A 57,671-nucleotide genomic window follows, 5' to 3' on the forward strand; every position below is an offset into this window, starting at 1 on the left:
GTTTCAATCCACGCACTCACGTAGAGTGCGACAGCGAAAATGAGTGGAATCAGCCCCTTAAGCGGCTTAATTCCAAGCAAATCTTCAAAAAACAATACATTCAACAAAGTAAAAATCATTGACTTTTTTACTTATCTATGATTTTCATGTGTTTTCGACAAGTTTCGAGGTGCGAAGGACCCGGGGATTTCATGGGAGCTTCACATTCGCACCAGAAATATTCAATCTTAACTCAATCTAATTGTTTGATATTCCAATTTAGAGTGATTCTACTAATTTATACTTTAAAGGGCTGGAACATGGGTGTCAACCCTAATACAAAGCCAAAAATAGATATACAACGTTAAGGGCTAAACGTGTCCTGCTTTATGCGAAATGAAAGTCGGATAGCCAGAGTGTGCTTTGGCGGACGAGGTCAAAAAGGCGGGATCATCCTCACAGAAGATCAATATTGATCTTAAGGTGGGGTCCGCCGGAGATTTGCTGCTTATGGAGCTTCTCCGTGATATTGCCTGCCGGATTTGTCAATGAGAGAGTCAATTTAAGCTCCTGGAGGGAGCAGACAAGGTAGGCGGCGTCTTCAATGGCTCTTGCTGGAGAGAAACTGCGCTGATGCTGACCATTATTGAGGTGCCAGGTTTGTATGTGCAGTATTTTTTATGGCTATGGATCATATAGGGGCAGAGCTGATTAAAAGAACAAATGGAGTTGAGATGATCTTGCGGATATGGAATGATACCGCATTTACCGCATCGGTAGCCGTCCTTTCCGAGGCTTCCCGGGATACGAAGCGGCCGCTTGGTCAAGACCATGTTAACGCACTACCGCGATTGGAGCTTGAACCTGGCGCGTCCATCGAATTATGCTTTCATGAAAATGGATTCCAAGTACTTGGGTGAGAAGGTCTAACTTAACTTGCTATCTAATACTTCCTTGAGGTCTTTGCCTTATTAATTGAAAACTGAAAACCCGCGAATCTTTGATTTCTCAATGTTTCGCGGGTTTATTTCTTCTCCTTTTGTACGATTAAACTTTCATTCCTCAAGTATTCGAATCGTATTCGAAATACTGCTGTCATCGATTTCATACATGATCCCCAATATTTGAACTCACCTTCCAAAAGCTTTACTATACAGTAAAGGCATTTAACAATTTTAATTGCTTCTTATGAGGATAGGCGGAGAGATAAAGGGTTCTGGAGAAACGAAGTGGTTGTCTTTCACAGCAATCGGAAGACCCCTTTATCTTGCAGCCCTGCTCTAACTGAATGTTAAAACGCTCCAAATGGCAGGCCATACAGATCTTGAAAAGGAAAAGAGGGGAAACAATGACCGCCTTGCTGCGCAATCAGGTGCTGATCGTTGAAGATGATGACAATATAAGACGTTTTGTAGCTATAAATTTAAAGAAAAACGGGTTTGAGGTGACAGAAACGGCAACCGGGGAGAGCGGGCTGCGGGCTCTCGATCAATGCGGGCATCATATGGATGCTATCGTGCTGGACATTATGCTCCCGGATATGAACGGATTTGACTTTTGCCGTCAGCTAAGAGAGATTGATCCTCATATTGTAATTATTTTCCTGACCGCAAGGGGACAGGATTTGGACAAAATTCGCGGGCTGGAGCTGGGTGCGGATGATTATATCGTCAAGCCCTTCAACCCGCTGGAGCTTGTAGCCCGCATCCGGACGGTGCTGCGCCGTACACAAGCTTCCGGCAGACCGGTTGATCAGAATGTACTGGCATCCGGCCCGATCACGGTTAATTTGGAGTCGAATCAGGCCTTTAACAACAATGATCCGCTTGAACTGACACCCAAGGAATATCTGATGCTCAAGGAGTTTCTCAGCCATCCGGGCAAGGCACTGTCGCGCAATGAACTGTTGAATCTCGTATGGGGCGAGGACTTTGTCGGAGATACGAAGACGGTGGACGTGCATGTCCGCAAGCTGAGAGAAAAAATTGAAGAGGACGGCTCGAAGCCGCAAAGAATTGAGACGGTATGGGGTGTCGGGTACCGCTGGAGGAAGAACGGTTGAGTATTCAAAAAAGATTGGCGGGCAGTTATTTTGCCGTAATTCTTGTGACGGTCGCAATATTGGAAATGTTTCTCATTATTACAGTCCGGTATTACTATTTTCATAATGTAGAGCGGATTTTGCTCAATCAGGCGGAGCTGTCGGCATCGATCTTCCAGACGTACTTCTCGGCTGACGATCTGGAGCAGCAATCCGAACGGTTGTTAAGCGGATTCTCCCATCAGTCTACGGCACAGGTGCAGATTATTGGAAAGAACGGCGAGCTGCTGCAGGATTCAATTGATTTCCAGCCGGGAGCTTTGATGTCGAATTACCCGGACGTGCAGGAAGCGGGCGGGGGAGATACTGGCATCTGGAGAGGACAAGACCCGACTGCGCAAGAACAGGTAATGGCCGTATCGGTTCCTCTGTTAAGTGAAGGCGCAGCAGTCGGCATTGTGAGATATGTGACATCCTTGACGGAGACGGAGCGGACGGTCAGGCAAATTATGATTATTCTCCTGACGGCAGGCCTTATCGTGGTAGCAATTGTAACCGTACTGAGCATCTTCTTATCGCGCACGATAACCGGCCCTGTCAAGGAGCTGAAACGTGCTGCGGAGCGGATGGCCGAAGGTGATTTTACCGTCAGGGCTGAAAAACGGTACCGGGATGAACTCGGGACACTCACAGATACTTTGAATACGATGGCGGGCACAATTATGCGCAATGAAGAGCTGAAAAATGATTTTATTTCGTCTGTGTCACATGAGCTTCGAACACCGCTAACCTCTGTCAAAGGCTGGGCGGTCACGCTGCAGGATGACCGGGGAGAGGACAAGCAGATGCTTGAGGAAGGGCTGCATATTATTGAGGCGGAAACGGACCGGTTAACGCGCCTTGTCGATGATCTGCTCGACTTCTCCAAGTTTAATGAAGGACAAATTATATTGGCGCCTGTTCGGCTTCAGGTTGGGGACTGGCTGGAGCAGCTTGGCAAGCAGCTCGCACCACGGGCGGAGAGACTCCGGATTAAACTGGAAGTACAGATAGAGAGCGGGCTTCCTGTCGTCAAAGCCGATCCCAACCGGCTCAAGCAGGTGTTGATAAATCTGCTGGACAATTCGTTCAAATTTACCAGCCCGCAAGGCACGATTCTGGTTCGCGCTTGTGCTGCCGGATCGGAAATCATACTCTCCGTGGAAGATACAGGATCAGGGATTCCGGAGCAGGATCTTGCCCATGTATTCCAGAGATTTTACAAGGGAAGCAATGCGATGCCGGGGAGTGGTCTCGGCCTGCCCATATCCAACCACATTGTTGAGCTTCATGGCGGACGGATGCAAATTGAAAGCCGATGCGGGACGGGAACGAAGGTTGAGGTGCATCTTCCTGTATAACCGGGTGAATTTTAACCTTTTCATAACCACTTTGCATGAACTACACGGTAAAATGATAAAGCAGAACCGGGACAAGAGAGGAAGCCTTATGAACGGATTCAGCAAGCTGATTGTATACGGCTTAGCCGCAGCATTCATATTCCAAATTGGCGGGTGCAGTGTCCCGGCAGCTCCGTCTGATCTGATCAAGCCCCCATCTGCGGAGGACAAGCTGCCTGGCAGCTCATTTGCGGAAGAGGTACAGGGTCTGCTGCCGGATGGCGCAAGGCTGCTGAAGCAAGCCAAGGGCAAGGCGGGCCAGGATGTTTCCTTCGGGGATGTAGACGGGGACGGTATGGATGAGGCGTTGATCGTCTATGAGGAGGGCGCCCGGAACCAGCGTATTCTGAAGGCGGCGCTGCTCAAAAAGAATAATGAAGAGTGGCGGATCGTATGGGATACAAAAGGGGTCGGCTATGGCCTGAGCTATACCGAAATTGCCGATGTGAACCGTGACGGTGCTCCTGAGGTTGTGCTGGGATGGTCACTTGGGGACGCCGGAACAGGACTTGATATATATGGCTGGAGTGAAGGCACATTAAAGCTGAAATCCAAAGGAGAGAAGACCGGTCATCCCGATGAAAACGGCACATAGGGGGTCGTTTATGAATTGAAAGAGAATAAAAGAGGCCGCCCCGACTTTCTCCTGCTGCTGTCTGCCGTTTTGCTGGTCGGATTTGGCCTCGTCATGGTATTTAGTGCCAGTTCGCCGATCGCAATTGCCAAGCATACAAGCTCCTGGCATTTTGTATCCCGACAGGCTTTGTTTGCATCATTGGGACTCATTCTCATGCTGCTATGTATGGGAATCCGGTATTCATTCTGGCAAAAGGCCGCGCCGCTATTGCTGCTGTTTTCCTTATTGCTCCTTGCTCTGGTGCTCATAGCCGGTACGGAAATCAATGGAGGAAAGCGATGGTTTGTAGTAGGGGGCTTCAATTTTCAGCCTTCAGAACTTGCCAAGTTTACAATGATTATCTATCTGGCTGCGCTCATCAGCAAAAAAGGGGACAAGCTCAGAAACTTGCAGCACGGCCTGCTGCCGATTTTAATCGTGGTCGGCCTGATTCTCCTGCTGGTCTTGCGGCAGCCGGATTTTGGAACCGTGCTCATTCTGTTATTTATTTCCTCTGTGATGATTCTTACCGGGGGAGCGCGTATAATTCACCTGGCAGTTATTGCATTGGCGCTCGTTCCAGTATTCGTTTATTTGTCCGTCAGCAAAAGCTACCGCCTCGAAAGAATGAATGCTTTCCTGAACCCGTTCGCCAGTCCCTATGATACAGGCTACCAGCTAATCCAATCACTTTACGCATTAGGTCATGGAGGAATAACAGGTACAGGCATTGGAAAAAGCGTGCAAAAACGGTTTTACTTGCCCGAAGCACACACGGATTTTATTTATGCTGTGGTCGGGGAGGAACTTGGTTTCATCGGTTCAATGCTGCTGTTTGCCGTATTCCTGCTGTATATCTGGAGAGGATTATGGATTGCGGTCAGAAGCAGTGATGTCTTCGGCATGATGACAGCGATCGGAATTGTAGCCATGATCATGATTCAGTTTCTATTAAATATTGGCGCTGTGACAGGCAGCCTGCCGATTACGGGTGTGCCGCTGCCATTTATCAGCTACGGCGGTTCCTCGCTGCTTTTGAATATGACATGCACCGGCATTTTGCTCAGTGTCTCCCGGGAGGTACGACGGAGGGCGTAGGCAATTTATGCATACAAGGATTACAAATGTAATAAGTTGAGGTTATTTCATGATTCTAATTCGCAAGTTCAGGCAGCTTGACCGCTTTATATTGTTTTTTACTGTATGTCTCGTCTTGATCGGAACTGTGGCGGTTTACCTGGCGACGACCGGAAGCAGACTGGATGGTCTTTATATGAACAATCTGGTGCTCCTCGGGGCATTTACCGTTCTGATGCTGTTGGTGGCTTCATTTGATTACCGGCTGCTGATCGGAAAGCTTTCCTATATTTTGTATGCGATCGGCATACTTCTGCTTATCCTTGTCCGATTGACGGGGGAGAGTTTGAATGGTTCCGTTCGCTGGCTCAGCATCGGTCCGTTCCAATTTCAGCCTTCTGAGCTCGCCAAGCTGTTCACCATTTTGTTAATTGCCCATCTTCTTAGTAAACGCGGGGGAGAACGATTAAGGCTGATTCAGGATATTGTGCCGGTCACAATTGTGTTTCTGGTCCCGTTCTTCTTTATTTATAAACAGCCGGATCTCGGCACTGCACTGGTATTCGTCGGCATTATTCTTGGGATGCTCTGGATCGGGAATATCCGGGCTATCTTCATGATATTGCTGGTCGGATTGTCTACTGTGCTTATTTGGTCGGTCTTGTGGCTATACTATTCCAATTATGAGCTGCTGTCCAAATTCGTGCAGCCGCATCAGCTATCCCGGATTCAGACATTCCTTGATCCGACGAGCGATCCGGACAAGTCCTGGCATGTCATGAACTCCATTAGCGCTATCGGCAGCGGAGGTTTGTACGGGAGCGATGTGCACTTCACGGCAAAAGGCTACATCCCGTACGTCTATTCAGACTCCATCTATGTCATTATCGGAGAGAGATTCGGGTTTTTAGGTTCCGCTGTGCTGCTGCTGCTTTTTTTTCTGCTGTTTTACCGGATGGTGCTGATCGTGTCCCAGTGCAAAAGCCGTTCAGGGGCTTATTTAATTGTAGGTATTGTCAGCATGTTTGTGTTCCAGATTTTCGTTAATATTGGTATGCATATCGGCCTGCTTCCGCTGACTGGCATTTCGTTGCCCTTTATCAGCTATGGAGGAAGCTCACTTTTGATCAGCATGGTTTCAGTCGGTCTGGTTCTAAGTGTGCAGATTCATGACGATGAAGCAGCGCTGAGGAAAAGCAGTTGAGGCAGCAGGAGAAAATTTGGGATGGCCATATAAAAAGAGCGTCAAGGCTGCAATCATTGTCAGCCCTGGCGCTCTTGCAATTTTTACGTATTTTGAATCCGGAACGCTTCCCATGCTCCGCCTACAGAAGCGCGGTTGGCAATAAGTCTTCCTCCGTTATTGACCTCGCAGGTGACATACTGGTTGTTGGCCAGTGCCTGGAGTGCGATTGTGCCGTCACTCTGGTTCACCCGGTTGAATTTCTCCCATTGCTGAATCGTTGCAGCCCTGGCAACTAATATGCCGCCGTTATTAATATCTGCTGACACATAAAGGTTATTGATTTTGGACTTGAGAGACACGGTTCCATCGGAATTGGTGATCAGCTCGAACAGCTCCCAGTCTCCTGCTGTATCCCGGTTGGCAACAAGCGGATCATTGCCGTAGTTGTCCGCAGCGACGATCTTCTGATTGGCCTGTGCTACCAGGTAGGAGTAGCCCGTTGGGTTTGGATTCGTCGTTCCGCCCACAACCTCAGAGTGAACGGCCTGCAGCAAAGTGCCTGTTCTGTCATTGCTGTACTCCCAGAACATGATGCCGCCAAGGTCATTGTTTTTCACATATTGCACTTTGAGTCTCAAGGATTGCGGATCATCATACGTAATGAAAGTATTGCCGTTGAACAGATAAGGCGCCTGTGCGCTGCTGTCCCAATAACGGACAAAGCCGTTTTTGTTCAGATATTGGTTGTTAATCGTATTATAATCAACCTCGAAGCCACCGCTATTGGCAGGACGGTCCAGACCGTTGTTGCTGTTTTGGACCCCATACCAGCCCCGGCCGTAGAATGCGCCGCCGATGACAATTTTGCTTGCGGGCACACCTGCATTGCGGAACAGGTTTACTGCGGACGTAACGCTGATATCGCGTCCTGACAGATTGGTGTGATGGCCTGTGGAGGATTCCCAGCCACCGTGGAAATCGTAGGTCATAATGTTGATCCAGTCAAGAATAGGTGTAATATTGTTAATTTCTACACTGTTCAGGTAGCTGCTGCTTGCTCCGGTTGCAATCGTCAGCAAGTAGCTTTTGCCATCGATTTGGCTTTGGGCATTCAGTCTTTCCCGAATCTTGGACAGGAGCAGTGTAAAGTTTTGCTTATCCTGTGGACGGGCTACTGTGCCGCCTGCCGGATTGGTCGGATATTCCCAATCAACATCGACACCGTCGAGGTTGTTCTGGGTAACCAATTGAACAAGGCTGTCTGCGAACGTCGTACGGGAAGCGTTCGTCAATGCCGCATCAGAGAAGCCGTTTGCTCCCCAGCCGCCGACAGAGAGGGATACTTTCAAATCCGGATTTCTGGATTTCAGGCCGACCATCATTTGCAGCTTGGTGCGGTCCGAATTCGTAATGGTCGCTCTGCCGTTGGAGATCAGGGCAAAGGAGTAATTAATATGGGACAGCCGCTCAACATTCAGATCATTTGGAGTCCAGTTGGCCCAACCGGCTACATAGGCGATAATCTTTTTCGGCAGTGGAGCACCATGGGCTTTTTCGGCCGGAGCCACAATGCCAAGTGTCGAGGCAATCAGAGTGAAGGATAGCAGCAGAAGCAGAAGCGATTTCCCCATGGAAGGGGCAAGGCCAGCGCGTTTTACAGTCATTATAGATTCTCCTTTACAATTGGATTTCGGTTTTCGTGGTTGGCAGATTTCCTTTCCTTTTGTGAATTCTTTGATGAGAAGATGTCCGGAAAAACTTGACAGATTGGTTGGCAATAGCGTATTCATCATTTTTTAACCAGGAGGGTCACGCCCCCAAAGCATGGCGTCTACAGTAAGGCCATTTATAAAGTTGCTAGCTTTATCGGGAAGAAAAGAACTGACAGAGAGGTCTAAAGGACAAAATGTAAGCGTTTGCTTTTTTGGACTGAAAGTTTTTGGCCGCCGATAATCGCTGATTCGCATCGCTTCTCACCCTTTCCGTTCAATGGAATAGAATAGGAATCGTGAATATCGAAAAGCAGTGATATAGATCACAATCTATTAGCGTCGTTTTCTATTAATTTTCATAAATGCTGTCATTAAGCGAACAAGACAAATAGAGTCAAACGGGTGAAGTGTGGAGAATGAAATGATGATTAAGAGATAGGATCATTTAGAGTGCAATAATTAGCAGAAATAGGCGGGTACAGTGATATTTGGGGGCGTTGCAAAGGAAGATTTCGATACCCTTCACAGGTTCAGTTAAGTCTCAGAAGTGAATGAGGGAAGGATGGGGCGACAGTTTGATAATGTGCAGCTATTGTCTGTCTTTGTAAAATTAAGGATAATACAGATTTCAAAGAATTGTCAATAGCAAAATTTATCTTGCAATTCCATAAAATGAATTTCACCGCAGATTGCAGCAATTTTCGACAATAAGTGACCGGTCATTCACTATGAAATTTGAAGGTGAAAAAGGATGGATTCCGCTTTGATGGTCCAACATTTGGAAGTTGGGAAAAGCCTGACTTTCCGGAAGCGGCAATTGATTGGAAGAGAATAATATAGTATAGTAATATCGGCTGGCAAAGCCAATCCAACACGGGTAAAGGAGCTTGACGATGGCGGTTGACGTTTACTTGAATTTCAGTGGAAATTGTCGCGAAGCTGTAGAATTTTACGCACAGGTTTTTGGAACAGAAGCGCCGGAGTTTATGACGTTTGGGGATTCGCCTCCCAACCCGGAGTACCCGCTTCCGGAAGAAGCGAAGAATTTGATTATGCATACGCGCCTCAATGTATTTGGCAGCAACGTCATGTTTTCCGATACGTTTCCCGGCATGCCTTTCGTGCCCGGCAACAATATCAGTCTGGCGGTTGTGCTTGATGATGAAGAGGCACTGCGCTCCGCTTTTGCCCGACTTCAGGATGGCGCAGAGGTTAAGATGGACCTTCAGGAAACGTTCTGGAGCAAATGCTACGGCATGCTGACGGACAAGTTTGGCGTGCAATGGCAGTTCAGCCATGAATCCCAAGCCAAATAAATAGTACCCTGTTCATTTTAAAATTTACAGCCTTGAGCCTGGTGGCCCAAGGCTGTTTTTGCTCCCCGTAAACCCCTGATCCGGTCCGCTTTGACCTTGCAAAAATGCCTTGACATTCTCAGGGCTTCCTTATAAGATGCAAAGAAAACAAGAAAATACTAAAAATAAGTGCTTGACAATCCGAAAAATAATAGTAAAGCCGCTGGGGAACTTCCTCGTTGTAAATTTGGCGGCTTGATATCTCCATACAATAGAGTGATCCATTAGCGGCTAAAAGCGCAAGTGAAAGCGTCATCAACACAGCGGTTGGTTTGCATGATGTCACAGCGAAGAGAGGAAGACAGATTATGAAACTATGGCCGCTGCTTACACTGCTTTTTCGACGACTGCATATCCGGAACAAAATTATTGTGGTCTATATTCCGCTTATTATCATTCCGCTGCTTGTGGTGGGGATTTTCTCCAACCATATGTTCACCAATTCCCTGATTAAACGAACGGAACAGAATGTACTGGACGAATCCAATCTGATTTTGACCCGTATCGACTCGATGATCCGCAATTCTGAGAGTGGCGCCAACATTATGATGGAGGATTTCAATCATATATATGCCACATTTCCCAAGCCCAAAAATCCGTATGAGGAAAATTTGCTCCGCATTCAAATCCAAACCCAGTTCAGCATTGATCTGATGAATTTCTCTGATGTGGATTCGGCAGCGTTCATTGATTCCGAGGAACGCGTATATACGTCCTATTTTCCCATGCGGGAGCGGGATACCGAGGAAGCATGGGCACCTTTTATTAAGAGACTGAACAATCTTCCCGGCTATGGAACCAATAACTGGTTCCCGATGGAGCTACGGGACTATTTGGTGACGGACCCGCTCGATCCGGTCATCTCGATCGGCAAGCAAATTATTGATCTGGAGGACGGAGGGACAATCGGAGTTCTGGTTGTCAATATTAAAGAAAGCTCCATTGCTGACGTTTATGATAATATGACCTCCAGCACGAACGGCTACTATCTGATTATGGACAGGCAGGGTACAATTGTCTCCTCGCCGGACAAATCACAACTGCTTCAGCCGATGGAGGATGAGAGTCTGCGCTCGCTTATTTTGTCGAATGAGTCTTTGTCGGAAATTGTCCATTCGGAGTCGGGCGCGAATCTCATAACGAGTGTTGCCTATGACAAGATGGGATGGAAGCTTGTTCATATTGTGCCGCAGAAGATGATCACTTCGGATATTCGTAAAAATAACCGGATGACCATTATCGTTGGCCTGATCTGTCTGCTGTTCGCGCTGCTTGGAGCAGGCATTCTCTCGCGGCTTATTGTCGGCCCGCTGCAGAAGCTGGCCAAAGCGATGCGTCTGGTTAAGGAAGTCGAGATGGATGAATCGGCCAAAATCCGCACCTCGGACGAGATCGGAGTGCTGTCCGCCGTCTTCAACTCTATGATTGTCCGGATGAAAGAGCTGCTGGAGCAGGTGGAGAATGAGCAGCGTCAAAAAAAGGAATATGAGCTGGCGCTGATCCATGCCCAGATCAAGCCGCATTTTCTTTACAATACACTGGATCTGATCTATATGCTTAACGATATGGACCGCAGCCGTGAAGCCCGCGACACGACCAAATCACTGGCGGATTTCTACCGTGTTGCCCTCAGTGCAGGCAGGGAAATGATCACAGTAACAGAGGAAATCAAGAACGCCCGCGATTATTTGATTATCCAGCATGCCCGTTACCCGGATGTGTTTGATTTTCATATTGATTTGCCAAAGGATATTCAGCGGGCGGTTATACCGAAGCTGTCCGTTCAACCACTGGTGGAGAATGCGATTTACCACGGTCTCAAGCTGAAGGGCAGCAAGGGGAATATCTGGATCGGCGGCTACAGGGAAGGCAATACGGCCATTATTCTGGTGAAGGATGACGGGATAGGACTGTCCCAAAGCCGGCTTGATGAGATTTGGAATGGCGGCGCACGGACTGACAAGCCGGCCTCGTTCGGCATGTTCAGTGTTCATCAGCGCATCCGTCTGTATTTCGGGAATGACTACGGGATCTCGATTGACAGCAAAGAGAATCAGGGGACCGAGATTAAAATTCGGATACCATTGGACGGGAACAGGGGGAATTGGATTGATTAATGTAATGATTGTTGATGATGAACCGCTGTTCCGTGAATATTTGAGGACAAAATTCAATTGGCAGGCGCTTGGCATGACCATTTGTTGCGATGCGAGAAATGGTGTCGAGGCACTGGAGAAGGCCGAGGCGAATCGCCCGGATATCGCCCTGGTTGATATTAATATGCCCTATATGGACGGGCTGGAACTGACGGAACGGTTGAAGGAACGATACCCGGACATATCCATTGTGCTTGTGACCGGACATAGCGAGTTTGAGTATGCCCGCAGGGCGATCCGGATCGGGGTTAAGGATTATTTGCTCAAGCCGTTCAACGAAGAGGAGTTTACAATGACGCTGGGCAAGGTGAAAAGTTTCCTCCAGGCGTCACGCGACAAGAAGGAGGATACACAAGACCAGTTCGCACTGATGCGGGAGAGTTTTCTGCTCAAGTTGATTAGCGAAAATATCAGCATGAAGCGCGAAGATATCGAAGCTGCGATGGTGCACTTCCGCATTCCGGTCCCGCCCAGATACTACTTGCTGGCAGTTACGGAAATCGATCATTTGCGGTGTGGAGCAAGTGAACCGGCCGAGGTGGTGTTATGGAATCATACGGTAGATAATATGCTCCGGGAACTGGTGGAAATCCGTGGAGAACATGTGCTGTTTCATGATGCCGAAGGCAGAGCCGTCTCAATCATGGCTTTTGAAGACCATGAAGACGGCAGAGCATTCAACGGTGAAGCCTTCGAGCGGCTGGGCCAACTGGTGGAACGGCATTTCAGGTTTACGATTACGACCGGATTCGGCCGGGCATCGGAGGATTTTATGGAGCTGAGCCTGTCCTACCGTGACGCGCTCAATGCCATCCACAACAAGCTGACAGCCGGGCAGGGCAATGTCATCTGGCATGACAAGCTGAGCATCAATATGAATTCTTTTGAGTTTTTCTCCATGGAGCTGCAGGAAAAGCTGATTTACAGTTTGCGGATGAAGGACTGGAAGGCTGTCGAGGAGCGTCTGGATATGGCTTTTGCTTATTTGGGCAAAACCCGGACGACCGTCGATCATGCATGGACCGGGCTGATGGGGCTGGTATCTCTGGGCTTGTCGTATGCAATTGAATCGGGACAGGTGATCAGCGAAACCTTTGGCCCGGATTTCTCGCCCTATCAGGAGCTTAGAAGAATGACGACACTTGAGCAATGCCGGGAATGGATTGTTTCGCTGTTCCAGCGCGTCATGGAGCCAAGTGCAGGCAGCCGCTTGTCGAAAGCGTCTATTTTGTACACGGCAGCTACACAATATATTCACGATCAATATGCGGACCCGGACTTGTCCGTTGACCGTATTGCCGGACACTTCTTTATTGATGCCAGTTATTTGCGCAAAATATTCAAAAAAGAAGGAGAGAAATCTGTCTCCGATTATGTATTCTATATACGCATGCAAAAAGCGAAAGAGCTCATAGGCGGAAGCGAGCTTAAGCTGTCAGTGATCGCTGAGCAGGTGGGCTACAGTGATGCGAACTATTTCAGCAAATGCTTCAAAAAGCACTTTGGCATGACGCCTACTGAATATGAAAACAAGAAACGCCAAGTCTAAAAGTCTAAGCGGATGTTGTCGTTTTTTGTCTATTTATATTCGCGGCAGAATATCGGCATGAAGTAAGGCGCAGCAGGAAAAAGCAGAATTAGGCTAAAAGGACAAAACGGGACAGCGGTTAAAGTTGTCCCGTTTTGTCCTTATTCGTCCTGATTCCTACATTTTCTAGTTGCCGGGTTGAATTTATAATAAGAAAACAGCGAATGATACCGTTTACAAAAAAACGGGTCGCGCTTGGGATCATTAAGAGGAAAGAAGGGGATCAGATTGAAAGGAAAAGGATTTAAAGCGCTTATGCTGGCTACTGTATTGCTTCTCTCCACTTCACTTGCTGCATGCGGCAGTGCAGGGAATACAGGAAGCACGACCAAGGACGGGGATACACCTGCCGGACAGAACGATAAAATCAAGCTGAAAATCTATGCGGCTTACTTTGATGACGATACGAAGAAACCGTACGATTACGCTGTTGAAGAATTGAAGAAAGAGATGCCGAACGTGGAGCTGGATCTTGAGCCATCCATGCAGGATGACGGACAGAAGCTGAGAACCTATGCGGCCTCTGGCAACCTGCCGGATATCTTCCCGACAGACTATAGAACGATCAAGGCATTTGCCCAATCCAAAAACATTGAGATGCTCGACAATGCTGCACCAACTGCTGCTTTCAAGAATGATCTGAATCCGGGCAACGAAACGAACATGATTGCTCCGGACGGACATATTTACTCTTATCCGTTCGCGGGTATCGAGTTCCAAATCTTGTACTACAACAAAAAGCTGTTTGAAGAAGCAGGCGTAAAAGCTCCGATCAAAACCTATGACGAGTGGAAGGACGCGATCCAGAAATTCAAGGCGAAAGGCATCCTTCCGCTCTCCATCTTCTCCAAGGAAAAATGGATCGGCAATGCGTTCTACAAAGGGCTTTTGACAAGAGAAGAGCCAAACGGCTACAGCGTCCTGGATAAAGCGACGGAGCTTCCGGAAGCGTTCAAGCTTGCAGCACAGCAGTTCAATGATCTGAAAGATGCCGGACTGTTCGATGCCAATGCGACCAATACCAACTATGATCAGGCTTCGTCCCTGTTCTACACGGGCAAGGCTGCAATGTTCCTCAATGGTCAGTGGGAAATCTACAGCTCCGATAAAAATCTTGGCGACGATGTAGACTGGATGTACTGGCCGGCTAAAGATGAAGCGACTTATGAAGCAACCAAGTTCAATATGAACGGTATGGGACAGCCAGGAGGCTTCTCCGTATCTCCGACAAGCAAAAACAAGGAAACTGCAATTGAGGTTGCCGCATTCCTGGCCCGCAAATATGCCGAGTACAAGTATACACAGCTTGGCAATCCGATTGTAGCTGTTAAAATCGATAAGCCGGTTGCTGTAACGCCGCCGAAAATGATGCAGCGTCTGATCGACGAGACACTGCCGAATATCAAAAGCTTTATGAAAATGACGGAAGAGATCAAAATCAATTCCGCATTCGAGGACAACACGCAAAACCTCATTGTCAAAGGATTCACGGATAAAAATTTCGTTGATAATATGGAGCGTGTTATGAAAGAAGTCAATAAATAAACGACAATATCTTCAATAGATTGGAATGAGCCACAATGAGAAAGTATTACCGCAACAAATGGGCGATCATGCTGTTCGCCCTCCCGGCTCTCCTGTTGTACACGCTGATCGTCATCTATCCGGTGTTGCAAAGCATGTACCGAAGCTTCTTTGACTGGGACGGGCTAGGAGAGGGAACCTTCAACGGACTGGACAACTATATCAGGCTGTTCAATGATCCGCTGCTGATGACCTCGCTTAAGAACGGCGCATTGTTTGCTCTGGTGCTGGTTGTCTTTCAGCTTGGACTGGGAACCATTATGGCATTGGTCATCGCCGATCCCCGTCTGCGGGGCAGGAAGGTGCTGAAGACGGGCTACTTTATTCCGGTTGTACTGTCGGTTACCGTTGTCTGCCAATTGTGGATTGCGATTTACGATCCGACGAACGGTCTTATTAACAAGCTGTTCCAGGTACTTGGTATTCCATACCAGCAAAACTGGCTCAGCTCGCCCACAGTATCCATTATTGCGATCGCCTTTGTTAACGCCTGGCAATATATGGGTTATCAATTTAGTCTTCTGTATGCGGGTGTCAAGTCAATTCCGGAACAATACATGGAAGCTGCTACAATCGACGGCTGCACCAAATGGGGTGCACACCGTAGAATTACGATTCCAATGATGGTAGAAACCTATAAGTTTTGTCTCATTATCGCGGTTACTTCAGGGATCAGTGCTTTCGTTCAGATGCTGATTATGACTAACGGAGGACCGGGGACGACGAATTATACGTTAACCTTTATGATCTACCGTTATGCATTCGGTGAATTTGAGTACGGCTACGCATGTGCAGTAGCTGTAGTACTTGTAGCGATTAGCCTCTTGGTAACCGCCATTATTAACCGGGTATTCAGACAGGAAAAAGTAACCCACTAGGATCGGGAGAAGGAGGCGATGGACATCCTATGCTATTAAGACAGAAATCGGGTTCCATCCTGATGCAAGGGGTACTATGGATTTACTTTCTGGTTTCCGTATATCCGCTATTTTGGATGGTTTCCTACTCACTTAAAAATAACGACGAGATTTTTGTTACGAACCCTTTCGGGCTGCCGCTTAATTTTCGCTATGAAAATTATATCAATGCCTGGTCACAGTTCAGTATTCCGAATTACTTCCTTAACAGTGTCGTGGTATCAACCGTAAGCACGATCGGCATTCTGTTCCTGGCTGTCATGTTTGCATATACCATCGCGAGAATGCAATGGAAGCTGCGCAGTGCGGCGAGAGTCTATATTTTGATCGGCATGTTCATCCCGCTCCAGGTTATTATGATCCCGCTTGCGATACTCGTAAAGGACTTTAACCTGGTGAATACGTACGGAGCCTTGATCATTCCGTATATCGCATTCGGCTTGCCGTTCTCATCACTTGTTTTTTACGGATTTATGGTCAGTATTCCGATTGAGCTGGAAGAATCGGCTTGTATGGACGGGGCCAGTATTTACCGGACTTTCTTCCAGATTATCGTGCCCATTGTGAAGCCTGCAATTGCTACGATTGCGATCTTCCAATTCCTCGGTGCGTGGAATGAGTTCCTGCTTGCTTACATTCTCATTTCAGATGAGGCGATGAAGACACTTCCGCTAGGACTGCTATTCTTCCAAGGAGAGTACAGCACAGATTGGGGCGGCATGGGCGCAGTCATGACGATGGCGAGCATACCGATGGTAGTCGTATTCCTATTCTTTAGTGAGCAGGTAGAGCGTGCGCTAACAGTAGGTTCGGCTGTAAAAGGGTAATTTCATACACGAAACAAGGCCTTGAAACGAAATTGCAGGCAGCAATTCGTTTCAAGGCCTTTTCGTCATGGGATTTGCGCAATTGAGATCCTGCTGCATGATTCATTTCAGCTTATACGGATATGCCGCCCTTGACATGAACGTGCGGTACACACAATAATAGACCATGGATAACGAATCTATAATGGAATAGGATGAACCGAAGATGGGTTTCTTGAGAAAGCTGTCCATTCGTTCACAGCTTCTGATTCTTGCGGTAACGACGGTTGTGGCGATTTTAATCGTCATTTTGCATTCGTACTCCATGATGTCCAGCATGATTACCCGCAGCCATGAGGAGTACGTCAAGCAGACGGTGCCGGAGATCGAGAAAAATGTAAGCTCTAACAAGGACGTTATTTACCGGCTTATGCAGAGCATCTCATACAACGAGGATGTGCAGAGTTATCTGGTTGAGCAGGACAGCCTGGTACGATTCGAGAAGTTCAAGAAGCTTAACCTGCTGTTGTCCAGCCAGAAAGAGCTCAAGGACGGGATTCTGGATATTGTCATCTCCGGGAATAACGGCTCATGGATTGATCTTAATGGCGGCAACCCGTATGTATCTGCGAAGAAGGAACTGCTCAAGGAGAAGGTTAACGGTTATTACGTTGGCATGGAGCGTATGGATAATCTGTATGGTTCGCCGAATGCCCTGATTTTTGCGACGACCATTTCGTACAAGAAGCAAGGTGAATTATTCAATCAGAATATCGGGGCCCTGTTTTTCATTATCGATCCGCGTTCGCTGGTCGGTGATCAGAAGGATACGCTCGCGCCGGCCCAGACCGGTACGCAGATCTATGTACTCGACAAAGATGACCGGATTATTACGAGCAATGTTCATGCTGAAACAGGAAGCAGGCTTTCAGCTCCAATCTTAAGTGGAAATGATAGCGGTGACAATTTGATTCGCTGGAATGACAAGCAATATGTCGTCCAAAAGCAGGAGCTGCCTGAAGTGGGCGGTACGATTCTGAGCATGGCTCCCAAGGATGAGCTGCTGCGGGATTTGCTTGATATCCGAAAGAAGGAGCTGCTCGTACTCGGATTATGTTTGCTGCTGCTTGCGATTCCGTTTACGTTCATTATGAACAACATTTTGCGGCCGCTCAAAAAAATGATTTTCTTCATGACAACAGCCAAAAAGGGCGATCTGCTGACGATGAGGAAAAGGCTTTCATTGCATGGCTACATGGAGATCAGCATTATGGCGGCAGAATTCAACAGCCTGCTTGATGAGGCGGAGCAGCTTTCCCAACGTCTGCTGGAGGCGAATACACGCTTGTATGGTATCGAGCTGGAGAAGAAGAAGGCGGAGCTCGCTTTCCTCAGAAGCCAGATCAATCCGCATTTTCTGTATAATACGTTGGAGGCGATTACAGGGATTGCAGTTGTAGAGAAACAGACCAAAATCAAGACAATGACCCGTGCCCTGTCCAGTATATTCCGATATAGCATCAAGGGGGCGGATACCGTCAGATTGGCGGAGGAAGTGAGAATGATCGAGTCCTATATACAGATTCAGCAGATTCGCTTCGCTGACCGTTTCTCTGTCCGTTATGAGCTGCCGGAGGAAGCGCTTAATTTTAGAATTCCGAAAATGATTTTGCAGCCGCTTGTAGAGAACGCAATTTATCATGGACTGGAGCCTTCAGAGAATAAGGGGCTGCTGGTCGTTCGAGCTGAGGTTGCAAATTCGGATAAGCTGGAGATTATTGTAGAGGATGACGGCGTTGGAATGAGTTTGGACAGTCTGCAATGCATCAAGTCATCGCTTGCGCTTCCTTCAGGGGAGCAGAGTCAGGATGCGGAACATATTAGTATCGGGCTTGCCAATGTCCATAACCGGATTCAATTAATATACGGCAGCGGCAGCGGTCTCCAGATAGAGAGCAGCCCGGATAACGGCACTGTGGTGAGGCTGACAATAGCAGAGAGGAGAGAGCCGGATGTATAAGGTGCTGATTGTAGATGATGAGAGCTGGGTTGTCGAGAGCTTGAAGGATTTGATTGAATGGGACAGATTCGGATTTGAAGTGGCCGGACAGGCTTATAATGGCAGTGATGCGCTGGAGGCGATCAGGGAACTGAGGCCGGAAGTTGTGTTTACGGATATTCGTATGCCGGGAATGAATGGGCTTGAGCTGATCCAGCGGGGCAAGCTTTTGCCTTTCCCGGTCCAGTTTGTCGTTGTAAGCGGCTATGCAGAGTTTGCTTATGCACAGAAGGCGCTTGCTCATGGAGCTGTCGCTTACTGCCTGAAGCCGTTCGATGAAGTGGAGATTTCGGGCGTCCTGAAGAAAATAAGCGCCACGCTGGGACCATCAAGACCTGCACTCGAATCGCTGCTGGTTCATCTGCTCGAAGATTCGGGCGCAGACCAGCAGGAGAGATTGCAGGCGGAAATGAAATTGTATGGCTATCAGGACTGGGAGTCAGAGCGGCTGGCAGCTGTCGTTGCAGTCGGTTCCGGTACACTGCTATGTGAGAGCAAGGAACCGGTTGCCAAGCTGCGCATCGGGACGCTCAAGACAGCGTACTTGCTGAGCGGCAAACAGATTGATAGCATGAGGGAGGAATGGACCGGTGGGCTGCCAGCGGGTATTTCCGGTATCGGCATCAGTGAGGCCATAACGGAGATGGCATCCGTCAAGAGCGCGATTGCGATGGCGGATGAGCTGGCGAACCAATCCTTCATTACTTCCAGGCCCGGCATATATGATGCGGCGATGCTCAAGCAGTTCCGGAAGCCGGAACTGAATCTGCGCATGTCAGAGATGAGCGAGGCGATTCGTGACAAGGACCGGCAGGCACTTGCTAATGTTTTTGGACGGATTGAGATGCTGTTTAGGGATGGGGCGCTGTCAATCCGTGATGCATTCCAGGTCTACAATATGACTTCGGCACTGCTGTTCAAGCTGGGACAGGCGGAGACGATCTTTTTCAGTTATGACCAGATGGCCCAGTCCTACCCGGATGTGTTCGCCATGCTGGATGATATTCAACAGCTGGCTTATCGATATCTTGGGGAGAGCGACTTGCCAGCCATAGAAACAAAAAACCAGACGTTCAAGGCCATCCTTCAATATGTCACGCAGAACTACCGTCAGGAAATATCTTTGCAAAATTTGTCGGACCAATTTTTTATGAATCCCAGCTATATCAGCCAATTGTTCAAAAAAGAAGTCGGGGAGACGCTGACCGCTTACTTGTCGCGGCTTCGTGTGGAATATGCATGCGACCAGCTGGAGAAGGGTGAAGGTTCCATTCAGGAGATTGCCGAGAAAGCCGGCTATAATGACTATTTTTATTTTACGCGCCTATTTAAGAAGATTACGGGCAAAACACCTACACAATTTCGCAGTGAGCGCTTACATCCGGAATAAACAATGGATTAATTTTATATAAAGCATAGACGATTTTTAGAAGGGGACTTCTAGAAATCGTTTTCTTTTTTATATATTTTGTCGAAACGGATAAAATGAGCGCATGGACGTTTGGGCCGAAGCGGGACATAATGGATAATGAAATATGGTAACGCTTACGAGGAGGCACAACATGAACAAAACACTAGGGCGAAGCATTATTAAAAACAGATATGTCTATCTTCTGTTGCTTCCTACCGTACTCTATTTTGTATTGTTCCAGTACGTTCCGATGTACGGAATTTTACTGGCGTTCAAGGAGTACAAAATTAAAGCCGGAATTTTGGGGAGTCCATGGGCAGGGTTCGATAACTTCGCACAGCTCATTGCACAAGCCGATTTTTGGCAGGCATTCAACAATACAATCATTATCAGCCTGGGTCGGATTCTGATCGAATTCCCGGCGGCGATTATATTGGCTTTGCTGATTAACGAAGTAACAAGGGAAAAATTCAAGCGCGTATATCAAACCGTTTATACGTTCCCGCACTTTATCTCCTGGGTTATTATCAGCGGAATTTTGCTCAATTTCCTGGGCGACTCCGGCGTGCTGAACCAGCTGCTGGTTGCATTCGGATTTGACAAGCAGGCGATTTTGACGAATCCTGAATTGTTCAGGCCGCTGCTCTTTATCTCAAATATGTGGAAGGAAGTCGGCTGGAGCGCAATCATTTATATGGCAGCGATTGCAGGCATCAATCCGGAGCTCTACGAAGCGGCACACGTGGACGGGGCCAACCGGTTCCAGCAATTGATGGCGGTTACCTGGCCTTCCATTCGCGGTACAGCGGCGATCCTACTGATTCTGGCAGTCGGTCAGGCAATGAACGGCGGATTTGATCAAGTATTTAACCTTTATAATCCTGGTGTTTACAAGACAGGGGATATCATTGATACGTACGTTTACCGGACAGCCTTTAGTGATGGTGCAAGCTTCGGGGTAACGACAGCTATCGGATTGTTCAAAGCGGTTCTGAACTTTGCACTGCTCTACGCTGCGAACTACATCGTGAAACGACTTGGCGGGGAGGGGCTCGTATAATGGAAGCAGCAGCAGAAACTACAAAAAAGAAGAAAAAGATGCCAAAACCAAAGCCGGTCTGGCGGGGGAAAACAGGGGTAGCAGATTATATTATCCATGCCATTCTCATTCTGCTTACGCTATGTACAATCTTCCCGTTTTACAATGTAATTCTGATGTCCTTCAGTGACTCGGTAGCCATCTCCAAACAGGTGGTGTATCTGATTCCGACAACCTTTGATTTTTCGGCTTACACCTATATTTTTCAAGAATCCCGGTTCCTTAATGCATTGCTGGTGACGATATTTGTTACCGTTGTGGGAACACTGATTAATATGTTTGTTACAGTGACTGGGGCTTACGCCTTGTCCAAGAGCGGCTATCCGGGCCGAAAGTTTTTTATGTCAATGATTATCTTCACGATGTTTTTCAGCGGCGGACTGATTCCATTTTACCTGACGATGAAAAACTACGGCCTGGTCAACAACCTGTTCGTCATGGTTCTGCCCGTTGCAATTAATACTTTCTTCCTGATGATCTGTATCGCCTTCCTGCGCTCCATTCCGGCAGCACTGGAGGAATCGGCTACAATTGACGGTGCGAATGAGTTGCAGATCCTGGCGAAAATTATTATTCCCGTGTCCAAACCGATGCTTGCAACGATCACTTTGTTCTATGCGGTAGACCGCTGGAACGAATGGTGGCACGGTGTCCTGTTTATGACCGATGTCAAGCTTCTCCCGCTGCAGGCACTGCTCAGAGAGCTTCTGACGAACTATGCACAGTTGTCTACAGGCATCGATATCAGCTCTGTCGTTACAGGCGCCGGTTTCCATCCGGAAATGCTGAAGATGGCGGTTCTGGTCGTGAGTGCACTGCCAATTGCCTGCCTGTATCCGTTTCTGCAAAAATATTTTGCCAAAGGTGTCATGATTGGTTCGGTTAAAGGTTAATAGAAGCGTTATGCTTTTATTATAAAAAAGACTAAAAGGGGAAAAGACACGATGAAAAAAGTAAAACTGCTTGGTACGCTTTGCTTGCTCGTCGCTATGACCGCATCTGTGCTTTCCGGCTGCAGCAGCAATGCTGGACAGAACGGAAGCTCATCTCCAGGCGATGCGACTAATGGCTCTGCAAGCGATAATCCCTTCAAAGACCATATGGAAATTTCGGTTTCATGGTGGGGCATCGGCACTGGCTTCGCCCAGCGCGATGATTTGCTGCAAAAAATCGAAAAGGACTTTAACGTAACTTTGAAGCCGATGGACATCGGCTGGGACAATTATAAAGAGAAATCCCAGGTATGGGCTGCAGCAGGCACACTGCCGGATATCATTACTAATGCGCTGACGAGTGATCAGCCTGCGACTTACAATGAATGGGTGAACCAGGACCTGATTCATGCGCTGCCGGACGATCTGAGCGCTTATCCGAACCTGAAGACGGTTATGGAAGTAAAAGGTGTAGAAGGAATTAACCGTGACGGCAAATACTACGCAATTCCGCGTATGACGTTCCCGCTGAGCGAAATTGAAGCGGTATGGGCTGTAGACCGTGCGTTCTTTGTTCGCAAAGACTGGATGGAAAAGCTCGGCATTGAAGATCCTAAAAACTTTGACGAGTTCAACGCAATGCTGAAAGCGTTTGTGGAAAAAGATCCGGACGGCAACGGCAAGAAGGACACTTACGGTATGGTTATGAACACGCTGGGTTATTTCAAATCCGCATTTGTCCCTACCTTCCCTGAATTCGGCAACAACGGCTGGCTGAAGGAAGACGGCAAGTGGATTCCATTCTATGCTTCCAAGAAAATGGACGAGGTTGTCGTTCAAGCCCGCAAGCTGTACCAGGAAGGCGGACTTGATCCTGACTTTGCGGTAGCAAAAGCAGGTGAGGGCAACCAGAAATTCTATCAGAGCAAAGCTGGCGCATTCGCATTTAAATCCGGTTCTGTGCTTCAATCCAACGGTGTTAGAACGGAATGGGAGAAGAACAATCCGGGACTGGACTTTTTCGATCATGTAAAAATCGTACACTTGTGGCCTGACAGCGAAGGAAACATCTACCGCCAAGTTAACAGACCATGGTGGTCTGAGACGATGATTAACGCTGATGTGGACGACAAGAAGCTGGACCGCATTTTGCGCATCTATGACTGGCTGTTGTCCCCAGAGGGCAAAGAAGTGTTCGATTACGGAATTGAAGGCAAAGACTTCACTAAAGAAGGCGACAAATACACAATCATTCGTGAAAAAGATGAAAACGGCCAATTTATTGACCTGAAGAAAAAATATCCTTCCATGGATATCATCTCTCAAATGGCAGCATGGAGAGATGCGAGCGGTATCGAGGACAATGAGGCGAACCGCGCTGCATTCGGAGACAAGCCGGTACAATTCGTTCAGGATGAGATCAAATGGCAGTTGGACAACGCCAAGCCAATCCCGACTGAATTTGATATTCAAACCTTGTCCACACCAGCAAAAGACAAACTGTCAGCTATTAACTTTGACGATGATTTCACACGTGTTATTCTGAGCAAAGAAGATCCGGTGAAAATGTGGCATGACATTCTTAAAGTGTATGACAGCAAAGGTTTGCAACAAGCCATTGCGGAAGTCACTGCAGAAATGGTAAAAAGAAATAAGTAATGTTCAGCTGAACAAGGATATGTTCTGGGTGCCAGCACTCAGAGCATTCCTTGTTTAGCCATTTATATGGAGGAGATGAAGAGGATGAGAGAATTGAACAGCATTGTGGCTACCGGGCCAGTAATCATCCGTATTGAAGATTTTGGAGCCAAGGCTAACTCCGGCGAAGATACGGTTGTTGCCATGCGCCAGGCTTTGGAAGCGGCTGCAAAGCAGAATGGGCCTGTGGTCGTTACCTGTGCGGGCGGGCGCTATGATTTTTACCCGGAGCATGCAGCCAAGGTTCCTTACTATATCACCAATACTGCCAGTGAGATTGAAAATCCGGATATCACCAAGACACTGGGCATCTATTTAAAGGGCTTGAGCGACGTAACCTTGGACGGGAACGGCTCTTTGTTTATATTCCACGGCAAGCAGACAATGATCACCATTGATGAGTGTGAGCGGATCGGTGTGCGCAATGTCCGCTTTGACTACGAATGGCCGACAGTAGTGGAAATGACGGTTACCCGCATAGGCAGTGAGGACATGGATGTAGAGGTTCATTCGGATTCCCGCTATGAGCTGGATAACGGCAAATTGTTCTTCATTGGGGATGGGTGGCGCTTTCATACGGGACCGATGCAGGAGTATGATCCCGTACTCGACCGGACATGGCGGATTGATACGATCTTTGATACGGCCAAGCGGGTAGAAGAACTGGAGCCGGGCAAGCTACGCATTCATCTTGGCAAAGCACCGGAACAGCACGTAGGCCACACGCTGCAATTCCGTGACGGCATCCGCGATCAGGTCGGCGCTTTCATTAACCGGAGCAAGGATATTGACTGGCGTGATATGGGCATGCACTTTATGCATGGGCTTGGCGTTGTATGTCAATTTAGCGAAAACCTTACATTCGATCGCATCAACTTGCGTCCGCGTCCAGAGACGGGACGGACAGTAGCAGCTTTTGCCGACTTTATTCATGTGTCCGGTTGCCGGGGCAAGCTTACGGTTCACCGCAGCCAATTTGCCGGCGGGCATGATGATGCAATCAATGTTCACGGTACTTACCTGGCGGTTACAGACAGCCCTGCACCAAACCAGATTCGTCTGAAGTTCATGCATCATCAAACCTATGGCTTTGCCGCATTTTATCCGGGTGACGAGATTGAGTTCGTCAGAGCCAGCTCTCTCATTTCGTATAGCAGCAACACAGTCGTTTCGGCTGAGCAGTTAACTCCACGGGAGATTCTGCTGACGCTTGCTCATCCTGTACCGCAAGGCATTGAGCCTGGAGATGTGGTGGAGAATGTGACCTGGACGCCTGAAATAGAAATTACAAGAAATGATTTCTCCAGAATTCCAACGCGTGGTATACTGATTACGACACGCCGCAAGACAGTCATTCGTGAGAATCGTTTTGAACGTCTTTTCATGAGCGGTGTTCTGGTTGCCTGCGATTCTGAAAGCTGGTTCGAATCAGGCAAGACCGAGGATGTGCTGATCGAAGGGAACTGGTTCTATGAATGCGGAAACAGCGAGCAGGCTGTAATTAATATTGCGCCTGAGAATAGTGAGGCAAGCGCCGATCATCCGGTCCACAGAAGAATAACGATTCGTGACAACCGTTTTGAAATGCTCGATGTTACAGTTGTTTCCGCAAAGAGTACGGACAAGCTGAAATTTATTCATAACAGCATTACCGCCTCCGGAAATCAGCCTGATACCATCCTCCGTGATGCTTTTGATTTGACAGCTTGCAGTCGGGTGAAGATTGGAGATAATGTCTTCCATAGCGATAAGCTCAACCAGACGGTACGTACACATCAGATGTCATTGGACAACATCGAACTCGATTCCGGGCAAGGGCTTGCTATACACGCTGAGTAAGCGCTTGACCCGTTCAGATGACGATATCATAACCGGCAGGAAGTCGTTTCTATGGCTGCCCGCCGGTTGCATGTATGAGATGTCTGATAAGTGGACGAAAAATGGTACCTGGTCCTCAAAAATTGTGCTAGAATATGAAATGGCAATGCTGGGAAAATGCAATGAATGAAAGGAATGGTCAACCATGAGTAAGTCTAAGCCTGCAAAGCTGCAATATGGCAGGCCCGCAGGAGTATGGACGGAAGCGCTGCCAATCGGTAACGGAAGGCTCGGCGCAATGGTATTTGGAGGGGTGGAGAAAGAGCGTATCGCCCTGAATGAAGATACGCTGTGGTCCGGTTATCCGAAAGACTGGAACAACCCTGGCGCCAAAGAAGTTCTGCCGCGTGTGCGTGAGCTGATTAAGGAAGGCCGCTACGCAGAAGCAGACCGTCTTGGCAAGGAAATGATGGGACCTTATACGCAAGCGTATCTCCCGTTTGGAGATATTAATCTCCGCTTTGATCATGGCTCTGTATTCCACTCGTACAAGCGCACACTGGATTTGGAAAATGCGGTTTCGACCGTTGAATACACAATTGGCGGTGTTACCTACACCCGGGAATTATTCGCTTCTTATCCGGATCAGGTAATTGTCCTGCGTCTTACAGCAAGCACACCGGGGATGCTGAGCGTTCATGCCGGCCTGAGCAGTCCGCTGCGCTACAAGACAGCGGTTACAGGTGATCGCTTCCATATTCGCGGAACGGCACCTGAGTATACTGCGCCTAACTACTATAATACGGCGAAGCCTGTTATATATGGAGATGCTGAGACATCTTCCGCAATGAAATTCGAAGGCTGCATTTCGGTTCAGATCGAGGATGGCCATGTGGAAATTGACACCGACGGCATTCACGTACTGGACAGCACAAGTGCTACCTTTTTGTTCAGCGCATCGACGAGCTTCAATGGCTACGACAAAAATCCGGGTACGGAAGGCAAAGACGCGGCAGCAGAGGCAGTTAAGCTGATTGGAGGGGCTGAAGCCAAGTCCTATGAGCAGCTCCGTGAGACGCATGTTGCCGACTACCGTTTCTTGTACGACCGTGTACAGCTTAATCTTGGCAACTCGACTGCTCCAGAGGACATTTCGACCGATGACCTTATTGTACAATATGGCGCATCTGATCCGGGTCTCGTAGAACTTCTGTTCCAGTATGGTCGTTACTTGACAATTGCCAGCTCCAGAGCAGGCTCCCAGGCAACGAACCTGCAGGGAATATGGAATGAATCGACCAGACCGCCTTGGAGCAGCAACTATACATTGAACATCAATACGCAAATGAACTATTGGCCGGTTGAAACCTGCAACCTGTCGGAGTGCCATGAGCCGTTGTTCGATATGATCGGCAATCTGTCCAAGACCGGAGCAGAGACTGCCAAAGTGAACTATGGGGCACGCGGCTGGACGGTCCATCACAATACAGATATCTGGGCACAATCCGCACCTGTAGGCGACTATGGTGACGGAGATCCGATCTGGGTGCTGTGGCCGATGGCAGGTGTCTGGCTGACCCAGCATCTGTGGGAGCATTACCAGTTTGGCGGCAACGAAGAATTTCTGCGTGAGCGCGCATACCCGATTATGAAGGAAGCTGCGCTGTTCTGTCTGGATTTCCTGCATGATGACGGAGAGGGACGTCTCATTACATCCCCATCCACCTCGCCGGAGCACAAGTTCAGAACGCCTGAAGGAACGTTCGGCATGAGTGCAGCGTCCACCATGGACATATCGCTAATTTGGGAATTGTTCACCAACTGTATCAGTGCGGCCGGACAACTCGGCATCGATGAGGCATTTGTGGCGGAAATCGAAGCGGCCAGAGAAAAGCTGTTCCCGATGCAGGTAGGCAAGTATGGCCAATTGCAGGAATGGTATAAGGATTATGAGGACGAGGATGTCCATCATCGTCATGTCTCGCACTTGTTCGGCGTATATCCGGGACAGCAGTTAACCAAGGAGCTGACACCGGAGCTGTTCGAGGCGGCCAAGCAATCACTGATCCGCAGAGGCGATGACGGAACGGGCTGGAGCCTCGGCTGGAAAGTTGGCCTGTGGGCCAGATTCGGCGACGGCAACCGTGCGCTTAACCTGATTTCCAACCTATTGCGTCTGGTTAAGGACAATGAGCCGGACAATTACCACCATGGAGGCGTGTATGCCAACCTGTTCGACGCGCATCCGCCATTCCAGATTGATGGCAACTTTGCTGCATCCGCAGGTATTGCCGAAATGCTGCTGCAATCCCATCAGCCGTACTTGCATCTGCTTCCATCGCTGCCTGAGAGTTGGAGCGAAGGCTCAGTGAGCGGACTTCGTGCTCGCGGCGGCTATGAGATCAGCTTGAGCTGGATTGATGGCAACTTGCGTGAAGCGGAAATTGTAAATGTGCCAGGCGGAAGCTTATCTGTACGTGTTTCCGTTCCAGTAACGGTTACCCAAGACGGCAAGGCGGTACAGGCAGAGCAATCTGCAGAGGGAATTGTGACCTTTGCCGCTGCTCAGGGCAGCACGTACAAGCTGGTTCGCCAAGGGTAATACGCAGCATATTCAACACCATTCGATAATTCAAAATTCAACTGAAATGAGGACTTCCAATGAGCGAAAAAAAATTGATTCTGTTTCTGGACAGTGGAGATACAATCATCGATGAATCAACGGAAACACGGGATGAAGAGGGCATCGTGACCTCGGCCAGCATTATCCCTGGTGCAGATATTATGCTGAAGACACTTGTTGAGCGCGGCTATACCCTTGTTATGGTTGCCGACGGCGATGCGCAGTCCTTCAAGAATGTATATAAGCAGCTTGGCTTGTATGACTACTTCACTGCGATGATCTACTCCGAGAACATCAAAGCGACCAAGCCAAGTGCCCGCATGTTCAAAGCGGCAGCAGGATCGATCGAACTGACTGAAGCTGACTTCAGCCGCGTGGCGATGGTCGGCAACAACCTGAGCCGGGATATCAAAGGTGCTAACGCACTTGGGATTACCAGCATTTTCATCAACTGGACGCCACGTTATCCGCATGAGCCGGCTGATGAGAGCGAGCGTCCAATGTACACAATCAGCGAGCCATTGCAGTTGCTTGAACTGGCTGATCAGTTAAATGAAAAGCTCGTTTAATGAAAGACAACCTGCAAACTAAGCCTTTATAACGGAGAGACCGCGTTCTCGCTATCTGTTTTGCACTTTTTTTTACATTTAAAATGTGCTCTTGGATGTTAAAGGCTTATTCTGTTGCAGATGAACCATAACGAAGAGCAACTGTATATTTATAGCAGTTGCTTTTCGTTATAATGTGCTACTGATTGAACTGTGAAATAAGCGTTTCGTACAGAAGGCAGTTCACATTTTAATGAGCCTTGTATATAATTGAGCCTTAGGCTCGTATACATAAAGAAAAATGACAGCGATATCATAAGGGGGGATTATATGATCAGACATTCCAGGGTATTCAGAAAGTATTTGATATCCTATATTGTCATCCTGCTGATTCCGATTATTGCAGGCTATATGTCCTACCGTACATCGATATCCGTTATGACCGAAGTATCCATTGAGAATAGCGTGATGCAGCTGCAAAAGAGTAAAGAATTGCTGGAACGCAGATTAGCGGAGGTCGAGGGCTTTACCAGACAGTTAGCCATTGACAAAAACTTGGCCAAATTGATCAACGAGCGGGTGGTGAGCAATAATCAGAACGTCTTCGGCATATGGTCATCCAAGCAATTTCTGACCACATTTGGCCAGACCAATGATTTTTTGCGGAATTTCTTTATTTACTTAAGCAACTATGATATCGTGCTTACGCCAGGTTCGGTCTACTTCCGTCCGGATCATTATTACGAAAACTTCCATTACAATGATATGTCGTTCGAAGAATGGCGCAAGACGGTACTTGAGCCGACTCACAGAAGCGAAATTATGCCGCTTCGCCATTATGAATTCATTAAGGAAGAGAGCTCGGTTATTACCTATATGCAGACACTGCCGCTGGATAGCTTCCAGAAGCCGTCGCCTGCAGTTGTCGTTGTCATGATCGATGAAAAGCTGATTTCGAGCCTGCTCTCAGGGATTACCGACCGTTACGGGGGATGGGTTCACATTGCGGATGACAAAGGGCAGACAATCAGTCTGCAGGGCGAAGGTGAGCCAGACTTGGAAACGCTTGCGAAGGACAGTGAGCTGCATGGCCAACAGATAAGCCGCTTTTACGATGATCATCTGGTGATTTCCATTCGATCAGACCAGAATGGCTGGCTGTACCAGGCCGGGTTACCAAGAGAAGCGTTGATGGACAATGCCAAAAAGATTAAGGCGATTACGATGACGGTGACCGGCGCGTCCGTGATGATTGGACTGATGGTTGGGCTGCTGCTCGCTTATCGTAACAGTGTCACCCTTAACCGGGTTCTTGCGGTATTTGGCCAGGAGATGAAGACCGGACATAATGAATATGATTTTCTCCAGGGAAATATTGCCGAGATGATCAACAATAACAAGAAGCTCGAATCCGAGCTGCGCCGCCAAGGGCCGCTCGTCCGCGATGCCTTCTTCAAAAGATTGATTTCCGGCGAATTCCAGACCCGGGATGAAATTATTGCCGCTGCGATACAGGTTAATGCGGGATTAAGCGGGAATACCGGTTATGCGGCCATTATCCAGATTGACGGCTATTCCGGAATGGATAACGTCGAAGTTCTCATTGAGCTAAATGCTGCACGTCTCGTTCTCAAGCAGAAATTGCAGGATAAGACCGGACCGATTCCGACGACAGATCTTGGATCAGACAAAGTCGTAGCCCTGTTTATTTCTCCTGAGGAAGAGGGCATGATGGCGTACACGAAGGAACAGATCGATGACCTGCTGCTCAATCTGTCCGCATCTTTGTTTGGGGAGTACAAAATTTCCATTCTGGTCTCCGCCGGTGAAAAGTTCGATTCCTTGACCGGAATCAGCCATTCGTTCGAACAAGCCAAGCAAGCCATGGATCATACGGCCAAATCCAACAAAAAGTCTGTTTTTTGGTACGGCGATACCGTTATTGAGAGCGCAACGTATTACTATCCGCTAGATATAGAGCTGAGGTTGCTGGGCACGCTCAAGGCTGGGGAGATTGGAGAGGCGAAGAAGAACCTTCAGTCCATCATATCTCATAACATGGAAATAAAAGATTTATCCGTTGAAATGAAAAATCAATTAATATTGGAAATAAAAGGGACTTTGTTGAAGCTGCTCGACCAGAAATCCGTAGTTGAATCCAGTATGTTTGAACAGGTGAAAAACCGGATTATCGGCATTCAGACGATGGACACACTGGACAGCTTTGAGGAAGAGGTCGGCCCGATCATGGAATCCCTTTGCGAAATGATTACAAGTAAGAAGAATGATATGCATATTCAGGTCGTGGAGCAGATTAAGCAATTTATCGGGGAGAACTATTCGGATTCCGAACTGACGCTCTACCATGTCGCTGAACAGGTCAAGCGGCCGGAGAAGTCGATTTCACAAATTTTCAAAAATGTAACGGGCAGCAACCTCTCCGACTATTTGGAGAAGGTACGTTTGGACCGGGCATCCGAGCTGTTGAAGGAAAATACACATACGATTGATGACATCGCTTCACTCGTAGGGTACAATAGCTCCCATTCCTTCCGGCGCGCCTTCAAGCGGGTGATGGGCGTTTCTCCAAGCGTGTACAGACAGTCCAGCATAGATTGAGTTTTCCAAGAAAACAGTAAAAGAATAATCTGAATTGTGCCGCTTCCTGAAATATAGGGGGCGGCAGTTTTTTTATTATAGAATGCACCTGTTTTACTTTATAAGGGCTTTTATTTTAGTGCGAAACGGTGCTGTTCCGTTTTACAGACGGTACAGCCGGTTGCACTTAAAACGGAAAGATGTACCCTCAAGGAAAGCGGTACCATCATCCCATACAGTATGTAGAAAAAAGTCGAAGGGTTATGATAAACCCAGTGTTTATAAGGTTTTTTGGGATGCAGACGGGGGAAGGTGCACGCTGGATTTAGCGGATTTGTACGCTATTGGAACGATTTGTACCTACACATCCGTTGTAAATGTATTTTATAATCGAGCTGTAGAAAGCGCTGTCAACTGCGGCATCAATAAAGAGGAGGGATTTTTCTGCAACAGACAAACATAACAGACAGCAGCGCTTTGGATGTTGTCCATGTTGTCAAAAGACCAAAGCGGGGAACGGGAGCCGCCGCCAGTTTTAAACGGCACTGGCAGCTGTACTTGCTGGTACTTCCGCCGGTACTATTTTTTGTCATCTTTAAATATTATCCGATGGCAAACGCGGTACTGGCCTTTAAGGACTTTAACGTCATTCAGGGAATCTGGGGCAGCCCATGGGTAGGATTCAAGCATTTTAGATTGTTTTTTGAGAATCCGATCTTCTGGTCACTGCTCAAAAATACAATTCTACTCAGCTTTTATCTGCTGCTGGCCGGATTTCCGATTCCGATACTGCTGGCATTAATGGTAAATGAAGTACGCAATACCCGTTTCAAGCGCTTCGTTCAGCTTGTAACCTTTGCACCTTATTTCATTTCAACAGTTGTCATGGTATCTATTATTATGCTGTTCCTTGCGCCAAGGCTTGGTTTTGCCAATGTCCTGTTGTCGTCTCTGGGAATGGATACGATCAACTTCCTTGGAGAACCGGGGATGTTCCGCTCCATTTATGTATGGTCGGATATTTGGCAGACGGCCGGATACTCGGCGGTTATTTATCTGGCAGCACTGGCAGGAATCGATCCTACCCTATATGAGGCTGCGAAAGTGGACGGAGCATCACGCTTCCAAAAGATTTTGCACGTGGATTTGCCGGGCATTTTGCCTACGATTACAATTATTCTCATTCTTAATGTCGGTAATGTTATGGCTCTGGGCTTCGAAAAGATTTACTTATTGCAAAACTCGCTTAACATTTCGAGTTCCGAAGTCATTGCAACATACGTTTACAGCGTAGGCCTGTTAAATGCCAACTACAGCTTTGCAACGGCTGTCGGCCTGTTCAACTCCCTGATCAATATGATCCTGCTGATTACAGTGAACAGTCTGGCCAAACGAATTTCCAACACTAGTATCTGGTAAAAGGAGGGTTGCTAAATGGCCTCAGCAGTATCTGTTCGTCCGAAACAAAAAATTCGCGAATCGGCAAGCGACCGGATTTTCATGTTTTTCGTATATGCAATTCTTAGTATCATCATTGTGCTCGTGCTGTATCCGTTAGTTTACATTCTTAGCAGCTCGATCAGCAGCCCTCTGGCCGTTACTTCCGGACGGGTGTGGCTGTGGCCGGTGGATATTTCCTTCAAGGGCTTTGCTACCATATTCAAAACCCCGCAAATTATGACGGGGTATGCGAACTCCCTGTTTTACACGGCGGCTGGAACGATGATCAGTGTCATACTGACAATCATGCTGGCCTATCCGTTATCACGTAAAACTTTTTATGGACGTTCATTTATTTTGATTATGGTTACGTTTACAATGCTGTTCAGCGGTGGTTTGATTCCGACCTACCTTGTTGTCAAGGAGCTTGGCATGATCGATACCCGTTGGGCACTGCTGATTCCGAACGCCATTTGGGTATGGCAGGTTATTATTGCAAGATCGTTCTTCCAGGCGACCATCCCGAATGAACTGATTGAAGCCGGGGAACTGGATGGCTGCAGCGACTGGAAGTTCTTGACGAGTGTTGTGCTTCCGTTGTCCAAACCGATTATTGCCGTACTCGTGCTTATGTATGCGGTAGGTCAATGGAATGCCTACTTCGACGCTTTGATCTATCTGAAATCGGATAAATTGTATCCGCTGCAAATCGTACTGCGCAGTATTATTATTCAGAACAACAGTAACGGTGTCATGGACCCGAGCATTCAGGTTGAAAGAGCACAATTGGCTGAATTGTTGAAATATTCACTCATTGTGGTGGCGACATTGCCGGTACTGATTATTTATCCGTTTGTGCAACGTTTCTTTGTCCAAGGGATGCTGGTTGGCTCTGTAAAGGGCTAACCCGGTCCTCCGGGTATAATACCATATTCGGATAAGGCGGTGAGGACGATGTGAAGGCGGGCTTGGAATCATGTGATACAATCATAGCATTATAATGAATCCATAAGATGAATAAAAGGGGAGCGGAAATATGAAAAAACGCGGTTGGAAATTAGTATCTGCCATTCTTATTCTGAGCGTTCTGCTGACTGCTTGTTCTCAGGGGAACAGCGGCAAGAATTCCGGAACAGATGGTTCGCAAGCTGGCGGAGACGGCTCAAAGCCGGTAGAAATTAGCGTATTTGCAGTACAGGAGCAGGGCATTGACCTGAAGACAAATAAATTTACCGAGTACTTGCAAAAAGAATACGACGTTAAATTTAACTGGCAGCTGATTCCTTCTGACGGTGCAAAAGAAAAACGTCAAATTTCACTGGCAAGCGGCGACTATCCGGATGCTTACATGCTGACGCATTACATCGACCAATTTTCGCAAGCAGACCTGCTGAAATTCGGTAAGCAAGGCGTTCTTATTCCGCTTAATGATCTGATTGATCAATATGCTCCAAACATTAAGAAAGCATTGGAAACCCAGCCTGACATGAAAGTTCTGAACACAGCTCCGGACGGCAATATTTACGGTTTGGGCGCTTACACGCAATGCTTCCACTGTTCATATCCGAACAAAATGTGGATCAACACCAAGTGGCTGAAAGACCTGAATCTTGAAATGCCAAAAACAACAGAAGATTTCAAAAATGTATTGAAAGCGTTTAAAACAAAAGATCCTAACGGAAACGGCAAAGCTGACGAAGTGGCGCTGAGCGGCTCGATTGAAGACTTTGGTGTACGTGTGCTGCCGTTCCTGATGAATGGCTTCGTATACAACGATGACCGCAACTACCTGAATATGAGCAATGATAAAGTATCTTCCGCTGCAGTCACTCAAGAGTGGAAAGACGGTCTGGCTTATGTGAAATCCTTGTTTGACGAAGGTCTGATTGATCCGGGTGCATTCACGCAAAACGCTGAAGCATTCAAGAAAATCGGAGAAAATGCAGGCGCTGAAATTTTGGGAGCTGGCGCTGGTATGCACCCTGCAATCTTTACGGATCTTGCGAAGGAGCGTACAAAAGATTACAACCCGGTTCCACCGCTTCAAGGGCCGAACGGTTCTTTTGCTACCCATGACAACGGCGGCGTATCACCAGGAGCCAAATTTGTCATTACAAACAAAGCAAGCAAAGAAGCGCAAATCGCACTGATTAAAATGGTTGACTACATGTTTACACCAGAAGGCCAGACTAACGGTGCAACTGGTGTGAAAGGCCTTGACTGGGAAGATCCGGCTCCAGGCGACAAAGCGCTTGGCGAGGGTGTAACCCCAGTGGTTAAACCGATCCCTAGCAAAGAAGGAGAAGCACCACGCAATGGAGGCTGGAGCGGTATGGGCCACTTCTATATGCCGAAGGATTACCGTGATACATGGGTTCAAGGAACAGACATCTTTGATCCTGCCAACTACGAGCGCAGACTGTACCAGGCTACACTGGAGTACCAAGGCCATGAACCAAAAGAAATTTTCCCAATCTGGTCCATCTGGGTTGATCCTAACGATGTAGATGAAATGAGCATGCTGCAAACTAACATCAAGACTTATATCGAGCAAAATGCACTTCAATTCGTTACCGGCAACAAAGATCTGAATAAGGACTGGGACAGCTATGTGAAGGGTCTGAAAGATCTGAAGCTTGACCGCTACCTGGAAATCCTGCAAAAAGCTTACGACGCTACAAAATAATATTGGAATCCACCATCAGGCGCTTTATCGGGAGATAGAGCGCCTGATGTCATGTGCACCTGTAATTTTATGCGTACCATTATCCCCAAAAAACAAAATCATTAGACTCATTCTCCAAATAAGGAAATATGTATGCCTCGGATGCTGATGTACCCTGCATGCTTGCAGGAAGCACGATATGTACTGATTTTACTGCAAATATATATAGCGTACATCCACAATGAGAGTACATTTTGGCAAAATTGTACTCGGATTAACGGAAATGTACCTACCCAGAGAGGAAGATGAACCCATATAATTAGTACGAAAGAAAGCGCTAACATCAAGGAGGCTAAAGAGAGGCTGCTGAAACAATTTTTACCCTCAGTAAGGGGGACTTGCCTAAAGAAGTAATTGGCATCCGAAAGCATTCCGTAGAGAGTTGCAGAATTATTTTCTAAAAGCGCTTTCAAGTTGATTGAAATTTGGGGAGGTGAATTAGCAGCAACAATTTAGGATCTGCCAAAGAAGGCAGGTTTCTTGCAAGTTACTGTACGCAAATTCATTCAGCTTAAAAGGGAGTTGTGACATTTGAAGCGTATCATGAAGAAAGCATGGCTAAGCTTGTTGATGGCCACGTTAATTGTGGGGCAGTTTGGTTTTCTTGGGACGTCCGGGCAAGTAGCAAACGCAGCAGAAGAAACAACAGAAGAAGTGACAGTGCCGGATAAAGCTGTTTTTGCAGAGAAGCCTTATATGGGGTGGAGCAGCTATAGTCTCCAGGTGTATGACGGACCGGGAAATTGGACCTCGGCTGAAGCCATTAAAAAGCAATCAGATGCAATGCGGGAAAAGTTGCAGCCATATGGCTATAACTATATAAATATTGATGCCGGATGGAACGGCAGCATGGACGAATATGGACGCCCGATACCAAGCACCGTCTTATATCCGAACGGGTTTGAGGAAGTAGTGGATTATGTTCATAATAACGGACAAAAGATTGGATTGTACTTTATTCCGGGTCTATCCAAGGAAGCTTATGATAAAAATCTGCAGATCAAGGGCACAAGCTGCCATATGCAAGATATCGCGGTCCAACCATTAAAATTAATGGATTATTGGAATTCTTACACATACAAGATTGATTTTACGAACCCTTGTGCGACAAAATATATTGAATCGATTGCGGACTTACTTGGTGAGTGGGGCGTAAACTTTGTGAAATTCGATAGTGTAATGCCAGGCTCGGGCGAGAACAATTTGGACAGGGACGCACGAGAGGATGTTAAGGCTTGGTATGAGGCGCTATCCAAACATAATATTTGGTTTGAGCTTTCCTGGGCGCTTGATCACAATTACGTGGATTGGTGGAAAAAGTATTCTCATGGATGGCGTATCCACTGGGATATTGAAGCTTACGATCATACAAAAGGGATGGTAGAATGGGCTACAATTGCAAGACTGTTCCCGGAAGCAGCGATCTGGTGGCGTGATGCCGGTCCGGGAGGATGGAACGATTTTGACTCACTGAATGTGGGTAATGGTACGATGAATGGCCTGACCAAGGATGAGCGGAAGACGGCCATGACATTCTGGTCGATTTCGGCAGCTCAATTGTACATTGGCGATGACATGACCCGATTGGATGATTATGGTCTTGAGTTATTGACAAATAAAGAAGTCATTGCTGTCAACCAGGCTGGCAGACCTGGACATCCGGTATCTATGGATACACAGCAGCAAGTGTGGTATTCGAATAATGGGGATGGCACCTTCAACGTAGCATTGTTTAATCTTGACGCGAAAACGGCTCCGGTAACTGTTAACTGGAGTGAAATCGGTCTTGATGGGGAAGCGTCGGTAAGGGATTTATGGAGCGGTAAAGAATTGGGGACTTATGCAACGGGCTACACGGACGCAAGTTTGGAGCCGCATGCGTCCCGTTTGTTTAAAGTTACAGCTAAGAACGGTTTTATAAGCACGAATAATGATGATACGGGAATGAAATATGACGGTTCTTGGGTTCGCAATGGCGGAAAAGAACTGGAAGAAGATTCACAGAATTTGACTATTGCGATTAAAGAAACGTTGCCAGCGAACATTGAAGCTGATGAAGCAAATCAGCCGGTTCAGGAGCAGGGTGAAGCTGCTGAAACTGGTGAGGAGAAAAATTCTGATAACCCTGCTGTTGTAGAGGAAGCTCAAGAAGGCGCCGATACGACTGCGAACAAAACTGAAGAAGCAAGCAGGGACTCTGCAGCCGATACAGGCAACGTGATCAATGAAGATCAGGCTGCAACGGAAACAGACATAGCTCCAGAGACTTCGGAAGACCCTGCAGTGATTGAAGATGAACAAGTTTCTAACGAACAAGTTATCTCTAATACAGAAGAACAAGTTGAGGTTATAGCAGAACCATTTGAACGGTCCTTCATCATTAACAACGACGATCCTAAAATCTTCTACTCCGGAAAATGGGGAAGAAGCACCGGACGTGGATACGGTGATTATAAGGATGATGTACAATACGCTGAGAAACCGGGAGATTTCTTTGAGTACACATTCAAAGGGACGGGAATTCAGTACATTACCGAGATTGATCCTTCCCAAGGCAAGGTAGACATTTATTTGAATGGCGAATTCAAGGAAACAATTGATACGTATTCTTCAGACAGAAAGGCTCAACAAGTTGTTTACAGTGTTTCCGGCTTGCCGAACGGCTTGCATACATTGAAGGCGGTTATGCGAGATGGCAGGTTCATGCTGCTTGATGCCTTGAAAGTAGAACTGCCGACTCTGATTAATCCTTCGGCTGCGGAATTCGACCTTAATCCTGAGAATCAGGCTGATCTTCATATTGGGGTAGAAGCTGATATCCAGAATTTGGCCGGGATCTATAACGGCAAGCAGTTGCTTGAAGCTGATATTGACTACACGCTAACTGGGAATGAAATTATCATCAAGAAGGAATACTTGGCTGCCCAGGCAAAAGGAGAACATAAGCTGAGATTCCAGTTCTCGGGCGATTTCCACAACGATGTTCACTTTACGAAGAATGACGGGGATGCAGTTGCATATACCTTTAAAGGAACGGGTGCAGAGTTGTTGCTGCCTACCGGACCTGAACAGGGTGAAATGAATATTTATATGGACGGTGTCCTGTCCAAGATTGTGAATGCTCATAGCACGGCCCGTAAATCCCAGCAAAGCCTGTTCAAAGTATCGGGACTTGCAAGCGGTAACCACACGATTAAAATTGAGAAAAAATCAGGCGAATTGATGTTAATCGACAAACTGCGCTTTGAGGTTGCTAAAAGCAGTACAAATCCAAACCCGGGAACAGGTGGCGGTGGGGGATGGTATAGCCCATCGGCTTCGACCGAGAATATTTCCGGACAGCTGAATACTGGTGACACCAATACAATTGCTGTTAATATCGTCCGCACGACAGAGAACGGTGTAAAGAAGGATGCTGTTACATTGACGAAAGAGCTGGCTCAAAAAGCAGCTGACCAATTGGCTGCAAATGGCGGCAAACTGGCAGGCATTCAGATTCCGGATGCCAAAGACGAGGTTGCACAGACAAAAGCAACATTTAATAAAGATGCCCTTGGAATCCTTGCAGCCCTTAATCTTGGTCTCTCTCTGGACACTCGCCATGCGAAACTGGAGCTTCCAAACGCTTCCGTGCAAAACTGGAATGAGGATGTGGTTTTTGATCTGAAGCCTGTCCGTTCCACCCAGGATCAGCAAGCACTCCAGGATCGTGCCAACCAGTCTGAACTGGTGAAAGCAGCGTTTGGTGACAGCAAAGTTACTGTAATCGGAGTGCCGGTAAAAATCGATACCAAGCTGCAAAACCGTGAAGTCAATCTGTTCCTGCCTCTCCCGGCTGGAGAACCTGCAAACGGGTCTTCAATTTGGGTGTACATCGAACATAGTGACGGTACAAAAGAGTTCAAGGCCGGTAAAGTGGCCACACAAAACAATGTGAAAGGCATTGCCTTCACAACGAACAAGTTCAGCACATTCGCACTGATGAAAGGCGAGGGTGCCAAGGCTGGAGACCATACCGCTTATATTCAAGGTTATCCGGGCGGATTGTTCAAGCCGGAGAATGGAATGACACGTGCAGAAATTGCGACAGTTTTATCCCGCATTGCGCATCATGAAGAGAAACAAGCAGAGCAAACTTACAGTGATGTACCTGCCTCTTACTGGGCTGCTAAAGCTATAGCAGAGGTAAGCAAAATGGGGCTGATGAAAGGCTTTGCGGATGGCTCCTTCAAGCCGGATCAGGCAGTCACCCGTGCCGAGCTTGCATCCATAGCAGCGGTCTTCACATCAGAGGCTGCGCAAATCGTGAAGCCGGGTCAAGGCTTTACCGATACTGCCTCTCACTGGGCTGAGCAGGCAATCAAGCAAGTTCAAGGCCAGGGTCTGATTAATGGTTATGCAGACGGAACATTCCGTCCGGATAAACTGCTGACCCGTGGTGAAACGGTTGCACTGCTGAACCGGATGTTGGGCAGAGGTCCGCTTGCGGGTCTGGCACAGTCTCCATGGTCAGATGTTGCCGCCACTCACTGGGCAGCCGGTGACATTGCAGAAGCTTCTGTCGATCACAAGTTTGATCTCACTGCTGACGGCAAGGAGCAAATTGCCCAGTAATTACAAAACAGAATAGCAAATACTAGAGGGGGAGAGCGATGCTCTCCCTTTTAGTGGGGCAGTCTGTTTATGGCCTGTCTTATGCATGAGCACTCATGTGATTCTAATTTGCTGCAAGAGACACGGCAGGTATTCATAAATTTATTTAATGTTATATTATGTAAAATGATATTGTTACAATCGATGCATTTCAATGTGCATTCATTACTTATTATTTGTTTGTTAAACAGTAATTTTAATTTCTTTAACCCCATATATATTTAATTATATTTAATGTTTTGAAACTAATTTGAAAATGCTAGTCATCACTATCAGTCAATTTACGTTTGAGTCATGCGACATGCAAAAAAATCCGTCTCACCCGCAGCAGGCTGCTGCCGGGAGACGGATTTTTATTGTATAATTTTGGTGCATACGCTGCACTGGCTTGATTAAATCAGCTTATACCTGGGAAACTTCGGCAGCAGCGGCGGCATTGCAGCTGCACTCGTCCGAGCAGTAGCCGTTATGTTCCGCTTCGCATTCCTCACAGCAAATATGCTGGAGATGGCAAGGGTCATAAGCACAGTTGATATAACGGTCCTCAGGTTTCCCGCAGTGATGGCACTTGCCAACCACGATATCCTCGTCGGTACGGTTGATCGGCACAGAAATGCGCTCATCGAATACATAGCATTTGCCGTCCCACAGGTGTCCTTTTACTTCTTCGTCTTGTCCGTAGGTTACAATTCCGCCTTCCAGTTGGTACACATCCTGGAAGCCTTCCTCAATCAAAAATCCGCTCAGCTTTTCACAGCGGATACCGCCGGTGCAATAAGTCAGGATCGGCTTATCCTTCAAATCCTTCATATTCTCGCGGATCCACTCCGGGAATTCACGGAAGGATTCTACTTCCGGACGAATGGCACCACGGAAATGGCCGATATCAAACTCATAGCCGTTGCGGCCGTCCAGTATAATAACATCCTCACGCTGCAAATAATCATGCCATTCCTTCGGAGAAAGACGTTTGCCGCCGATTACATTCGGATCAAGCTCCGAATCTTCGTAACGGAAAGTAACAAGCTCCTTTTTGTAACGGACAAACATCTTTTTAAATACATGCTGGTCTGAGGTATCAATCTTGAATACGATATCCGAGAACAGCGGATTTGCCCGCAAATCATTCATATATTTTTCCGCTTGCTCCGGCGTGCCGGAGAGCGTACCGTTAATGCCTTCATCCGCAATCAGAATCCGGCCTTTAATTCCAAGTTCCTTACAGTATGCAAGATGCTCTTGAGCGAATTGCTCCGCATTGTCGACTTTGACAAATTTATAATAGAGCAGCACTGTAAATGCCGATTTATTATTCATCTTATGTCACCTTTTCTATTTAAGTTTCAAGTGCGTAAACGGCTGGCATACCTTCGCAGCGATCAGCAACGTTTCGCGTACAAATACAGGAATCGACATTATATAGCAAGTACGGATTCATATATTCCAAAAGATATTGTAACATAACGTGTCTGTTTAACAAGTGCGGATTTATCAACATTCGGTGACATTCCCGTTTTTCATTTAAAATACCGGTACGACAGGTTTGTTTCACGTTCCCTAAGGCCTGTCCTTTGTGATAAGTTAGTTATAGTAGTAAGTATTAACAAAAAATCTAAAGAAATAAAATCAAAAATTTTAAAAGTTCCTGGCCATAGATCATGCATGATAAAGAAATGAAAATGATAAGGGGAGTTTTTTATGAAAATCAAGACAGAAAGATTAATCATTCGTACGTTCGCACAAGAAGACCATAAAGACGTAATGGGCTACACTTCAAGCCCGAATGTCATGCACTACATACCCGGCGGCGCTCTCGATGAAGCAGGCGTCCGTACATTTATTGAAGAAAATAGCGGTTCTGCAGCCCGCAACTTTGCGGTTGAGCTGGTTGAACAGGGAACGGTTATCGGACATATCGGGTTTCATCCGTATTTTGGACAGCATACCTATGAAATCGGCTGGGTATTTGATTCCGGACACTGCAATAAGGGCTATGCCACTGAGGCTGCCCGTGCAGTCATGAATTTTGGTTTTGAACAATTGAATTTGCACCGGATTATTGCCACCTGCCAGCCGGAGAATATCCCGTCATGGCGTGTCATGGAGAAGCTTGGGATGCGAAGGGAAGGCTATTTCCAGCAATGTATACCGTGCGGGGACGACAGATGGTGGGATGAGTATTACTACGCGGTTTTAAGGAAGGAATGGAAATAAAGACAGAACCAGTCGGCCCAGGTCTATATGTATATTTTCAGATGAATGTCCGGGGAGTGGAAGTTTAAAGAGAATCAGGACCTGCCGGGTGCTGATCCTCTTTTAAACCAGATACGATAGAAAAGATAAGCGACAGCTGCTACGCCGCAATATACAGCAAGCACAACTAAAGCCCGCCGCCAGTCCGTGAACAATTGGGCGCCCAAATAAGAGAACAGCAGCATGGCGGGAATTTTGCCGAGCGAGGAAGCTGCGATATATGTAGACAGCCGCACGGTCAGAAAAGCAGGGTACAGATTGACGAGTCCTTGCGGAAAGAACGGAATTAACCGGGCGATAAAGATGGTCAGGAAAGGGCGGCTCTCGATCATCTTGCCGAGCCGTTCTGCATGCGCAAAACGATTGATATAGGCTCTGGCTTTTTCTCGAAAAAAGTGTCTTGCGGTCAGAAACAGCAGGATGGACGCAACGGATACAGCCGACCAGCTAATAAGCGCCCCGAGCAGCGGCCCATATTTGAACCCCAGTGTTCCGATAATAATTTTATAAGGCAGGACGGGAAAAACAGCCAGAGCAACAGCAGCAGCAAATACGAGCCCAATTGGCGGATACTCATTAATCAGCCAATTCGCAAGCTCGTTCCGGTAATAAAAAAACAGGGCAATTACACCCAGATAAATTAGTCCAGCCTTCCACATTTTCATGCCGCATACCCTGCCTTGTCCATAATTCGGGTAGATCAGCCCGAAAAGCAGCTGATCTTGATAGCTCCCATTCATTTCTTCTATTGTACTATTTCTCTTTGCATCGCGGCAACGTGAGGAGTGGGCAATGTTTTTGTCATCTCTCAGGTCTATCGGACAATCTCGGTTCACTGCTGAAACCGGGGTATTTGACCACGGGCCATTTTTCTTTGCGAAGTGAATTCATCAGGCCAGGAGAGGCGTTCAGATTGTCACGAACAAGCTCGCGCGGCGTCAGCGCCATCCATTGGTTCAGGGAGACATCCTCAAACCGGCTGCTTTTGAACATTTCCAAAAACCACAGACTCTCCTTGCCGGTATTCTGAATATAGTGCCCGAAGGCAAACGGCACATAGCCCACATCACCAGCCCTGTAATTGAAGGTTCTTGCAGCTCCGTTGCCCGCAAAGACGGTCATCCGTCCTTCACCTGTCAGGTAATACTGCCACTCGTCGTTGTTCGGATGCCAATGCAATTCCCGCATACCTCCGGGATAAATCTCGACGAGTGCCGCTGCTATCGTTTTGGATATGGGAAAGTTGGTCGAATCGACAATCCGGACGGTTCCGCCGGGGGTCTTGATCGGCTCTTGTGCAAACAGCTTATGGGCAAAGGAAAAAGGAACTGTCCCGTAGGGAGACTCTATCCGCTGACTTTCCAGAGAACCAGGGACTTTATCCTGAAAAATATAGACCTGACCGGATGGAATTCCATCAAAGTCGCTTTCGGGCACTCCAAAGTTGGCAGACAGAACTTCCTTGGGCGTATGGGCGAACCAGTCGGATATCGAGAGTGTATTGAGATCCGAGAAGCTGCCGTCGTCAAAGACAAGAAGAAATTCACAGCCATCCTCCAGCCCTTGTATGGAATGCGGGATGCCGGGCGGGAAATACCACAGATCGCCGGGGCCGACATCATGTATAAAATTTCTCCCGTTCTGGTCCACAGCGGTTATCCGTGCGTGCCCGAGCAGCATGTAGGACCACTCTGCCTGCTGATGCCAATGCAGCTCCCGCACACCGCCAGGGGTGAGTCTCATATTAACCCCGGCCAGCGTAGTGGCAATTGGGAGTTCCCGTACTGTAATTTCCCGCGACCAGCCCCCCTGATTAAGCTGCATATGTGTATCCGAGAATGAAAATTTCAAATTGGGCACAAGTCCGGCATCGGTAACCGGAGGCACCAGCATATCCGGGTTTTCCATATCCCGCATCACATCTCGCGGTCCCAGATCCGTTGCTCCCGCGCCATCGCTTTTGCGGATGGGCTGTGGGATGGCGGGCCTTTTGTCATGTTCATGTTTTTCTGCTTGTTCAGACATCCGACGTTTCCCCCTTTTCAGGTTATAAATGCTCAATGAAGCAGTCTATTCGGTTGGTTGAATGAATAGAACAACAGAAGGGGCAAAGCCTTATAAATCAAGCCCTGTCATTCCAAAATCGGCTTGTTCAATTTTCGCGGGCGGTGTATGCTTACCTATAGACAATCTTGTAGCGGGCAAGCGGAAATTCTGCTGCTTGCTTCTATTTAAAAGGAGCCTGATGAATACGAACCGAAAACGAGATAGAGGTATTATTTTTGATATGGACAATACGCTGCTGCAGTCTACGATTGATTTTAAGGCGATGAAGCAGGATTTGTTCAACATGTTGGCCGCTCAAGGCATCATTCCCGAGGATTTCACTGTGCAAGGCTACACATCGTCAATGCTGCTGGATTACGCCAGACAGCAAGGAATAGCTCATGAGCTGGAACAGAATCTGCTGGATACGATTGCCCACCATGAATTTGACGGAATGCAGGGTGTCGGTCTGGAGCCGGGAGCTGTTGAATTGCTGACAGCTCTATGCAACGATTACACACTGGTGCTCGTAACGAACAATGCGCATGCAGCTGCAGAGAAAGCACTTCACTCTACAGGCATCCATTCCCGATTTGATTTAATTGTCGGCCGGGACCAGATGGAGGCGCTGAAGCCATCGCCTTCTGCTTATCTGCTGGTGAAACGGCATTTTCCCCACATTGGAGATCAGAGCTGGATATCAGTGGGGGATTCTTGGATAGACGGCCGTGCCTCACTGGACGCAGGAATTCCGTTTGTGACATACAAAACATCACCTGAAGCCATGCTGGAGAGGGGAGTCTCGCCATCTGCTGCAGTCCGCCAGCTGTCCGAGCTTCCGGAAATTATTCAGTCTCTCATGGAAAGAGGAAGTAACGTATGATAGCTGCAATCTTTGTGGCGCTGGTAGCCATTATGCACATTTATATTATGGTGCTGGAGATGTTCCTCTGGACGACTCCGCGGGCATTGAAAACTTTCAGCATGACGAAAGAAACTGCCGAGAGTTCCAAAAAGCTCGGTGCGAACCAAGGGTTGTATAACGGGTTTTTGGCTGCCGGCCTGATCTGGGGTCTCATTCATCCGAATGCGGCATTCGGGGAGCAAATTCAAATTTTCTTCCTGGCTTGTGTCATTGTTGCGGCGTTGTACGGAGCATTGACCGTGAAGGTGAAAATTTTGCTGATGCAAGGTTCTCCTGCAATTATTGCTTTGCTGCTGGTGCTCTTCACATAAGAACCCGGAAATGCGCAGCAGCAAGACAGAGGCTATCAAAGCCCGAGTCTTGCTGCTGCGCATGTTTTTTTTGATCAGTTGTTGAGCTGTATATGAAAGCAAAGTGTCGAAAATCCGGTTAATTGGGAAGGTCAGGCTCCAGCCTGTCGTTCAACAGGAAATAGAGCAGTAAATCAAAGCATGAATTGGGAAAAGAGTCATTTTCAAGGGGATTTACCGTTCCAAAAAAAGAATTCTTCATGTAAAGTAGACTATAGGCATCGGATGTTCCAAAATAAAGGATCGCTTTCTGACGAACGCTGCATGGGAGGGTCGCCACAGAACGACGGCGTCCGAAATTGCGTGTCAATTGGTAGAAGCAAGAGGCGGAATTTGCGGTTCCCCGGGAAATGAAACGGAGGAAATATTTCCGGATGTACCGCTGCCATGCAGGGCAAGCATTGTATTTTGCCCGTATTACGAATTACAAGAGCTGTCAGGAGCAAGAGGAGGAAATTCGCTGGACCCGATTTTTAAATGATCAAGGTGTAGGCGTTCCCAAAGCTATAGCCTCTTCCAATTTATCGAAACAATAGTGTTGGAGGATGAGAAGCTGGTCGTTGTCTTTCAAGCTGCGTCAGGCATTCACCTGCCGAGATCGGAATGGAATAACAATATTTTCAGACAACTGGGTAAAGAAATTGGCCGTATGCATCGCGTGACCAAACAATATTTGGAGAATGAAACAGCGGCAGCGCACATCAAAGACTGGTATGACAACGAAGAGTATAACTTTCTGAAATACATCCCTGCAGAGGAAACGGCAATCCGGGAAATTGCCAAAGACGTGCTTGCCTCTATTAGACAATTGCCTCAGAATAAGGCTGCCTATGGGCTTGTGCATGGAGATCTATGGCTGGAAAACATCCTTGTCGATCAGGATTCCAACGTTACGATGATTGATTTTCAAGATTGTGAAAAACACTATTACATTTATGATCTGGTTGTTCCTGTCTATTCTGCAATGGAGTATTCGTTTGCGGGAGGAGGAAGCATAAGGTTTGACAGGTATGCGTACAGCTCCTGATAGTTAAGGAAACTTTTTTAAGAGATTTATAGTTTGGAGGAAGAAATGGATTCTATTACACACACATTATTCGGATTAGCCTTATACGGGACTGTGAATAAGAGTGAAATGAGCAGAAGGCAGAAAGCCGCCCTGCTGTTTACGACGGTAATCGGCTCTCAAATCCCTGATATTGATGTCATATCCCAGCTTTGGGATACAACAGGACGCTATCAGATGTGGCATCGCGGAATTACGCATTCCCTTTTAATGATTCCGGTATGGTCCGCTATGATTGCGCTCTTTGTCCGTCTTGTGTTCAAGGAGAAGGGGTGGCGTTGGTTTAACATGTCGCTCTTGGCGGTCTTTATTCACGATACGAGCGATATCTTTAACGCCTGGGGAACCGGATATTTTGAACCGTTGTCTTCAGCGAGGCTGACGCTTGGGACAATTCCGATTGTAGATGTTGTGTTCTGGGCCATTATGCTGGGCGGCTATGTCACTGCCCGTATCGTCCGGAGAAGGCATGGCCGGTCGCCACATTATATTTACCGGATTGTCTGGGCGCTGATGATTGTTCATGCTGCTGCTCAAACCGGACAGGGGATGGCATTGCTCCATGAGACCAAAGGGCAATACGATGAAGCTGTGCTTGCCGCGGATTTTGTCCCTGGCGTGTTCACCGTAATCGGGAAGAAGGATAACTTGGTCACTCTGCAAAAAGGCTCGGTATGGACTGGACTTCAGACGGTAACAGAACTGCAGTCGCAGGAAGGCCGCAATTTAGAAGAGTTGTTCGAGCAAAATCCAAAAGCCCGCACACTCGTTGAATGGTCGCCTTTTGTAGTCGTTGTTGACGACGGGAAGAAGTTTGGCGTATTTGATCCGAGATTTTACCGTAATGATGCTTCATTTTTATATGAATATATCGATATTGATTAATGACATTAAATATCGTGCCTATAAGGTTCATTCATGCCTGGGCATAGTTGGTAATCCATTCCGAATTCATTGCTATTTGTAGGGTTGTATTGAATATTTACTTGGCTCCTGCGCCAGTCCTCATATGATGTCACCCGCATCCTTTAGGGAGCTGTATCATTTTTATATCGTTAATTATTAATGACATTAAATATATAGCTGTTCATTATCGCAAAAGGAGAGGATTGTGCATGAAACTGACAGAAATCAAGGCGTTAACGGATACGATTCGAGCCCATGTAAGCAAAGTCATCGTAGGAAAAGACGAGGTGGTGGACAAGCTGCTGATTGCACTCATGACCTCGGGCCATATTTTGCTGGAGGATGTTCCCGGCACAGGCAAAACTATGATTGCCAAGGCGGTCGCCAAATCGGTTCACTGTGATTTCAAGCGCATACAATTTACACCGGATCTGCTTCCTTCGGATCTGAGCGGCATCCAGTTTTTCAATCAGAAGGCTGGTGAGTTTGAATTCCGTACTGGTCCGTTGTTTACGAATATTTTGTTGGCGGATGAAATCAACCGGGCTACGCCAAGGACCCAATCGAGCTTGCTGGAGTGCATGGAGGAGCGGCAGGTGAGTGTGGACGGGCACACCTATAAGCTAAGCCGTCCGTTTCTGGTTATCGCTACCCAAAATCCGGTAGAGCATCAAGGAACCTTCCCGCTGCCGGAGGCGCAGCTTGACCGCTTCCTGTTCAAAATCCGGATGGGCTATCCTACGATTGAAGAAGGACTGCATATTCTAAAACGTTTTCAGACCGTCAACCCGCTGGATAATCTGGACAGCGTCGTGAATGCCGAGGATATCGTCCGTGCCCAGGAAAGTTATACCCAGGTTGCCGTACATGATGATCTGCTCCTGTATATGCTGCAGATTATTGAGAAGACGCGCCATCACGATGAACTCGCCGCAGGGATCAGCCCGCGCGGCAGCCAGGCGCTCCTGCGTGCCGTGCAGGCGCATGCGGTGCTCCAGGGACGCAGCTTTGCGACTCCGGATGATGTGAAGGCAATGGCCATCCCGGTGCTTGCACACCGCTTGATCCCTGCCGGCTTTCAGCATGACAGGAATCACTTCACTGAACAACTGATTAGCAGCCTGCTCCGTGAAATTGCTGTTCCCGCTGAAGCTGATCCTGCAAGACCGTAGGAGGCGCGTATGAACATTCATTGGATTATGTTGATGGCGCTGCTGGTTACCGTTGTCCAGTCGGTCATTTACACGTACTGGGGGCAGCGGCGGCTGTCGTACAGCCGCCGCTTTAGCACGGATCGCTGCTTTCAGGGGGACCAGATTGAGATGGTGGAGCAGATCGCCAATTACAAGCTGCTCCCGCTGCCCTGGCTGAAGGTAGAGTCTCTTCTCCATGCAGGCTTGCGCTTCGAGCGCCAATCCAATCTGGAGATCAGCGAAGGGCATTTTATGCAAAACCACAGAAGTCTGTTTAATCTGATGCCATACACCAAGATTACGCGCCGCCATAAAATGACTTGCACAAGGCGCGGCATCTATCGGATGGATGCCGTATCTCTGACATGCGGAGATGTGCTTGGCATCCGAAGTACCACCAACCGGATTCATGTGGGCTTCGAATTAAAGGTCTATCCGAAGCCGCTGCCGCTCTCCGGGCTGACATTACCTTCACAGAGCTGGCAGGGAGAACAAATCGTCAAGCGCTGGATTGTCGAGGATCCTTTCATGACAGCCGGTACCCGGGAGTACCGCTCCGGCGATTCCATGAAGGGGATCAACTGGAAAGCTACGGCCCGTACCGGGGCGCTTCAGGTACATAAGCGGGATTACACGGCAGATCATCGGCTGATGCTCGTCATTAATATTGAAGATCATGAGCAGATGTGGAATACGGTCAATGAGGAGCAACGTGTCGAATGGGCCATTTCCTATGCTGCCGGGGTAGCAAGCTATGCCGCCAGGCAGGGAATGGAGTTTGGTTTTCTCATTAATGCTTGTCAGCTTGACAAGCCCAAGGCTCCGGTCCGCCTTGAGCCGCAAGGCGGCCATCCTCAGCTTAACCGGCTGCTGGATACGATGGCGGGCCTGATAATTGAGCTGTCCATGCCGTTTGATGAACTGCTTCAGCAGGAAGCGGAAATCGTACAGCAGCGAATGGGCTATCTGGTCTTGTCCGCCTTTATGAGTGAAAAAATCAGTACCCAGGTTGAACGTCTCAGACGTGCGGGGCATGATGTTCAATGGCTGCCGCTACGAGAGGGGGGGGCCTATGGGCAGAATGTTTAAAGCCGCCTGGACCGCATCATGCCAGGGCTTTGCAGAAGTATTGCTGTACTTCCCGGTTCTTGTCATCATTCAGGCCTTTTTGCTGCATGGTTCGCGGTGGTCGCCGCTTTTATTGCTGCTGTTTCTTGGCCTTGGTTACGGAATTGGCAGCTATGCCAGCAGTCAGCTAAGGCTGAACCGCTTTTATCGGTTGCTGTTGTTTTGTATCCTTGGCAGCGCGGCACTCTCTTATGTTTTTTACGGAGCTGATGTGATCAGTTTTGTCGCTGGGGCCTTGCTTATTGGCATTGCCTTATATCGGGGCGCGGGAAGTGAGCTCGCAGCATGGAGGGACAGATTCCCGTTTTCCGCTTATTTGACGGGGTTGCTGTTGTACTTTTTTTCATCGGTGATATTCAATTTTGTCCAGGCCTTGCAGCCGTACACATCATTGCTGCTTTGGTGCGGCATCGGCGCCCTTGTCATCACACTATATGTCTCCAACAGTCAGATGCTGCTGCTGGAGACTGCGGGAGGAGAGGATTCAGCAGTTCCTGCTGGTGTCCGGAGGCATAACCGGCTTCAGGTCGGTCTGCTGCTCGCGGCTGTGCTGCTGCTGGCATTTTTACAGAGGCTGGATCAGGTTCTAATGTGGTTGAGGGATTGGATACGCACTTTGCTCGGGAACTCAGGGAAGCCTGAGCCGGAGCTGATAACAACACCTGAACAGACGCTGTTTGAGCCGATGTTCCCTGAAGAACAGAAGGAACCATCAGCACTGCTAATGCTGATGGAGAAGCTGCTCACCACGCTTATCTTTGCAGGACTGGTGTTATTATTTATTTGGCTGCTCTACCAGGGGTTGAAACGCGTGCCCGGCTTCGCCGCCATAATCCGCCGCTGGCTGTCCCGGCTGCTGAATCAGCAGAGTGGAAGCTTCGCTCATGACGGGTATGTGGATGAAGTAGAAACTGTTCTGGACTGGAATGGAAGAAAGAGAGACAAGGAGCGGCGAAACAGCGGCAAGCAAGGGAGAGAGCGCTGGCAGGAAAGCATGGATGCGAAAGATAAGGTTCGCTTCCTGTACCGGTCGTGGCTCCGTCAAAAAAGAAAACAGGGATATGAACCTCTCCTGCATCACACGCCAAGGGAGACACTGCATGACCTGCAAAAGACAGGGAAGGATGAACAGGGGGTTATTCACCCGTTGACCGATTTATATGAGCGTGCCCGTTATGGCAAGGATGAAATAAAATCCGAAGAAATCATGCGTATAAAAGAGAAAATGAAAGAATAATATAATTTAATGTTATTGATATTTCATGATATTAAATAAATACTGTCTCTGCTTCGATATTTAAATGAATATAGACGGGCAATGCATGTTCCCCGTTATGAAATCATTGGCAGGGTTTCCTCAGTTGAGCCTCTTTTATGCAGGACATTGCAGAAGAATGTCGAAAAAGTATAGAGATGAATTTTGGTAGAGAATAGCAAGCTCTGATTTGGAGAGTTAGCAGGTGCAAGAATGAAAAAATATCAGCTTGCTCTGACAGCCAGACTGAAGGAGCAATTGAATGTCTGGCTGTGGGATGAGCAATCGGATCCACATACGACTGTAACAAGCGGTGAATTGCACCGCTTTTTGCATACGGTACGCGGTACTTCAGGTACGATTGGATTAAACCGTATCTCCGAAGAGGCTGCTTCCCTGATGGATGCGCTCGAGGATGATCAGCGGGCCGAATGGCTGCGGTGGGAGTTGGAGCGTTTTTTGTCCGGTCTGATCTTGCTTGCGGAAGAAAAGCTTCTTGTTGACGAATCTTCTGTTACGTTGACAGCAGCGAATGCTCCTGCCAGCCTTAATGGAAAGCTGCTTCTTGTCGACGATGACGAAGATTTCCTGGCCTATCTTACAGAAGAACTGGGACGCAGAGGGTACACGGTAATTGCAACTGCTAATTCCGAGACGGCATTACATATTGTACATACGGACAAGCCAGATGCCATGGTACTGGATTTGCATATGCAGAGGAGCAGCGGAATCGATATTATGCTTGCCATACGAGAACAGGTCGCTGCGGCAGCAATTCCTATGCCCGTTATCATTATGAGTGCAGATACATTACCGTCTGTCCCCATACAGGCACTACGGCTTGGCGCCGATGATTTTATTGCAAAGCCGCTGCATACGGCTGAGCTCGCTGCCCGTCTTGAACGGCAGCTGGGACGGAAGCTGGTTGCTGAGAAGTTGCGGCTGTCTGATACCCTGACAGGAGTGTGGAGCCGCTCACAGCTCCCTGCGCTTTGCAGGACTGTCGACTCCGCCGCGGAACAGGCGGGGGATGACCGGATTCTTTTGATATTTCAGCTCGCAGGGCTGGAGCATATCAATCGGACACGGGGAGAAGAGGCCGGGAATGCAGCACTTATTGGTCTGGCGAACTGTCTGAATGAGGTGCTTCCAACAGATGGAATGGGAGAGGCCGTTATTCGTTACAGCGGAAGCCGTTTCGCCGTGCTGCTGCATGGAGCGGAAGCGACTACGCGCTTGTATACTTCGAAGGTGGGGCAGAGCCTTCCCGGTTTCTGGCCCGTGCGGGAGGACGGCGGTACGATTACCGTCGTGCATGCAGTGACAGACGTTGCGGCAAAAACAGCTGAGGAAGAGCTTTGCCGTTTATTGGAGCGCAGCCGGTCTGCAAAAAAAGTTGTAAGCCGTTATTTGGCTGAACAGCCGGATAGCGGTTGCATCATAGAATTTTGAACATCTTGGAGGGTAAAGGAAGTTATGAAGAAACTGCTGTTGGCAGAAGATGAACCGATATTGCGAATGCTGGTCGTCGATACGCTGGAGGATGAGGGCTATAGCATCGACGAGGCAAGCGACGGCGAGGAGGCTTATCAATATATTACATCGGGAGAATATGATCTCGTTATTCTCGATTATATGATGCCTAAGATGACAGGAATCGAAATTATTGAAAAGGTGAGGCAGCTTCCCGGCAAGGAGCAGGTCAAAATTCTGATGCTGTCGGCCAAGAGCCAGCAGGCAGAACAGGAGAAGGTACTGGCTGCAGGAGCGGACGGATTTATGTCCAAGCCGTTCAGCCCGCTCGATCTGATCGACAAAGTGGAGGAAATGCTCCGTGGCTAAATGGCAGCATTACTTACGGAAGCGGATTACCCGCCGCTTCAGCTCAATGCTGCTGCTGTCGCTGCTGCTTATTTTAGCAGGCGCAGTATTTGTTCTGTTAAGCACCATCCAGATTTTGCAGAAGTATGAGCTAAGGTCCAATGAAATTCGAACCAAACAGGAGCTCGTAGCGGAGATTGGCGATTATTCCAACGAGATTATTTTGCGCGCAAGGGGCTACTATGTCTATCTGAACCAGTTCGAATACAAGAAGATGTTTGAAGCCAAAAAAGGCCTCGAACAATCGATAGCGGACTTCAAACGGCTCGAATTCTCCGAAGACGAAGAGCGTCTCATTGCGGAAATTGAGAGTTTTTTCACCGACTATTTCGACAACCTGCTGCCTGGCGCGATAGCGCTGGCGGAAAAAGGGGATTATGAGGGCTTGCGCAAGTTCGTCCCATCCGGAGAAGAGAATCCGGTGAATGAACTGATGCTGTTCTCCAAAGAGTTTGAGCAAAATGTGCAGCATATTGCGGCCAATGCCAATGATAAGCTAATCCGTGATCTTTCATTTCAGGGTGTGCTGTTTATCATTTATGTATGTCTTGTTCTGCTGCTGTCGCTCTATATCAGCCGCCGTGTCGCAATAGATATCGGCCAGCCCTTGGGACAGCTTGCACAGCAGGCCAGCCAGTTCGGCCGGGGTCATGTTATTCATTTGGAAGATCTTGAACGGGAGGATGAGCTTGGTGAGCTTGCCCGTTCCTTTAATGACATGATGGTTCAGATTCAGGCGAAGGAAGAAGAATTGCTGGCACAGAACGAAGAATTGATTGCCCAGCAGGATGAGCTTCAGGCTCAACAGGAAGAGCTTCAGCAGGTCGTGGAGACGCTGGAGGAGAATGAGGTTTATCTGACCAACCGGAATGCTTTCATTCAGGCGCTGGCTAATACGCTGGACAAGCAGGAACTGCTTGACAGTATTATTAACAATCTGGTGCGGTTCAGCGACTTTGACAAGGGAATTCTTGTTCTGTTGAATACGAACAATGACTATGCGGCCAACGGCGTTTCTGCTGCTGCTGCCGACGGATTTATTCATTCAATCGGAGACAGCATGGTGGTGCGGGTCACCGAGACGCTGGAGCCATACAAGCTCGTTCGTGATGCATCCGACGGGGAGCGCGCTTACCATGAGCAGGACATTCAGGCTAGCGATTTGTATGTACCGATTGTCAATGGGCAGCAAGAGGTAATTGCAGTACTGCTGCTGACACGCATTGGCCGGACAATCACCAAGCATGAAGAGAGCGAAATTGTCAGCCTTGCCCGTCAAGTATCCCTGGCTCTGGATAAGCTGGAGATGTATGAGGAAACCGCGCGCCAGCGGCAGCTGACGCGTGATATGATCAACACGATCCAGGAAGGTATTCATTTCATGGATATGCAAGGGGAGACGCTGGAGGTCAATGATAAGATGGCGGACTTCTTTAGCTTCTTCCAGAAGGGGGACCAGCGCTCGCGATTCCCGCTTGATAAGCTGTTGGGAGAGCTTGAAGAGAACGTGACCAATACGAGCGGCCTGACCGCTTTTATCAAGAGCATCGTTGCCGGTGATGCGACAGCTTCCCCGAGCGTGCAGTATGAAATCAAGCAGCCCGTGCATCGTTATATGCAGCTTTACTATGAACCGCTGTATCGAGATGGTGTCCAGTTCGGCCTGCTGCTTGTCCACCGGGATATTACCAGAGAGTATGAGGTTGACCGGATGAAATCGGAGTTTGTAAGCACCGTCAGCCATGAGCTGCGCACGCCGCTGGCCAGTGTGCTTGGCTTTGCCGAGCTGCTGCTGCATCGCGAGCTGAAGCCGGAGCGCCAGCGGAAATATATTCATACGATCCATCAGGAAGCCAGACGATTAACGACATTAATTAATGACTTCCTCGACTTGCAGCGGATGGAATCCGGCAAGCAGACCTATATTGTAGAGCCGGTTGAACTGACACCTCTAATCCGCGAGGTGGTCGAGATCCAGCGGATGGGCAATGAAAAGCACAGGTTTCAGATGCATTTGAATAATGAAGCGTGCACGGTGCTCGGCGATCAGGATAAGCTGCGCCAGGTGCTGACGAATCTGATCAGCAATGCGGTGAAATATTCGCCGGAAGGCGGCGAAATCGGTATTAACTGCAATGTTATTCGCGGCAAGGCTATCCTGGATATTAAGGATGAGGGCCTGGGTATCCCGGAGGATGCGCTGCCAAAGCTGTTTAATAAATTTTACCGGGTGGACAACTCGGACCGCAGGGAAATCGGGGGGACAGGCCTTGGCCTTGCTATCGTCAAAGAGATTATCAACCAGCATAAAGGCGACATTACGGTTGTCTCTGAACAGGGCAAGGGCAGTACCTTTACAATTACAATGCCGTTGCATGTGCAGGAGGAGCATCCTGCCGATCTGGAGACAGCCGGCCTGATCCGGGATTCCGCTCCAACTGTTATGGTGGTGGAAAATGACCATAATCTCTCCCACATGCTTCGCGACGAGCTGCTTACGAGCGGTTATCGTGTGGAGCTGTTCACAGAGGGGCGACATGCTATTGAACAAATTCAGCAGATCAAGCCCGATGTTGTTGTTCTGGACCTGATGCTGGAATCAGGGACAAACGGCTGGGACGTGATCGAGCATATGAAGAAATCCGATCTGCTGATCAATACGCCGATTATCATTTCCAGTGCATTCGAGGAAAAGGACAAAGCGTCCCAATGGGGAATCCGCGACTTCCTTATCAAGCCTTATCTGCCAGGCATGCTGTCCGCCGCTGTACAGCGTGCGCTATCCAAATAACATGTTTCATTAAGGGCGATTTTGGGTAATGGTACCCAAAGCGCCCTTTCTTCAAACGGCAATACAGTCGGTACCACATCGTAATAACTATGTTTTACCTTAAGTCGGCAGCACCTGATAATCAGAGGGTGGCTCCCGGCAAAACTTGTCTGCGGAAGAGCTATTCCGCATTACAGGATATGAAGGAGACTTGGCAATGAATCGCTTTAAAAAGCGGCTCGGGAAGCTTCGGGAGCAGGACCCGAAGCTGCTGATTGCTGCATTTATAGGTTTGCATGCTGTATTTTTGTTTATTTGGCTGGAGACCGGACTTACGATGTTTACCGGTCTTGGTTACACAGCTGATTTTGTCCTGTTGATCGCTGTGGCTGCCGCCGGAAATGTGCTCGTATTTACCATTATGTTTGTAGTTTGCTTTTTACTAGTACAGCTTCCCTGGAGGCTCCCTATATATTTTATTGGAAGTATCGTAAGTATCTTTGCTGTGTTTCCGCAAATTTTTACATTTTTTAATATGAACTGGCCGGGAGCATTTATTCTGACAGCGGCTTTGGCTATATTTGGAATACTGGGAGGGTGCTTCATCTATCTGCTGCTGATCCCAATTAAGCGGATAGCGCCGCGCACAGTGACTTTAACTCTGGGTCCGTTGGTGCTGCTGGTGCTCTCATTGGGAGTTATCCATTACGGGGGGCTGCAGGCGAACGGCGCTGTCCCGGCACTCGTAAATTGGGAGCCGGCTCAAGATGAGTCTGCCGCTGACTCGGCGCATCCTGATCCCCAGCTTGTTCCGCCTGTCACGGAAGGCAGCTATAAGGTGAGGACGTTCACCTACGGGAGTGGAAATGACGCCAGAAGAAGCGAATTTGGACGAAATGCGGACTGGATCTCAACGACGGCTGATGCTTCTGCTTTCATTAAAGACTGGAGCAGGCTGAGAACTGTTTATTGGGGATTCGATGAAAAGGGGCTCCCGATCAACGGCAGAGTCTGGATGCCGGAAGGGGATGGGCCATTCCCGCTTGTCCTGGTCGTGCATGGGAACCATAATATGGAGGATTTCTCCGATGACGGATATGCGTATTTGGGGGAATTGCTGGCAAGCAGAGGTTTCATAACCGTATCCATCGATGAGAATTTCGCAAATTATTCAATGGTGTCCGGTATTCCTTCCGAAGATTATGCCCTTAGAGCATGGATGATGATTAAGCATTTGAAGCAGTTGGACGAGTGGAGCGATGACCGGAATCATACCTTATACAATAAGATTAATTTTGATGATATCGCACTGATTGGCCATTCCCGCGGCGGACAGGCCGCAGTGTTGGCGGCCGGATTCGATGATTATTATGAGCGGGCCGGACGGAAGGACGTGCTGACCGGTATTCAGTACTCGATCAAGACGATTATTGCGATTGCTCCGACTGACAAAAAGCTCGAGAAGAGCTATCCTGATCTTAAAAATGTTAATTATTTTGTTATTCAAGGCGCCTATGATTCCGATGTCAGCACCTTTGACGGCGACCGCCAGTATGACCGTGTAACGTTCGAGCCGAGTGAAGTGGATCAAGGGTTCTATATGAAAGCTTCATTATATGTGGAGCAGGCCAATCACGGCCAGTTCAATACAAGCTGGGGCAAGCATGATATCAAGCTGCCTTTCCGCATGCTGATGAACACGAATTCGATTATGGCGGGAGAGGAACAGCGACTGATTGCCAAAGCGTACATTGCCGCATTTTTGGAGGCGACAATTCACGGCCGCAAGGAATATATTCCGATGTTTAAGGACTGGCGAAAGATTACCGGTGTGCTGC

Annotated in this window: 40 protein-coding genes and 1 pseudogene (1 of these 41 running past the window's edge); 37 read left to right on the forward strand and 4 right to left on the reverse strand. The window is 48.0% G+C overall.

Translation table 11 applies throughout. The annotated features are described in order from the left end of the window. The first annotated feature begins 659 nt into the window (after nucleotides 1-659). From H583_RS0127630 to H583_RS0127655, 6 genes are all read left to right on the forward strand, one after another. Entirely contained in the window at nucleotides 660-899 is a 240-nt protein-coding gene (locus tag H583_RS0127630) for a hypothetical protein (protein ID WP_028563313.1), read from the forward strand. 428 nt (nucleotides 900-1,327) lie between these two features. Next, complete coding sequence (locus H583_RS0127635) at nucleotides 1,328-2,041, forward strand: response regulator transcription factor (protein WP_028563314.1); 714 nt, start codon at nucleotides 1,328-1,330, stop codon at nucleotides 2,039-2,041. Beyond that, the gene (locus H583_RS0127640; RefSeq protein WP_028563315.1) at nucleotides 2,038-3,420 is read left to right on the forward strand and encodes a sensor histidine kinase; all 1,383 of its coding nucleotides are present in this window, start codon (nucleotides 2,038-2,040) and stop codon (nucleotides 3,418-3,420) included. Before H583_RS0127635 ends, H583_RS0127640 begins: the two co-directional genes overlap by 4 nt. A gap of 88 nt (nucleotides 3,421-3,508) precedes the next feature. Next, nucleotides 3,509-4,054 (forward strand): FG-GAP repeat domain-containing protein, encoded by a 546-nt coding sequence (locus H583_RS0127645; RefSeq protein ID WP_028563316.1) that lies wholly within the window; start codon nucleotides 3,509-3,511, stop codon nucleotides 4,052-4,054. 15 nt (nucleotides 4,055-4,069) lie between these two features. Beyond that, nucleotides 4,070-5,173: a putative lipid II flippase FtsW gene (ftsW, locus tag H583_RS0127650; RefSeq protein ID WP_028563317.1), complete on the forward strand. Its 1,104-nt coding sequence runs from the start codon at nucleotides 4,070-4,072 to the stop codon at nucleotides 5,171-5,173. A gap of 49 nt (nucleotides 5,174-5,222) precedes the next feature. After that, nucleotides 5,223-6,356, forward strand: coding sequence for an FtsW/RodA/SpoVE family cell cycle protein (locus tag H583_RS0127655; RefSeq protein WP_028563318.1), 1,134 nt, complete (start codon nucleotides 5,223-5,225; stop codon nucleotides 6,354-6,356). Between the two features lie 83 nt (nucleotides 6,357-6,439). Here H583_RS0127655 and H583_RS35735 read toward each other — a convergent pair whose 3' ends face one another. Next, entirely contained in the window at nucleotides 6,440-8,002 is a 1,563-nt protein-coding gene (locus tag H583_RS35735; protein ID WP_051237140.1) for a glycosyl hydrolase family 18 protein, read from the reverse strand. Nucleotides 8,003-8,943: 941 nt separating this feature from the next. On the opposite strand from H583_RS35735, the gene H583_RS0127665 reads away from it, so the two are divergent. The 19 genes from H583_RS0127665 to H583_RS35740 all read left to right on the forward strand — a co-directional run bounded on the left by H583_RS0127665 (nucleotide 8,944) and on the right by H583_RS35740 (nucleotide 40,021). Then, on the forward strand, nucleotides 8,944-9,366 hold the full coding sequence (locus tag H583_RS0127665) for a VOC family protein (protein WP_028563319.1): 423 nt from the start codon (nucleotides 8,944-8,946) through the stop codon (nucleotides 9,364-9,366). A 347-nt stretch (nucleotides 9,367-9,713) separates the two neighbouring features. After that, nucleotides 9,714-11,522, forward strand: a complete 1,809-nt coding sequence (locus tag H583_RS0127670; protein ID WP_028563320.1) for a sensor histidine kinase — start codon at nucleotides 9,714-9,716, stop codon at nucleotides 11,520-11,522. Next, nucleotides 11,515-13,110, forward strand: coding sequence for a response regulator (locus tag H583_RS0127675; protein WP_028563321.1), 1,596 nt, complete (start codon nucleotides 11,515-11,517; stop codon nucleotides 13,108-13,110). Before H583_RS0127670 ends, H583_RS0127675 begins: the two co-directional genes overlap by 8 nt. A gap of 267 nt (nucleotides 13,111-13,377) precedes the next feature. After that, nucleotides 13,378-14,694, forward strand: coding sequence for an ABC transporter substrate-binding protein (locus H583_RS0127680; protein WP_028563322.1), 1,317 nt, complete (start codon nucleotides 13,378-13,380; stop codon nucleotides 14,692-14,694). Between the two features lie 35 nt (nucleotides 14,695-14,729). Next, nucleotides 14,730-15,611 carry a carbohydrate ABC transporter permease gene (locus tag H583_RS0127685; protein WP_028563323.1) on the forward strand — a complete coding sequence of 294 codons (882 nt, stop codon included), beginning with the start codon at nucleotides 14,730-14,732 and terminating at the stop codon, nucleotides 15,609-15,611. Nucleotides 15,612-15,640: 29 nt separating this feature from the next. Next, nucleotides 15,641-16,477, forward strand: a complete 837-nt coding sequence (locus H583_RS0127690; RefSeq protein ID WP_036711329.1) for a carbohydrate ABC transporter permease — start codon at nucleotides 15,641-15,643, stop codon at nucleotides 16,475-16,477. A gap of 205 nt (nucleotides 16,478-16,682) precedes the next feature. Beyond that, nucleotides 16,683-18,476, forward strand: a complete 1,794-nt coding sequence (locus tag H583_RS0127695) for a sensor histidine kinase (protein ID WP_028563325.1) — start codon at nucleotides 16,683-16,685, stop codon at nucleotides 18,474-18,476. Next, nucleotides 18,469-19,905 (forward strand): response regulator transcription factor, encoded by a 1,437-nt coding sequence (locus tag H583_RS0127700; RefSeq protein WP_028563326.1) that lies wholly within the window; start codon nucleotides 18,469-18,471, stop codon nucleotides 19,903-19,905. Before H583_RS0127695 ends, H583_RS0127700 begins: the two co-directional genes overlap by 8 nt. A gap of 172 nt (nucleotides 19,906-20,077) precedes the next feature. Beyond that, nucleotides 20,078-20,986, forward strand: a complete 909-nt coding sequence (locus tag H583_RS0127705) for an ABC transporter permease (protein WP_028563327.1) — start codon at nucleotides 20,078-20,080, stop codon at nucleotides 20,984-20,986. Beyond that, nucleotides 20,986-21,918 (forward strand): carbohydrate ABC transporter permease, encoded by a 933-nt coding sequence (locus tag H583_RS0127710; RefSeq protein WP_051237142.1) that lies wholly within the window; start codon nucleotides 20,986-20,988, stop codon nucleotides 21,916-21,918. The genes H583_RS0127705 and H583_RS0127710 overlap by 1 nt, the downstream gene beginning before the upstream one ends. 51 nt (nucleotides 21,919-21,969) lie before the next feature. Next, complete coding sequence (locus tag H583_RS0127715) at nucleotides 21,970-23,616, forward strand: type 2 periplasmic-binding domain-containing protein (RefSeq protein WP_028563329.1); 1,647 nt, start codon at nucleotides 21,970-21,972, stop codon at nucleotides 23,614-23,616. Nucleotides 23,617-23,700: 84 nt separating this feature from the next. Beyond that, a complete protein-coding gene (locus H583_RS0127720) occupies nucleotides 23,701-25,494 on the forward strand; it encodes a right-handed parallel beta-helix repeat-containing protein (RefSeq protein WP_036711332.1) in 1,794 nt (597 codons plus the stop codon). A 184-nt stretch (nucleotides 25,495-25,678) separates the two neighbouring features. Then, the gene (locus H583_RS0127725) at nucleotides 25,679-28,075 is read left to right on the forward strand and encodes a glycoside hydrolase family 95 protein (RefSeq protein WP_028563331.1); all 2,397 of its coding nucleotides are present in this window, start codon (nucleotides 25,679-25,681) and stop codon (nucleotides 28,073-28,075) included. A 59-nt stretch (nucleotides 28,076-28,134) separates the two neighbouring features. Beyond that, on the forward strand, nucleotides 28,135-28,665 hold the full coding sequence (locus tag H583_RS0127730; RefSeq protein WP_028563332.1) for an HAD family hydrolase: 531 nt from the start codon (nucleotides 28,135-28,137) through the stop codon (nucleotides 28,663-28,665). Between the two features lie 309 nt (nucleotides 28,666-28,974). Further along, the gene (locus H583_RS0127735) at nucleotides 28,975-31,263 is read left to right on the forward strand and encodes an AraC family transcriptional regulator (RefSeq protein ID WP_036711335.1); all 2,289 of its coding nucleotides are present in this window, start codon (nucleotides 28,975-28,977) and stop codon (nucleotides 31,261-31,263) included. Nucleotides 31,264-31,719: 456 nt separating this feature from the next. Beyond that, nucleotides 31,720-32,661 (forward strand): ABC transporter permease, encoded by a 942-nt coding sequence (locus H583_RS0127740; RefSeq protein ID WP_154666017.1) that lies wholly within the window; start codon nucleotides 31,720-31,722, stop codon nucleotides 32,659-32,661. Nucleotides 32,662-32,676: 15 nt separating this feature from the next. Beyond that, nucleotides 32,677-33,588 carry a carbohydrate ABC transporter permease gene (locus tag H583_RS0127745; RefSeq protein ID WP_028563335.1) on the forward strand — a complete coding sequence of 304 codons (912 nt, stop codon included), beginning with the start codon at nucleotides 32,677-32,679 and terminating at the stop codon, nucleotides 33,586-33,588. Nucleotides 33,589-33,718: 130 nt separating this feature from the next. Further along, entirely contained in the window at nucleotides 33,719-35,368 is a 1,650-nt protein-coding gene (locus tag H583_RS0127750; protein WP_028563336.1) for an extracellular solute-binding protein, read from the forward strand. A 570-nt stretch (nucleotides 35,369-35,938) separates the two neighbouring features. Beyond that, nucleotides 35,939-40,021, forward strand: coding sequence for an S-layer homology domain-containing protein (locus tag H583_RS35740; RefSeq protein ID WP_051237144.1), 4,083 nt, complete (start codon nucleotides 35,939-35,941; stop codon nucleotides 40,019-40,021). Nucleotides 40,022-40,462: 441 nt separating this feature from the next. Here the strand turns inward: H583_RS35740 and trhO are convergent, their stop codons facing one another. After that, a complete protein-coding gene (gene trhO, locus H583_RS0127760) occupies nucleotides 40,463-41,377 on the reverse strand; it encodes an oxygen-dependent tRNA uridine(34) hydroxylase TrhO (protein ID WP_028563337.1) in 915 nt (304 codons plus the stop codon). A 381-nt stretch (nucleotides 41,378-41,758) separates the two neighbouring features. Between trhO and H583_RS0127765 the strand changes: the two genes are divergently transcribed. Further along, nucleotides 41,759-42,274 carry a GNAT family N-acetyltransferase gene (locus tag H583_RS0127765; RefSeq protein WP_028563338.1) on the forward strand — a complete coding sequence of 172 codons (516 nt, stop codon included), beginning with the start codon at nucleotides 41,759-41,761 and terminating at the stop codon, nucleotides 42,272-42,274. Nucleotides 42,275-42,348: 74 nt separating this feature from the next. On the opposite strand, the gene H583_RS0127770 is transcribed toward H583_RS0127765, so the two are convergent. Then, nucleotides 42,349-42,978: a TVP38/TMEM64 family protein gene (locus H583_RS0127770; protein WP_028563339.1), complete on the reverse strand. Its 630-nt coding sequence runs from the start codon at nucleotides 42,976-42,978 to the stop codon at nucleotides 42,349-42,351. 136 nt (nucleotides 42,979-43,114) lie between these two features. Then, complete coding sequence (locus H583_RS0127775; RefSeq protein WP_028563340.1) at nucleotides 43,115-44,338, reverse strand: oxalate decarboxylase family bicupin; 1,224 nt, start codon at nucleotides 44,336-44,338, stop codon at nucleotides 43,115-43,117. Nucleotides 44,339-44,558: 220 nt separating this feature from the next. Between H583_RS0127775 and H583_RS0127780 the strand changes: the two genes are divergently transcribed. The 11 genes and pseudogenes from H583_RS0127780 to H583_RS34555 all read left to right on the forward strand — a co-directional run. Then, nucleotides 44,559-45,242 (forward strand): HAD family hydrolase, encoded by a 684-nt coding sequence (locus tag H583_RS0127780; protein ID WP_028563341.1) that lies wholly within the window; start codon nucleotides 44,559-44,561, stop codon nucleotides 45,240-45,242. Then, nucleotides 45,239-45,595 (forward strand): DUF1304 domain-containing protein, encoded by a 357-nt coding sequence (locus H583_RS0127785; protein WP_028563342.1) that lies wholly within the window; start codon nucleotides 45,239-45,241, stop codon nucleotides 45,593-45,595. Before H583_RS0127780 ends, H583_RS0127785 begins: the two co-directional genes overlap by 4 nt. A gap of 389 nt (nucleotides 45,596-45,984) precedes the next feature. After that, nucleotides 45,985-46,631, forward strand: a pseudogene (locus tag H583_RS34545) (phosphotransferase enzyme family protein); the annotation flags it as partial. 75 nt (nucleotides 46,632-46,706) lie between these two features. Continuing rightward, the gene (locus tag H583_RS0127795) at nucleotides 46,707-47,585 is read left to right on the forward strand and encodes a metal-dependent hydrolase (protein WP_028563343.1); all 879 of its coding nucleotides are present in this window, start codon (nucleotides 46,707-46,709) and stop codon (nucleotides 47,583-47,585) included. Nucleotides 47,586-47,815: 230 nt separating this feature from the next. After that, entirely contained in the window at nucleotides 47,816-48,778 is a 963-nt protein-coding gene (locus H583_RS0127800; protein WP_028563344.1) for an AAA family ATPase, read from the forward strand. A gap of 9 nt (nucleotides 48,779-48,787) precedes the next feature. After that, nucleotides 48,788-49,888 (forward strand): DUF58 domain-containing protein, encoded by a 1,101-nt coding sequence (locus H583_RS0127805; RefSeq protein ID WP_028563345.1) that lies wholly within the window; start codon nucleotides 48,788-48,790, stop codon nucleotides 49,886-49,888. Then, nucleotides 49,872-51,164: a DUF4129 domain-containing protein gene (locus H583_RS0127810; protein ID WP_028563346.1), complete on the forward strand. Its 1,293-nt coding sequence runs from the start codon at nucleotides 49,872-49,874 to the stop codon at nucleotides 51,162-51,164. Before H583_RS0127805 ends, H583_RS0127810 begins: the two co-directional genes overlap by 17 nt. Before the next feature lie 231 nt (nucleotides 51,165-51,395). Beyond that, nucleotides 51,396-52,634 (forward strand): response regulator, encoded by a 1,239-nt coding sequence (locus H583_RS0127815; RefSeq protein WP_028563347.1) that lies wholly within the window; start codon nucleotides 51,396-51,398, stop codon nucleotides 52,632-52,634. Nucleotides 52,635-52,658: 24 nt separating this feature from the next. After that, complete coding sequence (locus H583_RS0127820) at nucleotides 52,659-53,024, forward strand: response regulator transcription factor (protein ID WP_028563348.1); 366 nt, start codon at nucleotides 52,659-52,661, stop codon at nucleotides 53,022-53,024. Further along, nucleotides 53,017-55,854 carry an ATP-binding protein gene (locus H583_RS34550; protein ID WP_051237150.1) on the forward strand — a complete coding sequence of 946 codons (2,838 nt, stop codon included), beginning with the start codon at nucleotides 53,017-53,019 and terminating at the stop codon, nucleotides 55,852-55,854. Before H583_RS0127820 ends, H583_RS34550 begins: the two co-directional genes overlap by 8 nt. A 196-nt stretch (nucleotides 55,855-56,050) precedes the next feature. Further along, on the forward strand, nucleotides 56,051-57,671 hold the 5' portion of the coding sequence (locus H583_RS34555; protein ID WP_051237152.1) for an alpha/beta hydrolase. The gene runs 638 nt beyond the window's last position; the window shows 1,621 of its 2,259 coding nt (coding positions 1-1,621); it begins with the start codon at nucleotides 56,051-56,053; its stop codon lies beyond the right edge, outside the window.

Source organism: Paenibacillus pinihumi DSM 23905 = JCM 16419 (genome assembly GCF_000422505.1).
Lineage (GTDB): Bacteria > Bacillota > Bacilli > Paenibacillales > Paenibacillaceae > Paenibacillus_D > Paenibacillus_D pinihumi.

Coding starts and splice junctions, on each gene's coding strand:
- H583_RS0127630 (WP_028563313.1), top strand. CDS start 660: ATGGCTATGGATCATATAGGGGCAGAGCTGATTAAAAGAACAAATGGA.
- H583_RS0127635 (WP_028563314.1), top strand. CDS start 1,328: ATGACCGCCTTGCTGCGCAATCAGGTGCTGATCGTTGAAGATGATGAC.
- H583_RS0127645 (WP_028563316.1), top strand. CDS start 3,509: ATGAACGGATTCAGCAAGCTGATTGTATACGGCTTAGCCGCAGCATTC.
- H583_RS0127655 (WP_028563318.1), top strand. CDS start 5,223: ATGATTCTAATTCGCAAGTTCAGGCAGCTTGACCGCTTTATATTGTTT.
- H583_RS35735 (WP_051237140.1), bottom strand. CDS start 8,002: ATGACTGTAAAACGCGCTGGCCTTGCCCCTTCCATGGGGAAATCGCTT.
- H583_RS0127665 (WP_028563319.1), top strand. CDS start 8,944: ATGGCGGTTGACGTTTACTTGAATTTCAGTGGAAATTGTCGCGAAGCT.
- H583_RS0127670 (WP_028563320.1), top strand. CDS start 9,714: ATGAAACTATGGCCGCTGCTTACACTGCTTTTTCGACGACTGCATATC.
- H583_RS0127685 (WP_028563323.1), top strand. CDS start 14,730: ATGAGAAAGTATTACCGCAACAAATGGGCGATCATGCTGTTCGCCCTC.
- H583_RS0127690 (WP_036711329.1), top strand. CDS start 15,641: ATGCTATTAAGACAGAAATCGGGTTCCATCCTGATGCAAGGGGTACTA.
- H583_RS0127695 (WP_028563325.1), top strand. CDS start 16,683: ATGGGTTTCTTGAGAAAGCTGTCCATTCGTTCACAGCTTCTGATTCTT.
- H583_RS0127700 (WP_028563326.1), top strand. CDS start 18,469: ATGTATAAGGTGCTGATTGTAGATGATGAGAGCTGGGTTGTCGAGAGC.
- H583_RS0127705 (WP_028563327.1), top strand. CDS start 20,078: ATGAACAAAACACTAGGGCGAAGCATTATTAAAAACAGATATGTCTAT.
- H583_RS0127710 (WP_051237142.1), top strand. CDS start 20,986: ATGGAAGCAGCAGCAGAAACTACAAAAAAGAAGAAAAAGATGCCAAAA.
- H583_RS0127715 (WP_028563329.1), top strand. CDS start 21,970: ATGAAAAAAGTAAAACTGCTTGGTACGCTTTGCTTGCTCGTCGCTATG.
- H583_RS0127720 (WP_036711332.1), top strand. CDS start 23,701: ATGAGAGAATTGAACAGCATTGTGGCTACCGGGCCAGTAATCATCCGT.
- H583_RS0127725 (WP_028563331.1), top strand. CDS start 25,679: ATGAGTAAGTCTAAGCCTGCAAAGCTGCAATATGGCAGGCCCGCAGGA.
- H583_RS0127730 (WP_028563332.1), top strand. CDS start 28,135: ATGAGCGAAAAAAAATTGATTCTGTTTCTGGACAGTGGAGATACAATC.
- H583_RS0127735 (WP_036711335.1), top strand. CDS start 28,975: ATGATCAGACATTCCAGGGTATTCAGAAAGTATTTGATATCCTATATT.
- H583_RS0127745 (WP_028563335.1), top strand. CDS start 32,677: ATGGCCTCAGCAGTATCTGTTCGTCCGAAACAAAAAATTCGCGAATCG.
- H583_RS0127750 (WP_028563336.1), top strand. CDS start 33,719: ATGAAAAAACGCGGTTGGAAATTAGTATCTGCCATTCTTATTCTGAGC.
- trhO (WP_028563337.1), bottom strand. CDS start 41,377: ATGAATAATAAATCGGCATTTACAGTGCTGCTCTATTATAAATTTGTC.
- H583_RS0127765 (WP_028563338.1), top strand. CDS start 41,759: ATGAAAATCAAGACAGAAAGATTAATCATTCGTACGTTCGCACAAGAA.
- H583_RS0127770 (WP_028563339.1), bottom strand. CDS start 42,978: ATGAAAATGTGGAAGGCTGGACTAATTTATCTGGGTGTAATTGCCCTG.
- H583_RS0127775 (WP_028563340.1), bottom strand. CDS start 44,338: ATGTCTGAACAAGCAGAAAAACATGAACATGACAAAAGGCCCGCCATC.
- H583_RS0127780 (WP_028563341.1), top strand. CDS start 44,559: ATGAATACGAACCGAAAACGAGATAGAGGTATTATTTTTGATATGGAC.
- H583_RS0127785 (WP_028563342.1), top strand. CDS start 45,239: ATGATAGCTGCAATCTTTGTGGCGCTGGTAGCCATTATGCACATTTAT.
- H583_RS0127795 (WP_028563343.1), top strand. CDS start 46,707: ATGGATTCTATTACACACACATTATTCGGATTAGCCTTATACGGGACT.
- H583_RS0127800 (WP_028563344.1), top strand. CDS start 47,816: ATGAAACTGACAGAAATCAAGGCGTTAACGGATACGATTCGAGCCCAT.
- H583_RS0127805 (WP_028563345.1), top strand. CDS start 48,788: ATGAACATTCATTGGATTATGTTGATGGCGCTGCTGGTTACCGTTGTC.
- H583_RS0127810 (WP_028563346.1), top strand. CDS start 49,872: ATGGGCAGAATGTTTAAAGCCGCCTGGACCGCATCATGCCAGGGCTTT.
- H583_RS0127815 (WP_028563347.1), top strand. CDS start 51,396: ATGAAAAAATATCAGCTTGCTCTGACAGCCAGACTGAAGGAGCAATTG.
- H583_RS0127820 (WP_028563348.1), top strand. CDS start 52,659: ATGAAGAAACTGCTGTTGGCAGAAGATGAACCGATATTGCGAATGCTG.